The organism is Anaerobacillus sp. 1_MG-2023, from assembly GCF_030547345.1.
GTDB classification, from domain to species: Bacteria; Bacillota; Bacilli; order Bacillales; family Guptibacillaceae; genus Guptibacillus; species Guptibacillus hwajinpoensis_B.
In genome coordinates this window covers 1-52,790 of sequence record NZ_JAUORD010000021.1, presented here as the reverse complement: position 1 = coordinate 52,790, position 52,790 = coordinate 1, and the positions used below count along the sequence as shown (strand labels likewise).

General features: G+C 39.2%; 61 protein-coding genes. 18 read left to right on the top strand and 43 right to left on the bottom strand.

The genetic code is table 11. The annotated features are described in order from the left end of the window. The first annotated feature begins 92 nt into the window (after positions 1-92). Positions 93-851, top strand: coding sequence for a DUF3891 family protein (locus Q4550_RS22325; protein WP_303536199.1), 759 nt, complete (start codon positions 93-95; stop codon positions 849-851). 133 nt (positions 852-984) lie between these two features. On the opposite strand, the gene Q4550_RS22320 is transcribed toward Q4550_RS22325, so the two are convergent. The 18 genes from Q4550_RS22320 to Q4550_RS22235 form a co-directional block, all read right to left on the bottom strand. Beyond that, positions 985-1,125: a hypothetical protein gene (locus Q4550_RS22320; protein ID WP_194221120.1), complete on the bottom strand. Its 141-nt coding sequence runs from the start codon at positions 1,123-1,125 to the stop codon at positions 985-987. Positions 1,126-1,227: 102 nt separating this feature from the next. Beyond that, complete coding sequence (locus tag Q4550_RS22315) at positions 1,228-1,467, bottom strand: hypothetical protein (protein WP_194221119.1); 240 nt, start codon at positions 1,465-1,467, stop codon at positions 1,228-1,230. Between the two features lie 52 nt (positions 1,468-1,519). Continuing rightward, positions 1,520-1,675, bottom strand: coding sequence for an aspartyl-phosphate phosphatase Spo0E family protein (locus Q4550_RS22310; protein WP_194221118.1), 156 nt, complete (start codon positions 1,673-1,675; stop codon positions 1,520-1,522). Between the two features lie 250 nt (positions 1,676-1,925). Then, positions 1,926-2,384, bottom strand: a complete 459-nt coding sequence (locus Q4550_RS22305) for a GNAT family N-acetyltransferase (protein ID WP_303536196.1) — start codon at positions 2,382-2,384, stop codon at positions 1,926-1,928. A gap of 19 nt (positions 2,385-2,403) precedes the next feature. Then, complete coding sequence (locus tag Q4550_RS22300; RefSeq protein WP_303536195.1) at positions 2,404-3,039, bottom strand: HD domain-containing protein; 636 nt, start codon at positions 3,037-3,039, stop codon at positions 2,404-2,406. A 128-nt stretch (positions 3,040-3,167) separates the two neighbouring features. Beyond that, entirely contained in the window at positions 3,168-3,890 is a 723-nt protein-coding gene (locus tag Q4550_RS22295; protein WP_303536194.1) for a SurA N-terminal domain-containing protein, read from the bottom strand. 212 nt (positions 3,891-4,102) lie between these two features. Further along, positions 4,103-4,780: an amino acid ABC transporter permease gene (locus Q4550_RS22290; protein WP_303536193.1), complete on the bottom strand. Its 678-nt coding sequence runs from the start codon at positions 4,778-4,780 to the stop codon at positions 4,103-4,105. Positions 4,781-4,796: 16 nt separating this feature from the next. Beyond that, positions 4,797-5,657, bottom strand: coding sequence for a transporter substrate-binding domain-containing protein (locus Q4550_RS22285; RefSeq protein ID WP_303536190.1), 861 nt, complete (start codon positions 5,655-5,657; stop codon positions 4,797-4,799). 175 nt (positions 5,658-5,832) lie between these two features. After that, positions 5,833-6,087, bottom strand: a complete 255-nt coding sequence (locus Q4550_RS22280) for a hypothetical protein (RefSeq protein WP_303536187.1) — start codon at positions 6,085-6,087, stop codon at positions 5,833-5,835. 71 nt (positions 6,088-6,158) lie between these two features. Next, a complete protein-coding gene (locus Q4550_RS22275; protein WP_303536184.1) occupies positions 6,159-8,000 on the bottom strand; it encodes an LTA synthase family protein in 1,842 nt (613 codons plus the stop codon). Between the two features lie 134 nt (positions 8,001-8,134). After that, positions 8,135-8,407, bottom strand: coding sequence for a hypothetical protein (locus Q4550_RS22270; protein WP_226612478.1), 273 nt, complete (start codon positions 8,405-8,407; stop codon positions 8,135-8,137). A gap of 83 nt (positions 8,408-8,490) precedes the next feature. Next, positions 8,491-9,285, bottom strand: coding sequence for a formate dehydrogenase accessory sulfurtransferase FdhD (gene fdhD, locus Q4550_RS22265; RefSeq protein ID WP_303536181.1), 795 nt, complete (start codon positions 9,283-9,285; stop codon positions 8,491-8,493). Between the two features lie 2 nt (positions 9,286-9,287). Continuing rightward, a complete protein-coding gene (moaA, locus tag Q4550_RS22260; RefSeq protein WP_303536178.1) occupies positions 9,288-10,307 on the bottom strand; it encodes a GTP 3',8-cyclase MoaA in 1,020 nt (339 codons plus the stop codon). 154 nt (positions 10,308-10,461) lie between these two features. Beyond that, a complete protein-coding gene (locus Q4550_RS22255) occupies positions 10,462-11,283 on the bottom strand; it encodes a DUF6612 family protein (protein ID WP_303536175.1) in 822 nt (273 codons plus the stop codon). A 94-nt stretch (positions 11,284-11,377) separates the two neighbouring features. Continuing rightward, positions 11,378-11,860 (bottom strand): ribonuclease H-like YkuK family protein, encoded by a 483-nt coding sequence (locus Q4550_RS22250; protein ID WP_226612474.1) that lies wholly within the window; start codon positions 11,858-11,860, stop codon positions 11,378-11,380. 85 nt (positions 11,861-11,945) lie between these two features. Further along, positions 11,946-12,152, bottom strand: coding sequence for a DUF2188 domain-containing protein (locus Q4550_RS22245; protein WP_303536169.1), 207 nt, complete (start codon positions 12,150-12,152; stop codon positions 11,946-11,948). Between the two features lie 55 nt (positions 12,153-12,207). Beyond that, entirely contained in the window at positions 12,208-12,447 is a 240-nt protein-coding gene (locus Q4550_RS22240; RefSeq protein ID WP_303536166.1) for a hypothetical protein, read from the bottom strand. A 127-nt stretch (positions 12,448-12,574) separates the two neighbouring features. Continuing rightward, on the bottom strand, positions 12,575-13,240 hold the full coding sequence (locus tag Q4550_RS22235; RefSeq protein ID WP_303536164.1) for a DUF4397 domain-containing protein: 666 nt from the start codon (positions 13,238-13,240) through the stop codon (positions 12,575-12,577). 297 nt (positions 13,241-13,537) lie between these two features. Here Q4550_RS22235 and Q4550_RS22230 point away from each other — a divergent pair, with 297 nt between their 5' ends. The 6 genes from Q4550_RS22230 (at position 13,538) to Q4550_RS22205 (ending at position 15,612) form a co-directional block, all read left to right on the top strand. Next, positions 13,538-13,759 (top strand): spore germination protein, encoded by a 222-nt coding sequence (locus tag Q4550_RS22230; RefSeq protein ID WP_194221102.1) that lies wholly within the window; start codon positions 13,538-13,540, stop codon positions 13,757-13,759. A 161-nt stretch (positions 13,760-13,920) separates the two neighbouring features. Further along, positions 13,921-14,529: a spore germination protein GerPC gene (gene gerPC, locus Q4550_RS22225; RefSeq protein WP_303536159.1), complete on the top strand. Its 609-nt coding sequence runs from the start codon at positions 13,921-13,923 to the stop codon at positions 14,527-14,529. Continuing rightward, complete coding sequence (locus tag Q4550_RS22220; protein WP_194221100.1) at positions 14,526-14,705, top strand: spore gernimation protein GerPD; 180 nt, start codon at positions 14,526-14,528, stop codon at positions 14,703-14,705. Before gerPC ends, Q4550_RS22220 begins: the two co-directional genes overlap by 4 nt. 12 nt (positions 14,706-14,717) lie before the next feature. Next, positions 14,718-15,107 (top strand): spore germination protein GerPE, encoded by a 390-nt coding sequence (locus tag Q4550_RS22215; protein ID WP_303536157.1) that lies wholly within the window; start codon positions 14,718-14,720, stop codon positions 15,105-15,107. A gap of 62 nt (positions 15,108-15,169) precedes the next feature. Next, entirely contained in the window at positions 15,170-15,385 is a 216-nt protein-coding gene (locus tag Q4550_RS22210; protein ID WP_194221098.1) for a spore germination protein, read from the top strand. Positions 15,386-15,399: 14 nt separating this feature from the next. Continuing rightward, on the top strand, positions 15,400-15,612 hold the full coding sequence (locus Q4550_RS22205) for a spore germination protein GerPB (RefSeq protein WP_194221097.1): 213 nt from the start codon (positions 15,400-15,402) through the stop codon (positions 15,610-15,612). A 24-nt stretch (positions 15,613-15,636) separates the two neighbouring features. On the opposite strand, the gene adhP is transcribed toward Q4550_RS22205, so the two are convergent. Together adhP and Q4550_RS22195 are read right to left on the bottom strand one after the other, a co-directional pair. Then, on the bottom strand, positions 15,637-16,650 hold the full coding sequence (gene adhP, locus Q4550_RS22200; protein ID WP_303536154.1) for an alcohol dehydrogenase AdhP: 1,014 nt from the start codon (positions 16,648-16,650) through the stop codon (positions 15,637-15,639). Positions 16,651-16,757: 107 nt separating this feature from the next. Then, complete coding sequence (locus Q4550_RS22195) at positions 16,758-19,448, bottom strand: PBP1A family penicillin-binding protein (RefSeq protein ID WP_303536152.1); 2,691 nt, start codon at positions 19,446-19,448, stop codon at positions 16,758-16,760. A gap of 135 nt (positions 19,449-19,583) precedes the next feature. On the opposite strand from Q4550_RS22195, the gene Q4550_RS22190 reads away from it, so the two are divergent. After that, complete coding sequence (locus Q4550_RS22190) at positions 19,584-20,429, top strand: superoxide dismutase (RefSeq protein ID WP_303536149.1); 846 nt, start codon at positions 19,584-19,586, stop codon at positions 20,427-20,429. Between the two features lie 69 nt (positions 20,430-20,498). Here the strand turns inward: Q4550_RS22190 and Q4550_RS22185 are convergent, their stop codons facing one another. Then, positions 20,499-20,846, bottom strand: coding sequence for a hypothetical protein (locus Q4550_RS22185; RefSeq protein ID WP_303536147.1), 348 nt, complete (start codon positions 20,844-20,846; stop codon positions 20,499-20,501). Positions 20,847-20,956: 110 nt separating this feature from the next. Continuing rightward, positions 20,957-21,160 carry a YuzI family membrane protein gene (locus Q4550_RS22180; RefSeq protein ID WP_303536145.1) on the bottom strand — a complete coding sequence of 68 codons (204 nt, stop codon included), beginning with the start codon at positions 21,158-21,160 and terminating at the stop codon, positions 20,957-20,959. Between the two features lie 177 nt (positions 21,161-21,337). Between Q4550_RS22180 and Q4550_RS22175 the strand changes: the two genes are divergently transcribed. Continuing rightward, positions 21,338-21,811 carry a glycine/sarcosine/betaine reductase selenoprotein B family protein gene (locus Q4550_RS22175; RefSeq protein ID WP_303536144.1) on the top strand — a complete coding sequence of 158 codons (474 nt, stop codon included), beginning with the start codon at positions 21,338-21,340 and terminating at the stop codon, positions 21,809-21,811. 75 nt (positions 21,812-21,886) lie between these two features. Next, positions 21,887-22,075, top strand: a complete 189-nt coding sequence (locus tag Q4550_RS22170; protein WP_194221091.1) for a hypothetical protein — start codon at positions 21,887-21,889, stop codon at positions 22,073-22,075. A gap of 858 nt (positions 22,076-22,933) precedes the next feature. Here the strand turns inward: Q4550_RS22170 and aceA are convergent. The 11 genes from aceA to Q4550_RS22115 form a co-directional block, all read right to left on the bottom strand. Further along, a complete protein-coding gene (gene aceA, locus Q4550_RS22165) occupies positions 22,934-24,208 on the bottom strand; it encodes an isocitrate lyase (RefSeq protein WP_303536143.1) in 1,275 nt (424 codons plus the stop codon). Between the two features lie 45 nt (positions 24,209-24,253). Beyond that, on the bottom strand, positions 24,254-25,324 hold the full coding sequence (locus Q4550_RS22160) for an aldolase/citrate lyase/malate synthase family protein (RefSeq protein WP_303536142.1): 1,071 nt from the start codon (positions 25,322-25,324) through the stop codon (positions 24,254-24,256). Further along, positions 25,314-25,550: a hypothetical protein gene (locus Q4550_RS22155; RefSeq protein WP_303536141.1), complete on the bottom strand. Its 237-nt coding sequence runs from the start codon at positions 25,548-25,550 to the stop codon at positions 25,314-25,316. The genes Q4550_RS22160 and Q4550_RS22155 overlap by 11 nt, the downstream gene beginning before the upstream one ends. Positions 25,551-25,685: 135 nt before the next feature. Beyond that, a complete protein-coding gene (locus Q4550_RS22150) occupies positions 25,686-26,183 on the bottom strand; it encodes a DinB family protein (RefSeq protein ID WP_303536140.1) in 498 nt (165 codons plus the stop codon). Between the two features lie 67 nt (positions 26,184-26,250). Then, positions 26,251-27,639, bottom strand: coding sequence for a M48 family metallopeptidase (locus tag Q4550_RS22145; RefSeq protein ID WP_303536139.1), 1,389 nt, complete (start codon positions 27,637-27,639; stop codon positions 26,251-26,253). A gap of 129 nt (positions 27,640-27,768) precedes the next feature. Next, positions 27,769-28,098 carry a thioredoxin family protein gene (locus Q4550_RS22140; RefSeq protein ID WP_303536138.1) on the bottom strand — a complete coding sequence of 110 codons (330 nt, stop codon included), beginning with the start codon at positions 28,096-28,098 and terminating at the stop codon, positions 27,769-27,771. 20 nt (positions 28,099-28,118) lie between these two features. Then, positions 28,119-28,958: a DUF1206 domain-containing protein gene (locus tag Q4550_RS22135; RefSeq protein ID WP_303536137.1), complete on the bottom strand. Its 840-nt coding sequence runs from the start codon at positions 28,956-28,958 to the stop codon at positions 28,119-28,121. 375 nt (positions 28,959-29,333) lie between these two features. Further along, positions 29,334-30,218: a metal ABC transporter permease gene (locus Q4550_RS22130; RefSeq protein ID WP_303536136.1), complete on the bottom strand. Its 885-nt coding sequence runs from the start codon at positions 30,216-30,218 to the stop codon at positions 29,334-29,336. Then, a complete protein-coding gene (locus tag Q4550_RS22125; protein WP_303536134.1) occupies positions 30,215-31,582 on the bottom strand; it encodes a metal ABC transporter permease in 1,368 nt (455 codons plus the stop codon). The genes Q4550_RS22130 and Q4550_RS22125 overlap by 4 nt, the downstream gene beginning before the upstream one ends. A 12-nt stretch (positions 31,583-31,594) precedes the next feature. After that, positions 31,595-32,350, bottom strand: a complete 756-nt coding sequence (locus Q4550_RS22120; protein ID WP_303536132.1) for a metal ABC transporter ATP-binding protein — start codon at positions 32,348-32,350, stop codon at positions 31,595-31,597. Between the two features lie 20 nt (positions 32,351-32,370). Continuing rightward, positions 32,371-33,300 (bottom strand): metal ABC transporter solute-binding protein, Zn/Mn family, encoded by a 930-nt coding sequence (locus Q4550_RS22115; RefSeq protein ID WP_303536130.1) that lies wholly within the window; start codon positions 33,298-33,300, stop codon positions 32,371-32,373. 394 nt (positions 33,301-33,694) lie between these two features. On the opposite strand from Q4550_RS22115, the gene Q4550_RS22110 reads away from it, so the two are divergent. Both Q4550_RS22110 and Q4550_RS22105 read left to right on the top strand, forming a co-directional pair. Continuing rightward, a complete protein-coding gene (locus tag Q4550_RS22110) occupies positions 33,695-34,183 on the top strand; it encodes a universal stress protein (RefSeq protein ID WP_303536128.1) in 489 nt (162 codons plus the stop codon). Continuing rightward, positions 34,158-34,385, top strand: a complete 228-nt coding sequence (locus Q4550_RS22105) for a helix-turn-helix domain-containing protein (protein WP_194221080.1) — start codon at positions 34,158-34,160, stop codon at positions 34,383-34,385. Before Q4550_RS22110 ends, Q4550_RS22105 begins: the two co-directional genes overlap by 26 nt. Before the next feature lie 102 nt (positions 34,386-34,487). Here Q4550_RS22105 and Q4550_RS22100 read toward each other — a convergent pair whose 3' ends face one another. Then, positions 34,488-36,281 (bottom strand): ATP-binding protein, encoded by a 1,794-nt coding sequence (locus tag Q4550_RS22100; RefSeq protein WP_303536126.1) that lies wholly within the window; start codon positions 36,279-36,281, stop codon positions 34,488-34,490. A 269-nt stretch (positions 36,282-36,550) separates the two neighbouring features. Here Q4550_RS22100 and Q4550_RS22095 point away from each other — a divergent pair, with 269 nt between their 5' ends. Then, the gene (locus Q4550_RS22095) at positions 36,551-36,835 is read left to right on the top strand and encodes a hypothetical protein (protein WP_303536124.1); all 285 of its coding nucleotides are present in this window, start codon (positions 36,551-36,553) and stop codon (positions 36,833-36,835) included. On the opposite strand, the gene Q4550_RS22090 is transcribed toward Q4550_RS22095, so the two are convergent. Both Q4550_RS22090 and Q4550_RS22085 read right to left on the bottom strand, forming a co-directional pair. Further along, a complete protein-coding gene (locus tag Q4550_RS22090; RefSeq protein ID WP_303536122.1) occupies positions 36,836-38,683 on the bottom strand; it encodes a helix-turn-helix domain-containing protein in 1,848 nt (615 codons plus the stop codon). Between the two features lie 19 nt (positions 38,684-38,702). Continuing rightward, the gene (locus Q4550_RS22085; protein ID WP_303536120.1) at positions 38,703-39,908 is read right to left on the bottom strand and encodes a M20 family metallopeptidase; all 1,206 of its coding nucleotides are present in this window, start codon (positions 39,906-39,908) and stop codon (positions 38,703-38,705) included. Positions 39,909-40,170: 262 nt separating this feature from the next. On the opposite strand from Q4550_RS22085, the gene Q4550_RS22080 reads away from it, so the two are divergent. Next, positions 40,171-40,788, top strand: a complete 618-nt coding sequence (locus tag Q4550_RS22080) for an NAD(P)-dependent oxidoreductase (RefSeq protein WP_303536117.1) — start codon at positions 40,171-40,173, stop codon at positions 40,786-40,788. On the opposite strand, the gene Q4550_RS22075 is transcribed toward Q4550_RS22080, so the two are convergent. The 6 genes from Q4550_RS22075 to Q4550_RS22050 form a co-directional block, all read right to left on the bottom strand. Beyond that, the gene (locus tag Q4550_RS22075; RefSeq protein ID WP_303536113.1) at positions 40,789-41,889 is read right to left on the bottom strand and encodes a Ger(x)C family spore germination protein; all 1,101 of its coding nucleotides are present in this window, start codon (positions 41,887-41,889) and stop codon (positions 40,789-40,791) included. It abuts the gene before it with no gap. After that, positions 41,879-42,967, bottom strand: a complete 1,089-nt coding sequence (locus Q4550_RS22070; RefSeq protein WP_303536111.1) for a GerAB/ArcD/ProY family transporter — start codon at positions 42,965-42,967, stop codon at positions 41,879-41,881. The genes Q4550_RS22075 and Q4550_RS22070 overlap by 11 nt, the downstream gene beginning before the upstream one ends. 27 nt (positions 42,968-42,994) lie before the next feature. After that, the gene (locus Q4550_RS22065; protein WP_303536108.1) at positions 42,995-44,467 is read right to left on the bottom strand and encodes a spore germination protein; all 1,473 of its coding nucleotides are present in this window, start codon (positions 44,465-44,467) and stop codon (positions 42,995-42,997) included. A gap of 149 nt (positions 44,468-44,616) precedes the next feature. Continuing rightward, entirely contained in the window at positions 44,617-45,327 is a 711-nt protein-coding gene (gene deoD / locus Q4550_RS22060) for a purine-nucleoside phosphorylase (RefSeq protein WP_303536105.1), read from the bottom strand. Positions 45,328-45,602: 275 nt separating this feature from the next. Continuing rightward, positions 45,603-46,133 carry a DUF420 domain-containing protein gene (locus Q4550_RS22055; protein WP_303536102.1) on the bottom strand — a complete coding sequence of 177 codons (531 nt, stop codon included), beginning with the start codon at positions 46,131-46,133 and terminating at the stop codon, positions 45,603-45,605. Positions 46,134-46,254: 121 nt separating this feature from the next. Then, on the bottom strand, positions 46,255-46,869 hold the full coding sequence (locus Q4550_RS22050) for a hypothetical protein (RefSeq protein ID WP_303536099.1): 615 nt from the start codon (positions 46,867-46,869) through the stop codon (positions 46,255-46,257). A gap of 395 nt (positions 46,870-47,264) precedes the next feature. On the opposite strand from Q4550_RS22050, the gene zwf reads away from it, so the two are divergent. From zwf to Q4550_RS22035, 3 genes are all read left to right on the top strand, one after another. Next, positions 47,265-48,758, top strand: coding sequence for a glucose-6-phosphate dehydrogenase (zwf, locus tag Q4550_RS22045; RefSeq protein WP_303536097.1), 1,494 nt, complete (start codon positions 47,265-47,267; stop codon positions 48,756-48,758). 174 nt (positions 48,759-48,932) lie between these two features. After that, the gene (locus tag Q4550_RS22040) at positions 48,933-49,556 is read left to right on the top strand and encodes a cyclase family protein (protein WP_303536096.1); all 624 of its coding nucleotides are present in this window, start codon (positions 48,933-48,935) and stop codon (positions 49,554-49,556) included. Positions 49,557-49,640: 84 nt separating this feature from the next. Further along, positions 49,641-50,216, top strand: coding sequence for a hypothetical protein (locus Q4550_RS22035; protein WP_303536094.1), 576 nt, complete (start codon positions 49,641-49,643; stop codon positions 50,214-50,216). Between the two features lie 59 nt (positions 50,217-50,275). Here Q4550_RS22035 and gndA read toward each other — a convergent pair whose 3' ends face one another. Next, complete coding sequence (gndA, locus tag Q4550_RS22030; RefSeq protein ID WP_194221066.1) at positions 50,276-51,688, bottom strand: NADP-dependent phosphogluconate dehydrogenase; 1,413 nt, start codon at positions 51,686-51,688, stop codon at positions 50,276-50,278. A gap of 345 nt (positions 51,689-52,033) precedes the next feature. On the opposite strand from gndA, the gene rpiA reads away from it, so the two are divergent. Next, the gene (gene rpiA, locus Q4550_RS22025; protein WP_303536091.1) at positions 52,034-52,699 is read left to right on the top strand and encodes a ribose-5-phosphate isomerase RpiA; all 666 of its coding nucleotides are present in this window, start codon (positions 52,034-52,036) and stop codon (positions 52,697-52,699) included. Positions 52,700-52,790 lie beyond the last annotated feature (91 nt).

Below are 52,790 nucleotides of genomic sequence, written 5' to 3'. Positions count from 1 at the left end.
TGCTGAACACAAATAGCGTGTTCATTTGAGAGACTCCAGTGCTTGTCGGCCATTAACGGGGGAATTACGCTTTTATTGAAAGGACTGAGGATATGATTGTTTATGAGGATAATGATTGTTTTGTCATGATTACACAGCATGATCACGCCTTGCTTTCAGGGCAGTTTGCAGAAGCGTTGCGGAAATCTTTTTGGCCAGAGAACCTTTATCAGGAAGATGTTTTATACGCGATAAAACATCATGATCGTGGATGGATTCCACTTGATGAAGTTCCTTTTTGGAATGATCGCCGCGAAGCACCCTACTCCTTCTTAGACTTCCCTCTAGCTACTAAGCTACAATTCTATAAGAAAGGGATCGAGGAAGTGAGTGAAAAAACAACTTACGGAGCTTTTCTTTGTAGCAAACACTACCGCTCTTTCTTTAATGGTGCCGAGTCCGAGCATGCGATTCGTTTTTACGCAGAAGAAGAGAATAGACAAGATCAGCTCAAGGAATTAATTGATATTCCTGATGATCTTCTAACATTTCATTATCAACTTCTTCAATTTTGTGACGACCTCTCGCTCTATGCTTGTTTTCAAGAACCGGGTGTCCAAAAAGAGGAAGAGCTCTCCTGGTATCGGAATGGATTCCCTCAATCCTTTTATTTTCTGGAGGAACAGGATTTAATACGAACAAGTTGGAAATCTACTGATACGATACAAATATCTCATCCTCTATTTCATGAAGACAACGTCTTTCAGGTGCAGCTTAAGCGTGTTCCAAAAGAACTGATCGGGACTGAAGGAATTTCAAAAGCATATCAATCTACTCCAGTTGAATATCGTAGATTTCACTTTAGTAGCTAATGCTGACAATAGACAGTAAGATATTTGCGTATGAACGAAAGGCTGATTCATCACGTCAATTTAAATAGGAACTTCCCTATCATTTAGGAAGTTCCTGTGTGGGTATGCAAAGTCCTCTCTCTTAAAAAAGGCGTTAAAAAAATAACGTTACGAAATAGAAAATAGTTCCCAGACCGGCAATGGAATAATTAAAAAGGCGATTGTTTTCTGACCAATTCTTTTCAGCGTTGAATTTTTCAAAGGCAAGCATTCGATAACTCGTCTCGCTTCTCATTCTCAACACACCCTTATTCGATTATTCTAACTATTCTTTCTATTATTGTAAGCGCTTACTTATTTAAAGTAAAGGTTTAATCACAACAAAAAAGCCGTTTATTTAACGGCTTTCACACTGGTCAAGTGGGTCTACTTCGTTTCGCCACGTTTCTTCATTACGCAGTGCAAACAGTAGCCAATCTTCGTTCCCATTATAATTGGAGTCGTTCCATTCGCGGAAATGAACCACTGATTGAAAGATCTCTCCCTGAATTGATTCAATTAATTGGTTCCTCTTAGGATGATCTTCTATCCAATCAAACAACTCTTTTGTGAGAATTGATTTGAGATCGAACTTCATAAGGTTTCCTCCTTTACTTTACCACACAGGAAGAAAATATCAGATGTTAGTTTCACAAAACTTCCTCATTTTGATGGTTCATTTGCATTAGGGCATTTAATAATCGGTCAAGCTCCTGACTACAGCGAATGGTTCTCTCTGATGCAAATCCATATCGTCCCGCAACTTCAAACATTTCTTTGCGTTTTTTTTCAATTGCATCATACATGTCTCATTCCTCCTCATGCCAATACATTACCATTATGCCCATTTCTAGAAGGAATCAAAACGTATTCGACCAAACTTCCTATGCTATGTCAGAATTAGTAGGAATAAGACAAAATCTTTTGCTAAACTCGATTAATTGTGTAAAGAAATAGCTCTCTGTATGAAACTATCCTCCTGTAAAGATATTTATATAGTTCTCTTATTCCCCTTTTTCAGTTGTTTAATCCACAGTTTGTATTTATAGATGAGTGCTATTCCCATTTCTTTTTTATCATAATATTAAAATTCGTCGAGCCGTTCGAAAATGATTTTTCATAAGTGAATCCCGCTCTCTCATACACCTTGATCGCCCGCCTATTAAACGATGCTACGGTCAGTCTGACATTTGAGAACCCATAGATTTCAATTGCATAAGCAAGTCCTACCTTCAAAAATGCTAACCCCGTTCCTTTCCCCACCTTATTTGGATGTAGTCCCAAACCAAGATCGATAAAGTTCTCCTCGTAGGCGTCAACTTGGTGCCCAGCTGGTACCTGAGCCGATTCTCCATAGCAAAAGTAACCAATCAAATTTCTTTTGTCATCTATCACACAAAAATAGGCCCCATTCATAAACTCTAATAATTCTTCTTGATCCCCTGTAAAACTATACAAAGAATAAGGTTCGTCATATGTCCACGTTTGAATTTCGTGTGCCTTTTCTAAGGTCATAGGGTGAATTCTCATAGCTTTATCGATTCCCTTCCCACTCTCCATGAAACTGTGATAAAAATGATTGTATGAATTCATGCCGTTCTTCTGCAAGACTTTTTCCCGTCTCGGTATTCATAAGATCTTTTAATTTCAGAAGTTTTTCATAAAAATGATTAATAGCGGTAGACTGTTCATTTCGATAGGCATCCATTGTCATATTTGTTCTTGGTTCGATGGAGGAATCATAAATCAACTCTCCTTTTGAGCCGGCGTACACAAACGTTCGTGCGATGCCAATCGCCCCAATCGCATCTAACCTATCGGCATCTTGCACAACTTGTGCTTCGAGACTCTTGACTGGTGGGCGATTCCCTCCTTTATAAGAAATAGTCGTAATAATTTCCATGACGTGTTCTCGATCCGCAGCCTTTAATTGATATAGCAACGCTTCTACCTCTCTAATTCCCTCCTGTTCTGAGGAAGCTACTTTATCATCTGCTAAATCATGAACGAGTGCTGCTACTTCACAAATAAACGTGTCAGCCTTCTCTTCATCTGCTATTCTTTTTGCTTGTTTCACAACCCGATCAATATGATGCCAGTCGTGACCGCTACCTTCTCTTTCTAATTTTCGTCTAATGTACGTTCTAAGTTCACTCAAAATAGTATCCATGCTAATATGTCTCCTTATTTAATAATTGAATGATGCCTACTCGAAATTTCCTATCGCTTATAAATCGAGAAATATATAATAGTAGCCATAACTTAACCCTCACAAAAAAAGGCCAGCTATATGCTGACCTATAACTTCTCTTCGACTTCGGCTTTCTTTAGTAAATCTTCTTTCATTTGCTGAACCTTCTCTTGCGTTTTGGTTTCGACCAAATAGTCTTTTATACGATCTTTCATTTCTTCATAAGATGGTGGATTCTCAGCATCTTGTGAGAACTGATCATCATAAAATGATTTCATCTCTTCTTCGGTTACTTCGGGTGTTTCAATTTTCTCTTTAACGAACTTATCTACAACGACAATATCAGAATACTGACTTTCAAGCTGAGCAAGCGTCATGCCTTGACCTTCTAGCGATTTCTTCAGCTCATCTTCGCCATCAAATTGAGCTTTTATTTGCTCAAGTTCCGTTTCAACTTCTTTATCTGATGCAGAGAAACCTTCTTCCTTTGCTTTCTGGAGCAGAAGTTCCTGTCCGATTAAATTATCCATAACTTCTTCTTCAATTGACTTCGCCACTTCCGTATCCGATGGATCTTCACCGCTCATCGTATAGCGCAGCTGAGTTTGAACTAGCATCGAATTATAATCTTTTCCCTTAATGTCCTCTCCATTTACAGTAGCAACAACCTTATCTTCTTTCACCTTCATCGCTTCTAGTTCTTCCTGTGTTTGATCCATTGTTGCTGATTCTTCTGAAGGCTTTTCTTCTTTGTTCGCTTCACTATTATTGTTACAAGCAGCGAGCAAAAGAACTCCAATAAGCATTAATAAGCCAAGATATTTTTTCATGCAGTTGATGAACTCCCTTCAAATATGACGAAACGTCTATGTTGATTATAAAACTTATTATAACATTCTTGAAAATACTTCATAATAAATATGGGATATTTTTGTTTTTTCAAGACTGACTATAGTAAAGCCACAGTTCGAATAATCAACGATAACAGCTAAGATACCGTTTAGTAAAAAAAGACAAAAAAACCCTAGAAAATCATCTAGGGTTAGTGTAAATAATGATATCGTTTTTCTAATCGCTCTTGTATGAAAGACACACATACACAAACAGCCCAATAAATTAGCGCAACTAATATGTACATCGTCATAAAGTCGAACTCTCGGCCTCCAACTATTTTCGCATGATGGAGTAATTCTGGAACTGTAATGACCGCCGCTAAAGATGATGCCTTGATTAGATCAAGCATCACATTCGATAATGGCGGTATCGCTATTCGCGTTGCCTGCGGCAATACGACTTCCCTCATTGTTGTCCAATAAGGCATACCGAGTGCTGTCGAAGCCTCCCACTGCCCCTTTTCAACAGATGACAGCGCAGATCGCTGTATTTCAGCAATATATGCGGCGCTATTTAAGCTAAAACCAATCAATGCTGATGTTAAAGCTGAAAACTCGATGCCAACGACAGGTAACCCGAAATAAAGAATATAAAGAAAAACAAGGATCGGTGTACCCCTCATAAACGAAATATAAAGTCGAGCTGGCCACCTGAGGGCTTTCCATTGCGACATTCTTCCAAGAGCAAGAAATAAGCCCATCACCAGTCCGATAATCATTCCAACAAATGCGATCAATAACGTTAATCCAAGTCCTTGAATGACATAGGGAAATGACTTTAACGCTAGGCCTGCATCAAATAAATATTCCCAATGTATTTCCCCCACTTGTTACAACTCCCACTTATTCTTCAAAATCAATATCAGGTTTAACTGATACGTTAGCTCCATCAAAGAACTTCTCTGAAAGCTCTTTCAACGTGCCATCTTCTTTCATCTCTTTAATGGTTTCATTCACTTTTGTTTCCAGTTCTCCACTATCTTTTTTCATAACGATCGACTGGTCATTCGGGTAGTATTCGATGTCTGGATGGATTGTAATATTTAAATTCGGAAATGCAGCAAGAGCGAGCTTCTGTAAGTAATAATCATTCAGGATAATATCCGTTCTCCCTGTTGATACATCACGTAAATACTGTTCGTTTGTCGCATTATCGTAAGTTACTTCCTCAGCACCGTTCTCACGAGCTACCTTCATATAAACGGTTGTTGAAGCACCAGCGGCTTTCTTCCCTTCAAGATCATCTAGTGAATCAATTCCAGATAAATCATCTTTTCTTACGATCGCTGTTCCGTAAGAGTATTTAACTGGTTCAGAAAAAGCGAATTTTTCCTCTCGCTCTTCCGTTGATGTAATGTCGTTTGCAGCAAGATCTACTTTACCTGAATTGATACTTGTTAACATGCCATCAAAGCCCATTTCTTCAAATTCAACTTCAAGATCAAGGCGTTTTGCCATCTCTTTTACAACTTCAACTTCGTACCCCGTCACTTCATCAGAACCTTCTTCATAATAAGAAGTTGGATAGAGCGTCCCAGACGTAGCTACCGTAATCTTTCCTTCTTCTTGAATCTCTTCCCAGGCAGTTGGTTTATTTTCAGACGCTTCATTCGACTCATTTCCACCGTTCGAACAAGCACTTATAACAAAAACAACTAGCCCCATTAGAAATACAGGAGCCAGTCGCTTAACGAAATTAGTCATTCATTTCACTCTCCTTTAATCTATTAAACAGTAAAAACATATCACTATATGACAGTGTATTGCAACAATTACAACACATTCTTTTGTATACAAACTATTTCCATTTTTCAATCAATGTTTTGATCACTATGCTACGATAAAAACAATTTAAATCGTAAAGAAAACACCCTTAGGTTCAAGAGTGTTTCAACTGTTCATCTATTTTTTCATGAAGATATTTTGTAGCCTGATCGAGATGCTTCAATGCTTCACCAGGAAATTTGTCAACGTCTTTGGCTCGTTTTACATGTCCATATAAAACGAGATCCTGAGAATTCATCACAATATCGAGAACTTCTCTACCTACTTCATCTTTTTTTTGGTCCATGTGAATAGCTGTTTTGTACTCTCGCACCACTTCAGTTAGAATTTGTAACCTCTGCAAATCCATTTATACTCATCCCTTTACAATCATTAATCCTATTTAAGCGTACCATGAACGACTCAGAATGAACACCAAAGCTATTCAATGAAACGTAGTAAATCGCCATAGATCACTTGATCAGAATAATCTAATTCATCTTGAACCTGACCAAAATAGCGAGCACATTTGTTTCGATTGGTTTTTGAACTTGTTTCTTTGTTATAACACGTATTTTTAGTATAGATCAGATTCTCTGTCACAAAGCTTCCATCCCTGAAAATAACAAGATCTTCACGTATTTTCGAGAATAGACTTGTGCCAAAATTCAAACTTGTGCTTTCTTTTACGCCTAACATCTCTAAGATTGTCGGCTTTAAATCAACCTGTCCTCCAACTGTATCAATCACCTTACCTTCTTCACCTGGAACGTGAATGATGAGAGGCACTTTTTGTAGATCGACATGTTCTACAGGACCTATTTCTTCACCTAGATATTCGCCAAGAGCTTTATCATATGTTTCAGATAACCCATAATGATCACCATAAAGAACAAAAATGGAGTCTTCATATAAACCAGCAGCTTTCATTTCATCAAAGAAAGTCTTAATCGCTTCATCTTCATAGCGAACCGTTGCATAATATCGATTTACTACTTCTTCCGGAGTCTCCGGCAGTGAAATCATTGTGTCCTTTTCTTCTAATAAGTAAGGAAAATGATTTGTCAGTGTAAGAAATTTTGCCGAATATGGCTGATCCAGTTCTTTTAAGTAAGGAATCGATTGTTTGAAGAACGGGATATCCTTCAAACCGTAGTTGATGGAATTATCGTCACTCACTTCAAAATCTTTTTTTGAATAAAAACGATCGTAACCAAGCGTTTCATACATTTCTGACCTATTCCAAAATTCTCGATCATTTCCATGAAAAGAAGTTGTCGTATACCCCTCGTCATTTAATGCCTCAGGAAGTGAGAAAAACTCATTCTGTGGCTTTCTTACGAACACAGACCCTCCGGAAAGTGGATACAAACTGTTATCAATCATAAATTCAGCATCAGACGTTTTACCCTGTGCTGTCTGGTGATAGAAATTAGGAAAGAAAAAACTTTCTTCCTTCAACTTATTTAGATAAGGTGTTGCTTCTTCTCCATCGATACTTTCATCGAGCATAAATGCTTGCGTAGATTCTAAAGAAATAATGATCAGATTTTTCCCTTTCGCGATCCCTTCATAGGAGGAAGACTTCAATTCCTTTTTCTCTACATAACTTTCGATCTCTGATAGTTCCGTATCATCCGCAAACGCACTATTAATGGATGTAAACGAGTTATAGCCTATATCATAAATATGGTATGTATAGGCACCTAGTGACTTAACAAATAACTCTCGATCATATGATTTTTCAAATAGTAATGGATGCATAATTAACGCCAGTCCAGCTGTTCCTACTAATATGCCGACACCAGTAAACGCCGTTTTTTTTCGTAGTTTCTCTGATAACGAGGTCTTATGTAGATGATTTCGTTTTAGAATCCAAAATAAGATGATGGAGTCGAACACGATGAGCGGATCATATAAATTTAGCAGCTCAACTGTACTTTGACCTAAACCTCCGACATTACCGAATTGAAAAAGAACAGGAACGGTAACAAAATCTATGTAGAAACGATAATACAAAATATTACAATAAAGTAGAGCAGATAAAATAAAATAAACTGCTAGTATTAGGCCTGGTTTTGACTGCTTCCTGAAAAGACCTATACCTAGCAGTAATACGATTGACCCTATTGAATTAATGAAAAGAAACATTTCTTCGCCAATTCCGTTCAATGAAAACGAAAATTCAAATCGATAAACAAGATACGTTTTTAGAACAAGTAATCCCACTAATAATAAATAAAAATGCCACACTGACTTTTCATTTCTTCTCTCTGCTTCCATCTGTCACACACCCCTTATATCTCCCTAACATAAATGAACTCTTTCTTTCTTTATTTACCACCAAAGGGGGATAACCAAACTACCGGCAAATCCCTCCTCTCTAAAGACGAATGAATAATCAAGAAAGTTTCATTTTAATAGGAAAAAACAAGGGCGATTACTCCAAACGCAATAAGAAAAAGTCCAATTGTGACACAAGAAATCGTTACCACCCACCATGGTATTGAATCAAGAGCTTTCGTTTCAATGAAAAAGAAAATACTTTCTTCTTTATCTGTTGCTTCAGATGCCCTTGCATGACCCGCCGTATCCGATTTCATTGCCTCAAGACGATGAAACAAATACTTGGGGCTTCCCACCAATACTACACCAGCAATCCAGAATATCACAGCTATCGTCCAACCCATTTCAATCCGCCTTTCCAAAATGCTTATTTGTTCAGTAGTATGAACGACTTGATCAAAAAAAACACCTCTAATATAGAGGTGTTCTAAATCAGAATCCGTTCTGGTTTTGTATAAATATTGAAGCCTTCATGACGAATAAACCCTACTGTTGTAATGTTAAGATCATCCGCTAATTGAATGGCAAGCTCAGTGGGAGCCGATTTGGAGAGCAGTACACCAATCCCCATCTTGGATAGCTTAATAACAACCTCTGATGAAATTCTCCCACTAAACGCAACGCTAAGATCAGAAGGATGAAGATGATGACGGAGTGTGTAACCATATAGCTTATCAAGAGCATTATGTCTTCCAATGTCAGTACGGGAAGCCACCATTTCCCCGTTTTTGAAAATGGCCGCGTTATGAACACCACCAGTTGATTTAAACGTAGCTGACTGCTCTTGCAACGTTCTCATATTAGCAAGACAAACAGAGGCGGTTAATTCAGGTGCCTTCATAATCGTACGAGCCGTTTTCGAATCACTTTGCAAATAAAAATGTCTACTTTTTCCACAGCATGAGCTAATGACGCGCTTGGTATATGTCTCAGACGTTAATGAACCTTGAACAGCAGCTTTTACATTCACAATCCCTTGCCCATCATTAAAAAGCATTTCTTCAACATCGTGATAAGATCGAATCACCCCTTCTGAAGCGAGAAATCCAATGACCATATCTTCTAAATGATCAGGTGTACAAACAAGCGTTGCGAATTCAGAACGATTAATTCGAATCGTGATTGGTTTCTCAAGGGCAATCAAGTCTTCCTTCTCTTTAAATTCCCCATTTTCATACCGTGTGATTTTGCGTTCAGTCGTATGTTTGAGTTCTTTCTCCATGATTATCCACCTATAAATGACATTTCAATCTTGTCTCTATTTAAAACACTTTCCTCTGTTCGCTCATCTGAATAGCGGTCATGTCGACCGTTCCAGAGATTTGTTAGCATCGTCCGTAATTCTTCATCTGTCGCTCCATTACGAAGCGGATTTCGTAAGCTCGTTCCTTTCGAAGCAAATAAGCAAGTGTAAAGAGCTCCATCAGCTGAAAGGCGCGCTCTTGTACAGCTAGAACAAAATGAATCACTGACAGATGAAATAACACCAATTTCACCAGATCCATCTTCATATTGATAGCGGCTAGCCACTTCGCCAAAGTATGCAGCATCAACAGATTTAAGAGGAAAAGTCTCTGCTATTTGATCAATAATATCTTTCTTATTCATCACATGATCAAACTTCCAGCCATTTGAATTTCCTACATCCATATACTCAATAAAGCGAACGATGTGGCCACTATTTCTGAAATAATCTGCCATTGGAACGATTTCATGATCATTGATTCCCTTTTGAACGACCATATTAATTTTCACTTGAAGACCTGCATCAGCAGCAGCCTGAATGCCTTCGAGAACAGGTTTTATCTTTGTCCCTCTCCCATTCATTTTGCCAAACGTCTCATCATGAATGGCATCGAGACTAACATTCACTCTAGTGAGACCTGCCTGTTTTAATTTTAATGCGCTCTTTTTTAATAAAGAAGCATTCGTTGTTAAAGCTATATCATCAAGACCTTTAATTTGTGATAGCATACCAATAAGAACATCGAGATCCCTTCTAAGTAGCGGTTCTCCGCCAGTCAGACGAATCTTCTCAACCCCCATCTCAACAAATAACCGAGCGAGACGTGTGATCTCCTCAAATTGGAGAAGGCTCATTTTAGGAAGAAATTCATAATCAGGACCGAACGTTTCTTCAGGCATACAGTAACGACAGCGGAAGTTACAACGGTCGGTTACAGATATACGAAGATCTCTTAAAGGACGTTTCAGTTGATCGTATAGTAGTGTTTCAGTTGACATGAACCTCGCTCCTTTCAAACAGTTGTCATGTGCTAATCGTAACGCTTCAGGGTACTTTTTTCCAGTTATAACTTATCTGATTCTTAAATAAGCTTTAAAATGCTCTCCCTTCACAATAAAAGAGCGCCGCTTGTTTTAGCAGCACTCCCTGTTATTATTGTTCCATACCTGGCATTTCTTTTGCTTGTGAAATAACTTCCTCAGGAACCTTCACTTCTTCAATTTCATTGTACTGGTCATAAGTGGAGTTCATCTCCATAATCGTGGAAATTGTTTCACCTTCCATGCTCATTTCACTGTCCATCTTCATGTCCATTTGTACAGGAAGATAGCTTTCCTTATCAATCGCGTAGGTGTATTCCACGTTGTTCACTTTCATTTGATCCATGGCATCTTCCATCATTTGATTTTGTGATCCCATTTCTTCAGCTGTTTTCTCCATTAACCCTTGGAATTTCTCACCAGAAGCTTTCAATGTCATCACATAAGTATCTTCTTTTTCTGATAAAGTAAATTCATCGACATACTCTTTGAGCATTTCCATTTGTTCAGCTGGATCAGCTTGATTTTCCTGAAGAGAAAGTAGTGTATCCGTCATTTCATCAGGGAACTTCATCCATTCCTCACCCTGCTTCATAAAGAAACCTTCTTCAGTAAAGTATGATTCCATTTGCATCGTTTCACCATTTGCTGTCATATCAATCATTTGATGAAAAGCAATAGGATCCATCATCATATCAGCGTCAATCACACTTTTAATCTCCATCTCTTCTTCACCTGAACCAATATTTTGTGTCATATCCGCTTTCATATGGAAATTCTCTATCTCTTCTTGAGCCGTAATTGATTTCTCGAATACTTCCTGAGCATCAATTCCCTTATCAACGCTTACTTCGCCTCCTGATTCTGTTGTCCCACTACATGCTGCAAGAATAAGCATCAGTGCACTAAGAATCGTGATCATTCGTAACTTCATCTCACCACTCCTCCATAATATTCATTCTACTAATAATACGATTGAGCGAGAGAGAGGTTTCATTAAAAAAATAAAACTGGCACATTTCGCCAGTTTAACTAATCGATTTCGTATAGCGATCTGCCACGCTACTTGCCCCATATGAGTCAGGCTTGATTCTAGCAATATACCCAACAGAAGTTACCCATCCTACAACTTCCTGTATGACTTTACGGGTTTCTCCTTGCTTTCCAACATCGAGATGAATCTCAATCGGCCAGGTTTCTAATAGTGCTGAAAATCCTTCATCCTTTAACGATTCCATGAGCTCAAGACTCATTTGAGTTTCTTTATAAATGCGATGCCTGAGCTCATGAATCGGCTTATGTTTTACTTTCCGATAGAAAATGCGTGCTCCTTTGCCAACCCGATGGATAATGAGGGCTGTCACAAATTGTGTCGCTTTCCGGCTTGTCTGCGAATCTGTTCCAATCACAATCCGATATGTTCCTTTAGGATCTTCTTTCGTATAGCTTTCAATGAGTTGTGTAAGCTGTTCAACCGATACTTTTCCAGCTGTTGGACTAATAAAATCCATGAAGGTTCCCTTCTTTCATTAGGATAGTAGTTAGTACTATGTTTATTCATAAGCTGAAAAATATGTACGTAGAGAACAGAAATCACTAACTATTGTATAGGCTATGGTCTTCGATTTGACCGTTCTCCTGATGAATAATTAATTCAGATGGACGATTCTCATCGCATAATGACCTTCCATACTGATACGCTTCTTCTTTTGTTTCGAAAGTTTTGGTTGCTTGTTCTGCTCCCTCTTTCTTGATCTCCCATGAACCGGTTTTTCCGCTCTGTACATGATAAATGGTTTTCATCCTTTATTCCTCCTTGTTATCTCTCATTCCTCCCTATGATGCAGGATAAACCTTCCTATGATCTAGAAAACTGAAGAACCTTCGCTGGTTTTTTGTCATGTAGCTTAGTAATTGTTTTATAACCTTCTTTTTCTTTCTGATAAAATGTCTTACTTGAAATCGGTCTTTTAGTAGACCATTGAATTGAAGCAGGATTTTGCCACGTATCATGCGTAATTAATTCCTGTTTATAATAGTAACTATTCCCACTTATATAACGCTCGCAAATGTAGCGCACTGTATGTTTAGAATGCATTTGATCACATTTCCTTTCTTTTCAGTATAGTTGAACTTGTTGGACTCCATTGAATTAGAAAATAATGCGCTAACCGAACAGAACCTCTCTAGACAAAAACAACCGCAGCTAAGCTGCGGTCTTTTTATTATTTCCCATCTTTTAGAAGTATAACATTCAGTGGAGGATCTCCATCCAATAAACCAATAGCAATAGCTGTGTAGTTTACACCTGCTTCAACAGGTAGATTAGGAAGATCAAGAACAGCCTTATCAGATCCTGCAGCACGAACTTCTAAGTTATATGTTCCCGGGTCAACCATTTGATAATCAGAGTTTTGGGTAAAAGCGAGATTCTTAATAAGAGTATCTCCACCCTTCACGCCAATATCAACAGCAGGAGCATTCGGTGAAGCATGTACAGCTCTCAATCCGGATTTTTCTCCTGAACCTTTTTGATCTTCTAATACTTTAAGAGCAAGGTTCTCAAGCTTACCGATCGCAAGAATGGAATAGTTTTTTCCTGATTCCACAGTTAATTTTTGTTCAAGGGCCGGTTTACCTTCCCCGTTAGCAGAAGAGGCAAAAATTTGAATCGTCTTCTCACCAGGTGCTAAAGCAGCATAATCTGTCACATCTTTAAACGAAACCTTTTCAAATGCAGGTTGACCATCTACATAAATATCGACAGACGGTGCATCTGGTGAAGCATGAATAACACGCACATTGGCATCACTTTTCTCAGCTGCAAAACCCTCAGGAGAAAGCACGAGAAAAAGCGCTAGCATGAATAGTAAATTCAACATCCATTTCATTATAAAAACTCCTTTCTATTCATTTGTTAACCTGCCTATTTTTTACTGAAAGATATAAATTATTCATTTGCTGATCTCATGTCATTTGACTTATTAAAAATGCTTATAGGTGTTTTTTGTTACTGAATCATAGTATAGAAAAGAAGTGTTTTTTAGAAATTAGAGCTTTAATGGTAGCTATTCACACGACGCAAGGGGAGTAGTATGCGGTAAACAGACTATAGCTAGAAGCTTTGAACATACGCTATTGTTCCGCATACAGTAATAAGTGAAATCCATTAATAAGGATGTGAAAAAATGCCGGCAATCGTTGGAGCTATTAAAGTCAATTCCATTGGAAGCAGCGGTGTTTTCCACGTCGGCGATGTATTTATTGTGTCTCCAACAAGTGCAATACGCACCTTTGCGGGCGGCGGTTCGTTTAATACAGGCGATGGCTTAAACGTCAATAGTAATTACAGCGTCACTACCGTTAACGATAGTGATATTGCTGACCAAAATGTAGTTGCGAATATTTAGCAGGGCATTCACCTAATTTTGCTATCGAACATACGATAGTGTAAAGTCTTCTATCCATCGGACTATAAAGACATTGAATGAGACCCGATTGGATTACCTAAGATTTAGGGAGTGACCATTTATTGGTGGAATAAACATTTTGATACGGGAGTTGATTGTCAATGTATCCAACCGATAATTTCTATGCGATCTTGCAACGGATGCAACAAAACATTGAACAACAAAACAATCGAATCAAAATGCTTGAAGATATGGTGGATGATTTAAGAAATAGCTGCCATGAGTTGTCGAAAGCTCCTAAAACCAACATTGAGAAAATCGAATATAAATTTGATCAATTAAAAATTGAAAGGCTTGATGGAACGTTAAATATTGGCTTAACTCCAAATGGAGGAGCTGATGTTCTGGATGACTTTACAGTAAACGGGGGAAATGGAATGAATCCGAGTAACATACCTCCGGAAGCCATACAATCCATTCAGCAAAACATTCATTCCTATATGAAAAATGGGGCCATTCAACATCTAGGGGAGTTAGAGAAAAAATATCAGTATCCTCTTGATGATCCTTACCGTCACTTCATCTTAAATGATATTCAAAAGCAGCTAGATCAGCGTATCAACTATTATGTTAATCAACAATCCAATCGATCGCCTGAGTCAAGCACAGAGCAACTAGTCGAAGAAGTAACAAACAAATTAAAGCGAGACATTACTAATGGCATGGAGGCTTTTCTAAAAAATTTACCTGGAAGGACTGATTCCAAATGAAGTATACCGTCATAAACCGAGGACTTTCAGTAGGGCATATTAATATTACAGCTGTAGCAAGCTCTTCTGTATTTCTTGTGGGCGACACAGAATCAATCGTCTGCTCATCTATTTTCGACACACCACCGGAATCGTTAATTATCTCAGCTCCATTTGTTCCATTAGCGTCATCATAAGGGGAATTTCCTATGAATAGTCGATCCTCCCTCGTCAATTGGATCCTTGTTTCATCAGTCGATAGTTCCGCAGTTGTGCAAATTGGTGACAGCAATCAAGTGACTCCCGAGACAAAAATTTATGCTTTACAGCGTGAACTTCCGATTTTTAATGGGAATGAAGTAGAAGATTTAACAGAATATCCGATGTTTTCCCAACCACTACCTCTCCCGCTTCTAACTGAGAACATCGAGCAATGCACGATTCACGAAAACCCCATTATTAAAGTTGGGAGCATTCGCGTCATCGGGATTGCTGCTTCCTCCGTTTTACAAGTTGGATCTACGAGACAGATTAAGACGGAGGCAAGGGTAAAACACAATCGCGAATATTTGTCTAATCCTTACGATGATGAAGAATAAATTGAACGGATCCTTTATTGATCACATACTATACTTTATAACAACTCAAAGGGTGTTCAATAATGCCTTCAATCGTAGGACCAGTTAAGATAAATAGCGCGGGTGGAGTAGTGAACTTCGGGGATAGTTTTAACACAACACCAAAATCAACTTCCAAAACATACGCTGGTTCAGGTGCATTTAATACAGGCGATTTTCATGTCGTAAACAACGGATTTAGTTTAACGAATTCACTAGACCCGGATGTTGCGGATGAAAACATTACCGCAAACAATTAGGGAGCTGAAGATTCGTGAATTTCTTTGTGAACCAAAACATCGTTATTCATCAGCTTAGAGTCGAAGGAATTTCGAATTCCTCAGTCCTTCAAATTGGGAGCGCTGGTATTATTAAGCCACTTTCAAATCTTTATAATACGGGTGGATACACCGAACCTGCTCCTGAACTTTCTACAGCACAAACTTCTGAATTAACACCATTTGTCCCGCTTGCTCCTCCAACATAAAAAAACCGCCGACGGCGGTTTTTTTCAGTCGAACGAGATAACAACTCTTCCATTAATATCGCCATTTTCTAGACTTTCAAAAACTTCGTTAATCTCTTCTAATGGTCGAGTCTCAATAATTGTTTTCACTTTACCTTCAGCTGCAAATTGCAAAGCTTCCATTAAATCTTTACGTGTGCCCACGATGGATCCAATGACCTTAATGCCATTTAAGACAGTATCGAAAATCGGTATCGGCATTTCTTCAGGTGGCAATCCTACAGCTACTACAGAGCCTCCTCGTCTAACGGCTGCAAAAGCTTCACTAAAAGCAGGCTTTGAAACAGCTGTACAAACAGAAGCGTGCGCTCCACCAACCTCTCTTTGGATAAATTCAGAAGAATTCTCTTCAACTGGATTAACAGTAAGATCTGCACCAAGTTCTTTTGCAAGTGTTAATTTTTCACTGTGCGTATCAACTGCTATAACGTGAAGCCCCATTGCTTTCGCATATTGAACGGCGACATGCCCTAATCCTCCGATTCCATAAATGGCCACCCACTCACCAGGCTTAGCCTCAGTTACTTTTAGAGCTTTGTAAGTGGTGACGCCTGCACAGAAAATAGGAGCTACTTCTTCAAAACTAAGGCGATCTGGAATTTCCACAGCATAATCTGCATCGGCTTTACAATATTGAGCATATCCACCATCAACAGAATAGCCCGCATTCTGCTGTTCCTTACAAAGTGTTTCACGTCCCGTTAGGCAGTATTCACAGTGACCACACGCGGAATAGAGCCATGGGACACCCACTCGATCTCCTATCTTCAAGTGTGTAACCCCTTCTCCTACTTCCTCAATAATTCCAGCTCCTTCGTGACCTGGTATTAGCGGAAGTTTTGGTTTAACTGGCCAATCACCATGGGCAGCATGTAAATCGGTATGACATACACCACATGCTTTGATGCGTACTAATATTTCTCCATGTCCAATAACAGGCTTATCTACTTCCTTTACTGAAAGTGGCTCTTTAAAGGCATGTACAATTGCTGCTTTCATAATGAAAACCTCCATTTGATGAATTTTCATTTCCTTCTTCATCATAATGGAGGTTCATTCTATAAACTGTTAAATTGGTCACAGTTTCAGAATATTCGCGGTATTTTCTACTTTTTTGTTGTTTCTTTTTCCTTGGATTGATTGGCATCAGCGGATGAAGTTTCTTCCTCTTCAGAAGTTTGACTTCCACCTTGATCAGAAGAGTCCGATGAGTCACCAGTGTTTTCTTCCGAATCACTTACCTCGCTATTTTCACTATCATTTGCAGAGTTTTCATTTGTTTCTTCACTCGTGCCCTCATCATTTCCATCAGCGGGAGGGTCATTATTTGAACCCTCTTGATTACCCCGCTCTTCTACGTCACCCGTATTATTTGGGTTTCCTTCATTACTGCCATCATTATTGGTATTCTCTTCATTACCAGAGTTAGCATTAGCATCATCTTCGCCGTCTTCTGAACTGTCACCTCCAGCATTAGAAGAGTCGTCTGTCACAGGCTCTTCCTTCTCTTCAGACTGATCAGAAGATTCTTCTTGTGCTTCTGAATTTTCCGGTTCTTGAGGCTCTTTTGGCTCTTTTGGCTCTTTCTTTTCTTCCGGCTTAGCCTTTGGTTCCTCTTTTATGGACTCATTCTTCTGCTGTTTCTCTACTTTATCCTCTGACTTCTTTTTATCATTAGGTTTATTGGAATCCTTCTTTGTAGCTTCTGTAGTTGTATCGTTTTTCTCAGCTTGTTCATTTGATGAAGTTTTCTTTTTCGGTTTTGGAAGTGGTGCTATTTTCGGCTCTTCTCCTTTAAAATAAAGTTCTTTTATTATATCAGACGAAGGTGTTGCCTTATTTGCACGTAATCCTGTTGTCTTATCAATTTCAATCTCTTCAACTGAATCCGGCTTTTTAAACGAGTCTGTTTCTTTATCCTTCGATACTTCACTCATGATGTGACGGAAAAGCAATTTCGCAATATCATCGTCTTCTTTATGAATGAAGGAATCCTGAGTCGTTTTATCATATCCAGTCCAAATGGAAGCAGTATAGTTCGTCGTATATCCAGAAAACCAGGCGTCTGATACACCATCACCGTTAATACCATCATCAAGACTTGTCGTGCCTGTCTTACCAGCTACGTCCAACCCTTTAACCTTCGCCTGCATGCCAGTTCCTTCTTCAACGACTGTTCGGAGCATGTCTGTAATCATGTAGGCAGTTCCTTCGCTCATCGCTTTTTCAGATTTAGAGGATAGCTGTTGCTCCTTACCATTAGGGTAAACTACTTTTTCAACACTATAAGGCTCATGGAAAGTACCGCCTGAACCAAATGCAGCATATGCTCCTGATAGTTGTAGAGGAGAAATTCCTCCAGCAAAACCACCGATAGCGTAGGCAGGATACGTTTCATCAATTGAAATGCCTAGCTTCTTAGCAAATGCCTGAGCTTCTTCTCCCCCTACTTCCATAAATGCTTTAATAGCAGGAATATTATAAGACCACTGAAGTGCTTCTCGTATCGAAACACTGCCCTGAAACTCGTCGTTCCAGTTACTAAATTCTTTCCCGTTTAACTCAAGTTCTTCATCAATAAACTGTTGATTGGTTGACCATTTCAGCTTTTCAATTCCAGGAGCGTAATCAAGAATTGGTTTGATCGTTGAGCCTGGTGAACGTTCTAATTGAGTAGCGTAATTAAAGCCTTTTTGAACATCATTTTCGCCCGTTTGACGATTTCCGCCAATAGCCTTAATTGCACCGGACTGAGTGTCAATGAGGGAAACCCCTGTTCTAAACTGCTCATCAGGGTATTCAACAACTTTATTTGTAGTGAGTGCTTCATCTACAATCTGCTGCGCATTCTGATCGAGCGTCGTATAAATTTCTAATCCTCCTGAATAAAGTGCGTTTTCAGGAATGCCGGCTTTCTCAAGATCATCAATAACCTGATCTATAAATGCATCGTTCGTTGTAGACTGACTTTGCTGGTCCACAATTGAATCTTGCACAGGAACAGATGCTGCTTCTTTCCGTTCTTTTTCAGAAATAAATCCATGCTGCTCCATTAAACTTAGAACAGTAGCTCTTCTATCGCTTGCAATGTCTGGATTTTTGTATGGATCGTATCCTGATGGACGCTGAGGCAAACCTGCTAATAATGCTGCTTCCTCTGTTGATAACTCTTCTAGTGATTTATCGAAGTAAGTGTTAGCAGCTGTTGCGATTCCATACGCCCCTTGTCCAAAATAGATTTTATTTAAATACATCTCAAGAATCTCTTCTTTGGAATACTCTTTTTCTAATTCCATCGCCAGGTACGCTTCCTGAACTTTGCGTTTCACTGTCTTATCAGGCTCTAGAAGCATGTTCTTAACAACTTGTTGCGTAATCGTGCTTGCACCTTCTGCTCCAAACCCATCTTGAATATTGGCCACGACAGCTCCGCCGATTCTTTTTAAATCCACCCCATTATGTTCCCAGTATCTTACATCTTCAACTGCAATGAAGGCATTTACAACATGTTCAGGGATTTCATCAAATGAAACGATATTTCGATGCTCTTCTCCTACAATGTCTGTAATTTTATTTCCTTCTGCATCATATAACGTAGATGATTGCGGTAAACTTAGTTTATTTTCTTCAAGCTTTGGCGCTTCATTAATATAAGCGTAAGTTTGATAACCCCCGAACGTTAATACAAAAACCATCATGAAAGCACCTATTAAAAGGACATTCCTAGCAAAACGTTTCCCTTTTTTTCGACCTACTTGCTTACCTGTATGTTGTTCTTCATTGATATTTTTCCCCATTATGATCCCCCTTAGCGTCAAACTCCATAGAGAGGTGTTACCCAAATGTTTCATATTAAAAACATTTATTAAGAGATTGAAACAATTTGATAACGCGATTCATATAGTAATAAAGTCTAGATAGGAGAGAAAGGAGTGAGTAGATTGTCAGTAAAGCTGCTTGAATGGGGCTATCAATTCCGAAATCACGTCTTAGCAGATAACCCTCACGAACGAGTAAACTCTTCCCTACTTATTCAAACTGAAGAATGGTTAGCAGCAGTTCAGGAAAATGTCGATGAGAATGGCTCAAATGAAAAAGCCCTATATGAGATAGCCAACTCCTTATACAAACAGTGGCGTAACTTGCAAGATTCATCTGTTCCTATAGGAGGACATACCTTACCATCTCTGCCATACAAATACAATGCACTCGAACCTTACATTAGTGAAAGAATCATGAGACTCCATCATGATATTCACCACCAAAGCTATGTAGATGGGTTAAACAAAGCTGAACTTGAATTACAAAAGGCAAGAAAACAGGATAACTATGCTCTCATTAAACATTGGGAACGCGAATTATCATTCAATGGTGCGGGGCATTATCTCCATACTTTGTTTTGGAAAATCATGAGTCCAAACGGCGGGAAGCCAGAGGGAGAAATTTTATATGAGATTCAAAAAAGCTTTGGATCATACAATCAATTCAAGCAACAATTCACTAATGCAGCAGCCAAAGTAGAAGGATCAGGTTGGGCCATTCTTGTTTGGTCACCTGTATCAAGAAGACTTGAAATTCTTCAAGCTGAAAAACACCAAAACTTAAGCCAGTGGGATGTCATACCTCTTCTAGCTCTTGATGTTTGGGAACACGCTTATTATTTACAATATGAAAACAACCGAAAGAACTACATCAAAAACTGGTGGAACGTAGTTAATTGGAATGAAGTTAACAAACGATTTCGTAAAGCTCAAAATGTAAAGTGGAAACCTTTCTAAAAAAGAAAAAACAACACTATAAGCTAAAATAAAGAAAAAAAGCAAAGGGGGTCCCCTTTGCTTTTAAACCTATTCTCTGTATGGTCCATATGGCGGTCGTCCCCCAGGATAACCCGGTGGGCCATATCCTGGGGGGCCATACCCTGGAGCACCGTATCCTGGCGATCCATAACCTGGAGGACAATACCCAGGGCCAGGACAGGGATATCCTGGTCGTGGACGAGGATATCCACCATATATCCCTGGTATTAATAATACTCCTAATAATCCTCCTGCAAGACCTCCCGCAAGCCCACCTGCAAAACCCCCAATAAATGGATACGGACGCTGGTAGTCATACTGTCTCATTCCATAATAATTTCTTGTGTCAGGATAAGCACTATAAAAATCCCCCTGAATGGGGAGATAATGGTTCATGTGTCTCCTCCCTTTCCTGTTGGCCATCATGATAGTTGCCTACATTATAAGGTATGAGGAGTTTCTCAATCGGGAAGGGACATTAGCGGAGAAATGATAATTCTTACTACCTATGCTCTCGGCCAGTATACGCTTACCCATACAACAAAAACGCCAGAAGCAAATAAATAAAGCTCTGGAGTCTGCGATATATAAACAAAATAATCAAGAAGACTATGACCAATAATAATCAGATTGAGCTCCAGAATTAACGTAACACCACCTGCAACCGACAGACCAAACCCGATTAGAAAAATGAAGAATCGAATAATCATTGTCTATAGGCATTTCTTCTCAGATTCATATTGGCCTGTCCCTCCTCCTTCATTTACTAACCATCGTATTTCATACTGAAGGAAATTATGCTGTCCAAGACGTTTTACTTTTGTTTTTTTTGTATACATGCTAAAACAAAAAGGCAACATAATTTTTAATGAGAAGGAGGAGTTAGCATGATTGAAAAGGTCGAACAGGCCGTGCAACAAAATTGGGTCCCTTCTTTTAAGTTTGAAAAGAACGAGTCGACCCCATTCACACCATTCACTAAAGACCTTAGCAAAGCAAAGGGCGCCATTATTGCTACTGGTGGTGTATATGTAAAAGGACAACTACCATTTAATGACAACTTTGGATTGGGTGATCCTTCTTACAGAGAAATTCCCGTAAATACAGATCTCAATAATGTATCATTTGCTCACGAGCACTATGACCACTCAAAAGTGATACAGGATGCCAACATCCAATTCCCTCTTGATACAATGAAAGAACTTCAAGAAGAAGGAAGAATTGGAGAACTCGCTGAAAATCACTATGGCTTTATGGGATATATCCCTACACCTCACCCACTCAAAACAGTTACAGCACAAGAGGTAGCTAAGAAGTTATTGAAGGAAAACGTAGACTTCGCTTTGTTGGTGCCTTCCTGACCAGTCTGCCAACAGTCGGTCGGTCTGATCGCACGCATATTAGAAGAACACGGAATCCCAACAGTTTCCTTGACAATGTCTAAAGAAATAAGCGAATACGTTAACATTCCACGCTCCCTCTACAACCGTTTTCCAATGGGCAGCGCACTAGGACAACCAAACAACAGAGAACAGCACAAACAAGTTCTCAACAAAGCCCTCGACCTCCTAGTCGAAGCCAAAGAAGGCGGAATAGTAGAAGAATCAGGAATTAAGTATAAATAACGAAAAGCGGAAGCGCCCGTTTAGCCTCGACAAGCGCTGGAGCCCTCTAAAAAGAACACGCTCTTTGTGTTCATTTTAGAGGGTGAAGCGATCGAGAGGCTGGGCGCTGCAGCTAGACACGAAAAGCGGAGAGGAGCGGTTAGAAACGAAGATATTGGAGCGCTTGAACTAGAACACGCCCTTTGTGTTCTGGTGAAAGAGCGAAATATCGCAGTTTCTGCGAGTCGCAGCTAGACATGAAAAGCGGAGCGGGCCCGCCTAAATCCGCAGGATGTTGGAGCCCTTTCGAATGAGACGCTTTTTGTCTCAATCGAAAGGGCGAAACAGCCGGAGGATTTGGCCCGCGCAGCTAGACACGAAAAGCGGAAGCGCCCGTTTAGCCTCGACAAGCGCTGGAGCCCTCTAAAAAGAACACGCTCTTTGTGTTCATTTTAGAGGGTGAAGCGGTCGAGAGGCTGGGCGCTGCAGCTAGACTCGAAAAGCGGAAGTGGGCGGTTAGACACGTCAGGCACTGGAGCTCTCCAAATTGAACACGCTCTTTGTGTTCGAGTTGGAGAGTGAAGTGACCGAGTGTCTGCCCACTGCAGCTGGACATCGAAAAGCGGAAGCGCCCGATTAGACCCGGCAGGCACTGGAACCTGATCTAAAAAACCGATTTCGCGGAATTAATCCTATTTCCGCGGATATATTTGGATTATCGCGGAATTGTAATCACTTTTCGCGGAATTCAATAAATTTTCGCGGAAATAAGTGCCTTTCACTCTCATACTCCCAATGTCTAGCACCTTTTCTCATCCACTTCCACTATTTAAACGAATTCCACACAAAAACCGGCTGAAATTCAGCCGGTTTTTTCTCTTATTTCGTTGAAGTAAACTGCTCTTCCTCTGTGGAACCTTTTAAAGCAGTCGTAGAAGAAGTCCCACCTGTAATAACCTGAGACACAGCATCAAAGTAACCCGTTCCAACTTCACGCTGGTGTCTTGTTGCAGAGTAACCATCTGCCTCACTAGCAAATTCAGCTTGCTGAAGTCTTGAGTAGGCAGCCATTCCGTTATCTTTGTAGTCTCTTGCAAGTTCAAACATACTGTGGTTAAGAGCATGGAAACCAGCAAGCGTAACAAATTGGAACTTATAGCCCATCTTACCTAATTCACGCTGGAATTTAGCGATCGTTTCATCATCGAGTTTCTTTTTCCAATTAAATGAAGGCGAACAGTTGTAAGCTAGTAATTTTCCAGGAAAACGTTCATGAATAGCATTTGCGAATTTCTGAGCTTCCTCTAAATTTGGTTCAGACGTTTCGCACCAGATAAGGTCAGCGTATGGTGCATAAGCAAGGCCTCTTGCAATCGCCTGATCAAGACCAGGTTTCGTATAGAAAAACCCTTCAGGAGTACGTTCCCCTGTTAAAAACTCACCATCGTATTTATCAACATCACTCGTAATTAAATTTGCAGCGTTAGCGTCTGTTCGTGCAATAATTAACGTTGGCACACCCATAACGTCTGCTGCGAGGCGTGCTGAAATTAAATTTTTAACAGCTTGCTGTGTTGGCAGAAGAACTTTACCTCCAAGGTGCCCGCACTTTTTCTCTGATGAGAGTTGATCTTCAAAATGTACTGCTGCTGCACCAGATTCAATCATTGATTTCATAAGTTCGAACACATTGAGCGCTCCACCAAAACCTGCTTCTGCATCAGCAACAATTGGAACGAACCAATCACGTTCATGAATTCCTTCCGAATGTTCAATTTGATCCGCCCTTTGAAGAGCTTGATTAATTCGCTTTACGACTTGTGGAACACTATTTACAGGGTATAAGCTTTGGTCTGGATACATCTGCCCCGACATATTTGCATCTGCGGCTACTTGCCATCCGCTTAAGTAAATGGCTTTTAAGCCAGCTTTCACCTGTTGAACAGCCTGGTTACCAGTAAGGGCACCTAGCGCATTGACGAAGTTCTCTTCATTCACAAGTTTCCAGAGTCGTTCAGCACCTCTTTTCGCAAGAGTATACTCGATTTGAACGGATCCTTGTAATTTCAAGACTTCTTCAGGTGAATATGGGCGTTCAATTCCTTTAAAACGGTCCTGGTTCCAAATTTCTTGAAGTGCTGTTTGCTTTGTCATCATTATTTCCCCCTGGATATGTTGGTATTTGGTCATGCTTCTTTCTTAGATCACTTTCGAATGATTCAAGCTATCAAATGCCGAGTACTCATGCCTCATTTTCCAAATCTGATTCGGTTCAGGCATATAGTGATTCCAAATCGCCTTCATCATTGGAATCAGATTAGTATCTGTGATGCACTTTCCATCAAACCCTTCAATTACTTCCCGTGTCCCCCGTTCAAACATTTCCCCATTCACATTTCTCTCATCATCGCGATCATTATTTTTCATAATCTTATCTTCCACAATGACATGTGTCTTTCGCTTATGTCCTACGCTAATCACGAACCGCGTTAAATCGTTTATACTTTCAACACCTTCAGATTCAAAATGAAGACCCGCGCAATGATCACGTAATTCATAAAGTATTTCCTCACTCTGATTCATATTGTTTTGATCAATTGTGACAGCGGCCTTGATCGTTCCTTGAAAAAGATTCATTTTCTTTTCTGTAAAAGAAAAAATGTTATTCCAGTAGCTAGCTTCTCGATAAGAAGAAACGCCTTTCAAACAGACATATGGAGCAGAACCAAGCTTCAATAATTCAGTCGTATTATGGAAAACATAAAGTCCAAAATCAATAAGGTTATCTGGGATTTCTTTACCACTATAGTTATCTTCATTCTTTCTATTGTTTACTGCGATCATGAAGGCTGTAGGATATACATTCTCTTTAACTCGTTCTTGCTGAATAAGTTCTTTTAGATTTTGTGCTGCTCGCATACGCTGATCAAAAGACATTGCTTCATCCGAAAAGTCTGCAATAAGTAAATTTGCCCCTGCATTAATTGTTGAAGAACCATTTTCAATGTCGATAACAGATTGTTTCACGATGACTCTTCGATCTTGTAGATCTTTCCGAACTGGTTTAACTTCCCAATTCGCTTCACGGATTAATTTCGTTTCGGGTAAGAGAATTTTATGTTCAAAGAAGTTTTCTCTGTTTACTTCTTCTTGTATCAGCTGCTGTATTGACTGTGAATGACGTTGAAGATTTTCTAGAAACACCATCGCTTCAAGAGTTAGTAAATGGCATTTTTGATCGTAAGCGCTTTCTAAATTTTCATCCAGCACAACATCCCCTCCTATTCAAGTCTGCCGCTACTGTTGCAGCGATGACATCCAACACATCCTTCACCTTCACAGTGGTGACACCCTTCATTTTTCCTTTCTTTTCCATGACAATGCGGACATTCCAATTCACCATTTCCATAGCACGTATAACAATCCATTTTTGCTTCCCTCCATCTGTTATAATACAATTTGTTTTATTTGTTAGTATTATATAACAACTTTTCAAAAAGGTTCAACCTTTTTTTAGAAAATTAAAATAACCTGTGAATTGCACAAATCACAGGTTATTTACTCTATATTTTTTGTAGTAAATTATAAAAACAAAAAAACACGTGCTTTTTGCACGTGTTTTAAGCTGTACTCATACAGTTTGTTTTTTCCACAGTTCTTTCATACCCTGAGCACGTTTAATCCCACTAATTGTTCCTAAATGAAGATTTTCATGATTCATTAAAAACAGAATAAGTTCTCCTACTGTTTCAAGAGTAAGGTAGGAACCTATAGAAAAATCACTTTGAAGGGATTTGCTCAGTTTTCCTTCTAACTCACTTATTCTTTTATTCTGCTCGATTAAGTAATGCTTTATCTCAGTAAGTGATGGCGGCTCTTCGGTCCAATCACCCGGTCGTGTACCAGCTTTAAATAATGCGGAATAGTTTAGTGGAAGGCTATCCTCCATCTCTGTAAAACGATTTAGAACAAACTCTGCCGTGACCAGTATATGGCCTAAATTCCATCGCACTGTGTTCGTAAAACCCTCAGGAAGAACATCTGCTTGCTCCTCTGTAACAGCATCAAGCGCCTGGAGTGTTCGATATCGCCAAAAAGTAAATTGTTTTAGTAATTGAGCATCTTTCATTCAAACTCCTCCTTTCATTATTAATAATCATTCGTGCCAGAAAACTAAATTCCCTATGAATCTATCATTATTGAGACAAAATTTTTACATCTTCTTCATTTCCCACATCTCGTGCATAGTCAATTGCAGTATACCCCTCTTGGTCTTGCAAAGCGGGGTTTGCCCCAGCTTCAAGGAGCAGATTATACATTTCATTCCGGTGATTAGGTTCCATATAAGCAGCATAAATAAGAGGCGTCCAGCCATCAATATCCGCCATGTTTGGATCAGCACCTGCCTTTAATAGACGATTCACTTTAGAAACATAACCATTTCGAACCGAAATCATTAAGGCACTTGTCCCATATAAATCAACAGCATTTGGATTCATTTCGCGATCAAGGAGCGCTTGAAACATCTTATCATTTTCTGAATGCTCAGCTGCATAATGTAAAGCATTCCAACCATCTGAGTCAGTCGCTTCAAGATCAGTCTTATCTATAAGAGACTGAAAAGCGAGATCATCTTCATTAATTATGGCTTCCATAAGTGGTGTCACGCCAGTAGCTTCGTCAAATAAAGCAAGCTCATCTTCGAATGCTGATGAGATTGAAGGAATAACAACTTCTGCTGCTATAACGGCTGTTCCTATTCCACCGATAAAGAACATAAGCGTAATTAGTGAAAGAATCACTAATTTCTTACGAGGAGCAGGAAACGGAGTCTTTTCCCTCAGTTCCATAAACGATTCTACAGCAGCAATTCTTTTCGGTAAAGCGGGATGAGTTGAAAACCATTCGCTTAACCAGACAAAAAAACTCTTCTCAGATTGAAGTTGTGTTATATAAGCGTCTTTGTTCACGCTCTGGTATAGTCGTTTTCCAACGGCAAGAATAATCAAACCGTTTGCTGCCTTCTCGCCACTATTTATGTAGTAAGCTCCCATTCGGTCACACGTATATTCACACGCTCTAGAATAAGCAGACCCCAGAAACGGAATCACATTTCCAGGTAGAAGCAGAAGTTGTTTTAGAATGTGATTTTGTTTAATATGAGCGAGCTCATGAGCAATAATAAACGTAACCTCTTCTTCAGCATTTTCTTCAATCAGCTCAAAAATATCGGAATAAAGAATGACCATGTTCCTACCTAGTAACCTTGTTGCAAATGCATTCAGCATGCCTGCCGACTCAATGACATAGACGTCTGGAACGTTTTCGATCTCCATTCGTTTACATAAATCACGTACTCTCTGATCGATATGTGAATACTGATATCCCGTTATTTTAACGCCATTACTACGAATATTTCCTATAAATAAACCGTGGCTAAAAAAAGATATAAACCATAAAACTCCAATAATCGCCATTCCAATTACTGAGAAAAACAGAACTACATAAGTAAGTATGCTAAAGACAAGGAGAACAATAAATAGAGATGTTTCTGAATTGGTTGTTAACTGCTTCGATTTATTCATTCGTACTTCACATATTTCCTTTCACATTGGATTATGTTCAGTATACTGAATTTTCCATTCTCCTGTATATGATTTTTCAACTCATCATTAATATAAAACAAAAAAACACTCATATTGAGTGTTTTTCAGCTAATCTAACATCGTAACAATTCGATTGACCGATGAACGAAGGGAGTCGATATTAACGAATCGCGCTTCTCTAATGCTTTCTTTCCCTTCCACATATAACAAAAGGACGGGAATGGTGAAAACAGAAAAGGCGCCTGCTGCTTCTGGAATTTCATGAACGTTTAACTTCTCTCGTATGATTTGTGGAAAATCCTCTAATACTTCCTCAACTTGAGGCAAAAGAGCATGGCAGACAGAGCAATTTGTTCCATACAAATACAAAAAGTACAAGCGATTCTGTTCAATTCCATTTCTTGCTTCTTCAAGTGTCGTCTGATTCAGTTGATTCACCTTCTTTAATACTTCATAAATTAAGAAATTTGCATTCTTCTATTCTTCCCTTTTACAAACATAAAAATGCCATATGCAATAAATCCAATGGCAACTAATCCAAGCAAGATAGCACCATATGGCTGTTTAGCTAATTCCGAAAGCGCTCCATCGAGCCCTTTTGTTTTATCAGGGTTAGCCGTGATCGCTGTCTGAATAAAGAATACACCCATCATCGTGAAGACAACACCTCGTGCTGCAAGTCCGATTTGTCCAGCACGTTTGCCCCACCATTCTTCTTGATCGTGCATTTCATACTGTTTAAGCTGTTTCATAAAGGATTTCTTGTAACCACGAATAACTTGATAAATACCAAAACCGATTAAACATAATCCAATAAATCCAATGATCCATTGACCAAATGGTTGTCCTAATAGTTTAGCAGACATTGATTGCTTACTGCCAGAAGATGAACTTCCCGCTCTTGTAATAATAGATACAGCATTATAGGCAAGAAATAAATGAATAATACCCGCACCAACAAATCCAATACGAATTAAAATACCTTTCGTATCATTACCAAAATGATCTGGATCCTTTATCCCCTGGATACCTTTCCATACGGAATATCCGATTAACCCAACTATAAGAATCCATAGAAGTGCTTCGCCAAATGGCTTTCCTGCAATAGTAGCAAAAGCACCTTTTGAGTCAGTCGTTTTACCACCTGGGCCAAATGCTGCCTGTAGAGCTAAAATCCCGATGATTAAGTAAACAACTCCTTTAGCTGCATACCCCACTCTTGCTAATCCTCTTATCCATGGTTTAACATCATTTGATGCTTGTTTTGCTTTGTGTTTCGCCGCAGTACCAGTGTCCATTGTCAATCTCCTTCCATTCTTTCATATCATTTATCCATTCTTTCTATTCCCAGTAATGCTTACTTTCAATCTAAAAGATTATGATTCTGCTTATCCATTTATAGGAAAGTTCAATTTCGGACTCTTTTAGTCCTTACTTTACGTTTGAGGAAACACTCCTCGAATGTATCATTATTCTAGAAATCAAGAGAATGACAGAATGTAATTACTCAATGAAAAAAGCCCTGTAAGCGAATCCAGCATTCGCTTACAGGGCTACTAATTGAGGAGATAGTCTTGTGGACACAAGCTATCGCATTTCTTTACTATACTACAGATCACATAATTTTCATATAGTTTTGAATCATTTCTTTTGCGATTCATCGCGTTAAATGATTAAGACTGATCTGCGATTATTCCTCTCCTTGCTATTACTTTTGATAATAAACCGTGTCTCGGTGAAAGGATAAATGTGATCGTAAACATCACTCCAGCAATCGATGCCATAGAACCTGAGATCGAAATATTCCAAGCGAGCGCAGCATAATAACCACCGATCGCCGCCACTACGCCAACACCTGCACTGATGATTAACATCACAAGTAATTTATCTGTCAATAAATAGGCTGTAGCTCCCGGTACAATAAGCATGGCTACGACTAGAATAGCCCCTACACTATCAAAAGAAGCAACCGTCGTGATTGAAACCATTGACATGAGTAGGTAATGGATGAACATAACTGGAATACCAATAGCCGAAGCCATCGCAGGATCAAACGAACTTATCTTAATCTCTTTATAAAAAGTGAAAATCAAAATAAGATTAATCACCAGCACACTTCCAAGCATCCAGACCGCGGATGGTCCAAGGTCCATTCCACCTATTGTTAACGTGTTCCACGGAATAAAGGTGATTTCTCCCATAAGGGCGTGGTTAACATCAAGGTGTACTTTACTAGCAAAAGCTGACAGAAGAATAACTCCGAATGCGAATAGGGAAGTAAACACTACACCGATAGCGGCATCAGATTGCACACCGCTTGAATGAAGAACCTGCACTAAAAAGGCGGTCAATAGACCTATAATCCCTGCACCAACAAGCATATAGATCCCTTCTAGTGAATGACTTACAAGGTATGCTAATACAATCCCTAGCAAAACGGTGTGACTGATCGCATCAGCAAGCATCGCCATTTTACGTAATATTAAAAAACACCCGATGATCCCACACGATACTCCCACTAAAGAACCTGTAAGCATAATCCATGCTCCATAACTCATGAAGAATTCACCTCCTTCTTACGCTTTTTCGTGCTTTGAGAAGGTGCTTTGACATGATACTTTTCTCCTCTAGCAAAATGAACTGGATTTAACTTAAGCGCCCGTTCATGAACTTCCATTAAACGTGTAAGATCTTCTATGGCTTTTGCAGGAAGGTCTTTATAATGCCACTCATCGTTTGTCTTTGATTGAAGATGAGCAAATTTCATTTCATACATCGTGTAAATTTCGAATAGTCGATTGTTCATTGTAATTTCATGCGCCTTATAAGCACCTAACTCAGTGAGGCGCCACTTACCACTCACTTGCTGGAAGACGTATCCATCTGTTTGAAACTGATGTAGAATCGACTCTAGTTTGCGACGTGGCATTTTTCTTCTTTCTTCAAGCTGAGCTATACTGAACGCAAAATTCGTAGTAGATAAGCTGCCTTCTTCAGAAAGATCATACATCGTTTGAAAAACGGTTTCCTTAGCAACACTTTTTCGAACGCGATACAATCTTAAACCTTTCGATAAAAGCCCTCTGTTTGGAGCAAAAACGAGCGAAATTAAGAAAATAACCGTTGCTGCAATGACGATGACAGGTCCTGTCGGAAGTCGATTAGCCATAGAGCTTAATATAGTCCCAAGAATTCCGGATAAAGCACCAATTGTTCCAGCTACTATAACCATCCGATCAAGTCGATCAGTCCAATACCTTGCAGATATTGCAGGAGTAATGAGCATAGCGGCCATTAAAATAACTCCTACTGCTTGTAAACCAATCACCACTGCACTGACGACTAGTGTCATCAATAATGCATTAAGAAACCCTGTAGGTAATCCAATTCCTTTTGCGAATTGGCGGTCGAATGTAAATAGTTTCAATTCTTTAAAGAGTAGCCAGGTGATTACGAGGAGTACGATGGCAATCCCCGAAATAACTCGAACGTCATTTCCTACAAGCGATGCTGCCTGACCGAATATAAAGTCATCAAGACCACTCTGATTACCATTTTCAGATTGAGCGATTTTCGTTAATAAGACAATCCCAAATCCAAAAAATACTGAGAGTACCAATCCGATCGCCGTGTCTTCTTTAATACGGGAATGGTTAATAATAGCTTGAATAAAGTAGGTTGCAAGTAAGCCAGATATCGCTGCACCTACTAAAAACCATCCAATCGATTTTGTTCCATACAGTAGAAAAGCAATGCAAATCCCAGGAAGTGCTGCATGTGCCATAGCATCACCAATTAAGCTTTGTTTCCTAAGAAGGGCAAAACTACCAAGAACACCACTTGCCACTCCGAGAAGAATTGTACCAAATAGCACCCACTGTGTATTTGCATCCTGTAGCGTTAGGAGGAGCTCATTTAACATTATTCTCCCTCCTTAAGGTTGAACTACAAATGGTGTGCTGACCTCAGAATCAAGAAATGATAGTCTTCCACCATATGTTTTTTGTAAGTTTTCAATCGTAAATACTTCATCTGTAGGACCGAGAGCAATTTTTCTTTTATTTAACAAAAGCGTCCAATCAAAATACTCCTTCACTGTCTGCAAATCATGGTGAACAACAAGGACGGTCTTTCCCTGTGCTTTCAGCTCATTTAAAAGGGAGATAATGGCTTTTTCAGTAGCTGCATCAACGCCAACAAATGGTTCATCCATGAAATAAACTGTCGCATCCTGGGCAAGGGCTCTTGCAAGAAACACTCTTTGTTGTTGGCCACCTGATAGCTGACTGATCTGCCGATTTGCATACTCTTTCATGCCCACTTTATCAAGCGCCTGCATAGCAATAGCAGTATCCTTCTTACCAGGCCGTTTAAACCAACCGATATGCCCGTATCTTCCCATCAATACGACATCAAGAGCATTCGTAGGGAAATCCCAATCCACTGACCCTCGCTGTGGTACATAGCCAACTAGTTTTCGCTGAGTACGATATGATTTTCCGTAAATTTCTACAGATCCCGAGGCTATTGGAATTAACCCTAAAATAGCTTTGATCAACGTTGATTTACCAGCACCATTTGGACCAACTACGCCTATTAGCTTTCCTTCTGGCATTTCAACCGTTACTTCCTGAAGTACAGGCTTACGGTCATAGGCAACCGTTAAATTTGATACATTAATTGGATTCATATCCCTACCTCCTTCTTATCCTATTTCAACGCTTCCACAATCGTTTCAATGTTATGTTGATACATGCCTTTATACGTCCCCTCAGGTGAACCCTTCTCACCCATCGCATCCGAGAACAACTCGCCACCTATTTCAACCTCATGACCTTTTTTTCTTGCTCCTTCAACGACTGCATTAATCGAACGTTCTGAGATACTGCTTTCAATAAAAACAGCTTTAATATTTTGGTCTGCTAATACATTCACAAGGTTTTGAACATCCCTAAGTCCATATTCTGAATCTGTACTTAATCCTTGCAGCCCCTTCACTTCCATACCATATGCCTGACCGAAGTATTGAAATGCATCGTGAGCTGTAACAAGAACACGACTCTCTTCTGGGATTTCATTCAATTTTGATTGTGCTTCTTCTTGTAGCTTAGATAGCTCTTCTAGATATTCTTCTGCATTCTTCTCGTAATCTTCTTTGTGATCGGGATCATATTCAATTAATCCATCGCGAACTTCTAGCACAGCATATTTCCATAAATCAATATCAAACCACACATGAGGATCAACGGCTTTTGAATTTCCCTGAGTAATTAATAGCTTCTCTTCAGGAATAGCTTCTGCAACAGGATAGGTTGGTTTTTCTCCCTTCATCTTCGCAAATATCTCACCCATTTTCCCTTCTAGATGAAGACCATTATAGAAAATGATATCTGCATTCGATAGCTTATTTATGTCTCCTTGAGAGGCTTTATATAAGTGAGGATCAATACCAGGACCCATTAAGGAATCGACTTGCACATGGTCCTTACCAATGTTTTCTGCAATGTCTCCAATTTGCCCGATGGTTGTCGTCACATTAATTTTTCCTTCACTATCTTTGTTTGTCTCAGTACTGCTACACCCCGACATCACGATCAAAAATAAACCTGCTCCGAAAACATATCCTAACCACTTTTTCACATTTACCAACCTCTCTTTTTCTATTTATACCGACACCATTTCCCTTTACCTAACGTATGGGCGTTGTTTCTGTAAGGTGCTTATCTATTTCAATTTAACGAAAAACATTTGCTTAACAGCTGTGTTTTTTACCAACTAAATGATTCTTTCCCTAAGGCAACTTTGAAGTAAAAAAATTTACATGTGTAATATTAATCAACTAACGTTCCCTTTGCCACAAATGTTTCCCTAGCACAAAACTATCGCATGAATGCAGTTTTGTCAACTTAAGTTTATGCCGTTTTTTATTGAAATAGAATATTTTCATCTTAATAGTGATATATCTCACAGTAATGATGAATGAGACGCTATACAATAAAGCTAAGAAATAAAGTTTCTATTGGGGGGTATTAGAATGAGCGGAAAACATTCAAACATACTTGTTGCTGTTGACGGTTCTGATTCTGCAGAGATTGCTTTTTCCAAAGCTGTAGAACTTTCGATTCAAGACGAGGCGACCCTACTGATTGCTCATGTCATTGACACGAGAAATTTCTCAACTTTTGAACTTTACGATATCGCAACGGAACGAGCAGAAGACTTTGGAAAGCGTCTATTAAAGGAATACGAAGAAAAAGCACGAATGGCAGGAATTTCGAATGTTGATACAGTTATTGAATACGGATCCCCAAAAGCAAAAATCGCAAGAAAAATCGCTCCACAAAATAAAATAGATTTAATTGTTTGCGGAGCAACAGGGATGAACCGCGTAGAAAGATTGCTGATGGGCAGCGTCTCTGAACATATCACTCGCCACGCAACTTGTGATGTACTCGTCGTAAGAGGAAGTAAAGTACCTGCTGAGGAGGCTGAGAAAGATGAACACAGCAGACAAAATACGTAAGCACCGTTTGGAAGCCAACTTAACCATTTCAGAATTAGCGGTGAAAGTGAGGATTGGAGCGGGACTTATGCAGAAAATAGAAGAAAACCGCTATCAGCCAGACGTTCAAACACTTTTAAAAATATCAACAGCTTTAGATATTCCAGCCTCGGAATTTCTTGAAAAGGAAACAATTGAGCAGTTAGAAAAAGCGGATACATGAAATGATAGTATTTAAAAACGATATGAAGAAAACGAGAAAAACGCGCTAGCAACTTGCTAGCGCGTTTTTCTCGTTTTCTTCATTTGTAATAACTCCATTTCTTCAAACGTTCACCAGTTTATTCTCATAAACAGGCAGGATCACTTCGACGGTAGTTCCTTCTCCTTCAACACTTGTTAAACGCATTCTCCCGTTATGGTTATCAATAATGCTAAAACTAACCATTAGTCCCAGTCCAGTCCCATTCTCTTTCAACGTATAAAATGGTTCTCCGATCCTTGGTAATTGGTGATCTGGAATACCTACACCCTGATCTACAATCGTGATAACCGCTTCTTTTTTCTCGTTTTCTTGTAGCTTTACAAAGATATTCCCGCCATTAGGCATAGCTTCAATAGCGTTTTTAACGACATTGACAAACACTTGCTTTAGCTGATTTTCTTCTCCTAAGATAGGAAAGTGATCACACTCATACTGTGTTCGAATAACGATATTTTTCAGGATCGCCTGTGATTTAAGAAGGGCGACGACGTGCTGAAGCAATGAAATAAGATCACTTTCTCCAAACTCTTTCTCTTGAGGTTTGGCAAGGAGCATAAATTCACTCACGATGAAATTAATACGATCAATTTCCGATAACATGATTTGAAGAAACTCTTTTGATTTATCGTCTTCAGAAGAGCTATAAACTAATGTAGCAAATCCTTTTAAAGAAGTAAGAGGATTTCTTATTTCATGTGCAACTCCTGCTGCAAGCTCTCCTACCGCAGTTAATTTCTCTGAGCGTCTTAGCAGTGCTTCTGTTTCTTTAAATTCTGTAATATCTTCCACTATGACAATAACACCCTGCACTTTTCCATGAACTATATGTGGAATTGAAATCAACTTCACATGAACCGAGTGACCTTCTCGGTGAACAATGGCAGATTCACACTTTTGCGGAATCCCTTCTTTCGTTCTTTCAAAACAATTCAACGTCTGCTTTAAATAACGCTGATCCACGAATTGAAAACTCGTTTTATTACTTGTGCTATTCGATGAGTAGCCACTCATTTTTTCTAAAGCGGGGTTCATATTAAGTATTTGACCGCTAATATCTAATACCATGATACCATCGGGACTATTTTCGACGAGTGAGTGGTATTTCCGCTCACTCTCCTGAAGTTGTGTGGCCTGTTCTTCTAACTTTTGACCTCGAATCACACTAATTAAGATTAAAACAGAAATAATGAATATGCCAATCAATACAAGATACTGTAACACCGTATTTCCACTGTAGCTTTCTACTTTAAAATTTGAATTTGAAGCCGAAGAAACCATCGTAAAATAATGAAGGGCGAGAGTACCTAGGCCAAACACAATTGCCCCTGATAATTTCCCCCAGGAGTTCTGTTTTTCATTTGATACACCATAAACTAACCAAAAACTGCAAACTGTCGAAATAAAGGCGATCAAACCTGGAATGACAATTTTCCACCAATCTGTCAATCGATAAATCTCTCCTAATAAATAGACAGATGTTAGCAATTGTAAAAAGACCAAAACTATGGTGAGAGAGAAACTTGCCACAACCAACTGTTTCAATTGTCTTTTTGATGAAATGATGTTGAATGACAGGAGTGATCCAACAATAGGAATAACTAATGTAATGATAACAAACCATGGATTGTAAAAGGTTGAGTCAGCTGTTGAGATCCCTAACAGTACAAGATACTGTAGAATCCAAATCCCTGCCCCCATTGCTAATGCACTGCCGAATATCCATAGCTGTCGATATGAATGCGCCAAATTGTAAGCCTTCTCATGAAAATCAAAAGCTGTATAAGTATAGCTAACTACCATTAAGATCGAAATCAAAATAAGAAAAAAATGAAATTCATAGATGAGGTCTTCCATGATACGCTCCACTCCGTTTTCCATAACAAAATCAGTTCAAGTGCAAGTAATTCCTTTCACTATATAGTAGTCATTAGACATTCATCTTCAAATTCCTTCCACATTTTCTTAGATGATACAATTTTCCCATCTCATTTCCCAATCATTTAACCAGTTCAAGAAAGCTCCTAAATAAAAACAGCCTGCATGAAAGGGCAGGCTGTTACAAACATATCTTATGGCTAATTTATTTCAAAAAAGGGTATGGGGAAAAGGAAGGAGGATCTTATATGCCGCAAATATTATTTAAAGTACAGGAAGTTAAGCGACTACAAGACCATCATATACCTAACACGCTTGAAGCGAACGTAGAAGTGGAGTTTATCAATCGAGAAAATGGTGAACTGCTAAAAACAGGACTAATTCCCGTTCGTTTCAATGAACACGGATCTTTCCCATCCATCTCTCATATCCAAAATTTCGAAGAAGAAAAAAAATTACAAACTAAACTCTTATTCGACATTCGACGATACGTAAGAAAACTTCGCCCCTATCTTCAGCCAGACGATGAATAACTAGGCTTCAAATAAATAACGATAAATATTACAGGCCACTTGGATATTCATAAGATCAGAAGGATCATTAAAATTAATCGTTAGTATTTCTTGTATGCGTTGAATTCGATAATTCATCGTATTAACATGAACATGGAGCTGTTCAGAAGCGTTTTTTAAATCTTGTCCGGTCGATAAGTAAACAAATAAAGTTTGAAAGAGCTCTCCTTTGCGACGTTTTTCATAAGCTAGCAACGGAGAGAGATACTCAAGCGCATAGCTTGCTAGATCTTCTTCTTTATTGTTTAACAGGAGTCGAAGCGCCCCGATTTCTCCATACCAAGATGAATAACCCGCGAATGTAAATCGCTTTAGAAATTTAATCGTCTTCTTCGCTTCTTGAAAAGATTGATCAATGGCACGGATTCCTCTAACTGGTTTTCCAATTCCGATTCTACAAATTTTTTCAGTTGTGACAGAAGCGATTAACTCATTAAAGTCTTGGATGAACTGATTAACAGTGAGAATTGATGATTCGATGCCTTTCTCATCATCTTGATGGAACAGCAAGACAATTTGACGGCCCCACTCTGTAACACGCACAGTTTTTTGATGATTTTTCTCTAGTAAATGTTTAATAGATGCATGAATACATCTTCTAAGCCATTCCTCACGTCCTTGTTCAAACTCCTGAGGTACATCGATTAAAGCGATTGTGAAATAACCATTTAATCCTGTCTTCAAACGTCCTGCAAGGTAACTTAAATCCGCTTCATCCTCTTGTGGCGATAGAAGATGGATGAGTAATTCTCCAGTTAAACGCTGTTGTTCTTTATGCTCCGATTCCTTTTTCATTAGCTGAAGACCCGCAACTGTACAGGCATGAAAAACGGCTGACTGCTCAAATCTTGTAAGTGGGAGCTTTTCAGAAAGAATAGCGAGATAACCGAGTGGAAATGACAATCGGCCAAGAGGAAAAAGTAAAGAATCTTCGTCAGTTTGCACAACTTCTAACTCATTTGTCTCATTTTGAATGGTACTCAAATGATTAAGAATAATGCTTTGTAAATTTTTTTCTGCATTCCATTCAATCTGACTGGAAGCCTTCACCTCTCCAAATGGATCATAGATGGCTACGCTCTTTCCAATAGACTTTGTGAGATACGTGCAAATTTCTTTAAACGAGTCTTCATTCATCCCTATGTCCGACAGGGCCTGGTGTGTATCTACTGAGATCGATAGACTTTCGTTTTGGTGAATCACTGTTTGATTAAATTGCTTTAACTTCTGTAAAGAAGCTTCTTTGTTTTGATACAAATTCGCGTTCATTAGTGCAATGGCCGCCTGTGAAGAAATAGCTTCCACAAGTCGGATATCATCTTCTGTAAATCCTTTTCCCCCATTAAACTGGTCGAGCACTATGACCCCTGTACAAGTACCTTCTTTTTTAATCGGGATACAAATCGTACTCAACGGTAGCTCATGTGCAGATTGGTAATATAAGCTAGCATTTTGATGAGACATCGTCCCCATAGCTTTTTCAACTTCATCACTTGTTTTGAAGTGCAAAGTGGTTTCTTTCTCAAATGCAAGACCTGTCATCGACTCACCTGAACGGAGCATGACTTCATTGACCGTCTTCTTTCGAAACCCTGTCGACCCAGCCACTTTTAAACCTTTTTGTTCTTTATCATATAGAAAAAGCACACCACCATCAGCTGCATCAATGGCTGAGACGGCTTCTTCTATAACAGACTGAATGACGGAATAGAAATCTAGTGAAGAATTAAAAATTGTTGAAACTTGCATAAGTAAATGCAACTGCCTTTTGCTAAGTTCTGCCTCATTCTCAAGTAAACCCCTCGCCATCCATTTCACTCCTTTTATTTTATGTGTTAACTTCTTCCGTCTCATAACGATGTTGTTCAAGATAAGCTAACGTTGCTTCTCCAAGCGTTTTGGCAGCAATCAACATAGCGTTCTCATCAATATCGAACATTGGATGATGATGAGGATACGTCGATTTATTCTCAGCATTACCTGCCCCGGTTAAGAAGAACGTTCCTGGAACCTCTTCTAGATAATAAGCGACATCTTCTCCTACCATTAAGGCTTCCGTTTCTATAACATTTTTCACATCAGCTACTCTTTCTGCAGCTTCCTTCAACATCACCGTTTCTTTTTCATGATTAACTACAGGAGGGTATCCTCTATCATAACTAAATGTATAGTCTGCCCCGCTACTCTCACAAGTGCCTTTAATCATTTGTTCCATATATCCAATGATCTTCTCGCGAACGTCTCGATCAAAGGTTCTAACCGTCCCTTTTAATGTTGCCGTCTCTGAAATGACATTGAAAGCTGAACCTGCGTGAAATGAACCGATAGAGATGACTGCTGTACTGGAAGGGTTGATAAACCGGCTGACAATTTGTTGAAGATTACCAACCAACTGACTGGCGATCACAATTGAATCAAGCGCTTCATGGGGAATACCGCCATGGCCACCTCTCCCTTTGATCACAATTTCAAAAGAGTCGGCAGCAGCCATAATGCGTCCTGGTTTATACGCAATTGTTCCTGTTGGGAATCCAGACCAAAGGTGTGTTCCAAAAAGAACATCCACTCCCTCTAGGCACCCGTCTTCAATCATTGGCTTTGCTCCACCAGGTGTAATCTCTTCAGCGAATTGATGAATAAAGACGACGCGACCTGCTAATTGATCTTTTTGCTCATGTAGTGCTTTTGCTAAGTGGAGAAGAGTTGATGTATGACCATCATGACCGCACGCATGCATCACACCTGGGACAGTGGATTTGTAGGGTACTTCTTTTTCATCATTGATTGGAAGGGCATCAAAATCAGCACGTAACCCAACTGTCTTTCCTGGCATTGCTCCTTCTAAAGAAGCCACCACTCCTCTGCCACCGACATTTATTTTAACGTCCATACCAAGTTCCTCGTAGAAATCTGCAATTAGTTTAGGTGTTCGTACTTCATGGAATGACAATTCAGGATGCTGATGAAGATCTCTTCTTAGGTCAATCATTTGTGGTACTAAATCTTCTAATCTCTCAAAAAGCGCTTTTCTCATGTTTCATTCCCCTCTCCTCTATCTAAAACAAAATAAACTTCACTCTCTTATTACGTTACGAGTATTTTAACAAAAATTCTGAACTTTATAAGTAGAAATAAGAAATCTATTGTGAAATATAAAGGATTCTTCTATGTAAGCGCTGTATTTTCATTGAATCACCAAAATGACTAGTGCCGAGTATTGTCATTCCATGAATATCGTTAGTTGCAATAGAGGTATTCCTTTTTTAAAATGAATAGTATTAGAAGGGAGAGTCAAGATGAATATATTGATTTTAGGAGCAACAGGACGAGTCGGAAGCAACATTCTTACATTAGCTCTCTCCGATCGGCATCAGGTGACTGTTTTAGCACGATCACCTGAGAAGCTCCCTACAAATAGTAACCTTACGATTGTCGAAGGGGATGTTCTCAATGAAGACGTCGTTGAAAAAGCCGCCAAGGACGTTGATGTGATCGTTAGTGCACTTGGTACTGATAAAACAACAACGTTATCAGAAAGCACCCCGATCTTAATACGGGTGATGAAAAAGCAACAGATTAACCGGATTATCACCGTAGGAACTGCTGGCATACTTAATAGCCGAGTCGAACCAACTGTCTATCGTTTTGAATCCTCTGAATCTAAACGAAAGACAACGCGAGCAGCAAAGGAACATCTTGCTGTTTATGAAATGCTCTCTGCTAGCGATCTGGACTGGTCAATCATCTGTCCTACTTATTTACCAGATGGCCCCGCAATAGGAGAATATCGCGTGGAAGAAGAATATCTTCCTAATGGTGGTCGTGAAATATCAACCGGAGACACGGCTGCATTTGTATACAAGGAACTATTCGATCGCAATCACTCCTGTAAACGTGTGGGGATTGCTTACTAACTACTGTGACATGCCTGTATCTTTTATCGTCACATCGACGCTTACTGATACAGGTATTGTTTCAAGGTAGTCATATTTATCTAATTTCTTCCATTCTTCATAAGATAGTGAATGCCTAATATACCGCCCTAGTCCAAGACTATCCGTGTGATTTTCTTTTAACACTTTAAGAATCCCCTCGCCGTCATCTTCAATATGTTTTGCAATCACCTTTTCAATTTTCTTAGTTTCGATAGTACTTGATATATCTTTTGCTCCAGTATCCTCAATGACTGAGCCACGCATCTTCACTTTTATTTGAATGTGATCCACCTTACCATTACTTTTAACAACCTTAATTTTCCTATTACTCTTAATATAATCAAAATGGAGATTGCGGATATTATCACCATCCGGAATTTTAATCGTTAATTCCCCCTTTTTTACTTTCCCAAGAAGAAACAAGAATACTTTTGATTGAAATAAATCCAAATGAGCCACGTACTGATCTTCTCGAAAAAGAGCAGTTCCCTTTAACACTAAATCATCATCTTCTTTAGTAAAAAGAGGCGCAACGGGATCTATGCCATCATCAAAGTAATCTCTTGAAAAATGAAAAATGTCCATCTCTGGAATCGTAAATTTATCCGTTTCTGTTTTTAACATTTTATCAACATAGCTACCTACATCTGGTTCAACATCTGTCTTAATAATCTCCTCCCCTTCTCCAAACGCCATCACCAGCTTCACTTGTGAACCAATTTCCTGATCTCTTTCCATTGATGTAATGACACGACTAACTCCCTCCTCAGCTAGCGTTCTTCCTATTATGATCGAATGGATTTGTCCATTGACAACCTGTTGCCTCGTTTTGGATGATAGAAGATCTTCAGCTTCTTTTTTTGAATTGGCTACCGTTTCAATGATTTCGTCCTTCTGGGATGTCTCACTTGATAAATCGGGAAATGAAGCCGTTACTTTTAACTTTCCTTCCTCCCCTTCTATCCGGTCAAAACTAATCATACTAATAATCGCCAGGTCTTCAATTACTTTCTTATCATTACAGCTTGTCAGAACGATCATGGCTAAGATAACAAAACATAGCTTTCTGTTATTCCGCATGTCGTTTCCTCCTTATACTTCTGATCCAAAGCGTTACGAGCAATAGTATAGGAAGCCCAAACGCAATCCCTGCAGCTGCTAATCCAAAAATCAACAGCCAGGGCGCTAGCTCATATGCTACATCTACCTTTAACGTGATCAAATAGGCCACAAAGATGAGTATGAATACACACCACTTTTCATTAATAGCAGGTATTGCTCTATGAAGAAGAAGTTTCGCCGCCCATAAATACATAACGACGGTTATAAGAATTTTCATCAAGAACAAATTGAAAACAAGACTTTCAATCCGCTCAATAAGCTCAATTTCAATATAGGCAATCAAATTCAGCACTGGAAAACTAGTTAATTTAAGCTGATCAAATGAAAAATACATAAATGAAACGAAACATGTAAGCCCATATACAACTGTTGTAATGACATGCCCAACATAAACGCTACGAAACCATTTAGGTTTTGTTTGATCAATATAAGGAAAGAGAAAGAGCACAATTTCAAAACCAAGGAATGCAGTATAAACCTCGATCATTCCTTGGATGGGATTATTGCCACCTTTAAATATAAATGGGGTTAAACGCATAAATGAAGAATAAGGAATATGATAAATGAGCATAAATGTCATCCAAATCGTAAAAAAAAAGAAAACGGTTGTTGTTTTCGTAATCGTATAGATGTCTTTAAGGACAAGATATAGGGCGAGGAGCAAGATGATACTGTATAGCAACAGCAAACTGGTATTTTGAAAAGCAAGGACTTGCGTGATGAGCATATAATCTTTACCTACTAGAAGGGGCAGAATCGACCATATAATCGCTAATATGACATAAAAAGGGGCAAGAACCTTTTGCGGAACAAGCCCTTCCATAATTTCAAATACATCTTCTCCCCTCCTAAAACGATTCACAAGAGAAACGAGAAAGATGTTAAAGCCAGCAATGAGGGAAATAATAAGAATCATAACCCAGCCATTTGTTCCGAAATTCACCGCCAGCATTCGAGGCAATTTATATAGCGTTACACCTGATTGAATCATGTAAATCAGGATGGCGAGGTGGAATGGCGCGATTTTTTCCGACATAAATATCCCTCAATTTCTATCAGCTACTTATTTCATTCTTTTTTTATTTGAACTTCTCGGTATAGCTGGTCTCGTTTTCATTAATGAGTATGGAGCCCTTAATAAGAAGTCACCCCAGTCTTTTTTCAAAAACGGAGATAATGGCGCTAAATATGGCGCGCCAACGCTCGTTAAACTGCTTAAATGAATCACAAGGATCGTCAAACCGATTACGATTCCGAGGTTGCCAAGTATTCCTGCGAGTAGAATTAAACCAAATCGCGTCAGTCGGATACTTGCACTCATCACATAACTTGGAACTACAAAAGAAGCAATGGCTGAGCTTGCCACAACAATAATGAGTACGTTGCTTGTAATCCCCGCTTGAACTGCCGCTTGTCCAATGACAATACCGCCTACAATACCAATCGTTTGGCCAACTTTTGTAGGCAAGCGTGCCCCGGCTTCTCGTAAGAATTCAAGCGTGACTTCCATTATTAACGCTTCATATAAAGGATCAAATGGTACTTTGCTTCTCGAACCGGCAAGAGTTGTTAGAAGTGACTGGGGAATCATTTCATAATGAAAGGATGTGACGGCAACGTAAAGGGCCGTAAACCCAATCGTAATAATGAATGCACCAAAGCGCAGTAGTCTTGTTGCCGTTCCCGTAATCCACCTTTGGTAATAGTCATCACCCGTTTGAAAGAAATCAAAGAAGCTGGAAGGGGTAATAATCACTGCAGGACTACCGTCCATCACAATGACAACTTTTCCTTCTACAAGTGCTGCTGCAATCGCATCTGGCCTTTCTCTTAACATAAATTGTGGAAAAAGCGCATTAGGTTGATCTTCAATTAATTGAGTGAGTATATGTGAATCATAAACGGCATCAATTTCAATTTTTTCAATCCGATTAATCAAATCTTGAACGATTTCATCATTTGCAATTCCTTTAATATGAAGAACATAGACGCTTCCGTTTGCCACTTCTCCTACTGGAATTTCATTGATTTTCAAATGTGAACTTCTCACACGCCTTCGGATCATCGAAAGATTGATTTCACTGCTCTCGACAAATCCCTCATGTGGTCCCGTAATCGTTGTTTCCGTTTCGGAAGGCTGAATTTCACGCTGCTTTGGTCCGGAGATATTGATCAAATAAGCAGTCTCTTTATGAAAAACAACCGCCTCTCCCTTTAAAATGCCATCAATTAGCTTCTTCTCATCATCTAATTTGTGAAAATTCGATCTTCTAAGGAAAGGAAGGGAAGCTTCTTCAGAAGCATTGTAAAATGGTTCAAGCAACTCCATTTTCAGCAGTTGATCGTTTACTAAATGTAGGAAATAAATTATTGAAATGCCTAGCTCTGGGAACGTTCGATGAACGAGGTCATCACAACCGCTGAAGTTATCTAAAACAAGCTCCTGAAGGTTGGTTTCGTTGTCTTTTTGGTTATCCGATTGCTGACCCATTTCTTTTAATTTATGAAGTCGTTTGATTGTTCTTCTTTTACCCACTGTAAATCCTCCCTCTTACATTAGTTCTAGCTTTTGGAGATAACGTGTGAAATATGCATTTCTTGGGATAAAGAAGTCACAAATACAATTGATGCTAAATGAAAACAAAAAAAGAAGACGAGCTTTTTATTAGCCGTCTTCTTCTCGTTTTATTTTTGTTTTAGTGCCGCTTCAAGTGCAATAATCATCATCTCTTTAAAGGTTGTTTGACGTTCCTCAGAAGTCGTTTCTTCCCCCGTTACGATATGATCGCTAACGGTTAACACGGTTAAAGCATTCACACCGAATTTAGCAGCAATTGTATATAAAGCAGAAGTTTCCATCTCTACACCAAGAACCTGATAGTCAGCAAGCTGCTGGAAAATTTCCGGATTGTCACGATAGAAGGAATCACTTGTAAACACATTCCCTACATGAACGTTCATTTCCTTTTCAGCTGCAGCGTCGTATGCGTTTTTCAATAGGTTAAAATCAGCTGTAGGAGCAAAGTCCATGCCATTAAACTGAAGGCGATTCACACCTGAGTCCGATGTTGCGCTCATCGCAAGAATAACATCTCTTACTTTTACTTCCTTCTTTAAAGCTCCACATGTTCCAACGCGAATAAGATTCTTAACGCCATAGCTCTGAATCAATTCGTTCACATAAATCGAAATAGAAGGAACACCCATTCCAGTTCCTTGAACAGAAATTCGTTCGCCTTTGTATGTACCCGTATATCCAAGCATACCTCTTACTTCGTTGTAGCAAACGACATCTTCTAGAAATGTCTCTGCGATATACTTAGCACGAAGCGGATCACCTGGTAATAGTATTGTTTCCGCAATATCCCCTTGTTTTGCACCAATATGAACACTCATAATCGTACCTCCTTGAATTAATACGTACACTAACAAAAGTAGCATAAGATCCGCCCATATGCCACACGCAATCATATAAATGTAGCCTGTCCTTCCTTAAAACACACTATACAAGAGGCTATCCAGCTTACTAAATGCTAAGTATACTGTTGTTGATCTTTGGCTTATTCGGTTGGTCATCACAGAGCGTAAATGAACCAAAGATCAACATCATTCATTAACTTAACCATAAAAAAAGCCCGAAGCAAATGCTTCAGACTTTCTTATCCAAGGTCTTAATAATATGGTGAGATCATCAAGTAAACGACAACACCTGTCATACTAACGTAAAGCCAGATCGGCATCGTCCACCTAGCGATTTTACGGTGTTTATCCACTTGCATGTTTAATCCTCTCGTAACCGTAATTAAAGCCAGAGGAACTATAGCGGCAGCTAAAATAATGTGCGTAATTAAAATAAAGAAGTAAATGGGAACGATGATGCCTTCTCCTCCAAACGAAGTGGATTCAGAAAGCCCATGATACGTCACATATGAAACGAGAAAGAGTGCCGTTGTTGTAAAAGCAGCAAAAATAAACCGCTTATGCATTTTAATATTTTTTTGCATTATAAAAATGAGCGCTGCTACTAAGAAAACAAATGTAAAGCTATTAAAAACAGCATTTAGCAAAGGAAGCAGCGTAATATCAAATCCTACGTCACCACTATACTCAGGTAGGAAAAAAAGAACAACAACGAGCACATTCACTGCAATTGATAGCCCGACAATCCATGGTGTATAATTCCGTTGTTTAACATCATTCATTAGATTTCTTCTCCTTATCACAATAATCTACCTTTTAAGGATAAGAAAGTTTCTCGGATTGAGCAACCAATGAGATTCATCTCACACGTAAAGTTCAAATTTGTGACACGAATTGTTCACATTAAGGTGTCCATTGATCATGAATAATCCCAATTAAATAGAATTGTCCGTTATATTCAGAGAATACCAATTTAAGACTTTTCCAATCCATTCCTTCGAATTCTTCCGACCCAGGCACAAAAAATTCGACATAGTGACTTTCCGGAAACACATCCTTAATATTCTGTATGCTATTTGTTTCCTGATGAATGCCATCAAATGTTACGATTTCAGTCTCGCTAAATTCTTCATCGTATACATATGCATTAAAATATTCCTCAGGCGATAAACGAATAGGATCCCCTCTTCCTGCTTCTGTTCCCCATTCAAGCTGCTTAGAGTTTTTAAAGAACTCTTTTAGTTGAGCTGGCATAAACACTTGAGCTCGTTTTACTTCTATCGTTCCATAGGGAGAAAATAGCACACCTTTTTTTGGATGAACAAATTTAGAAAGCGTTTTGGCATCTTTCGATTTAATCGCATTTAACACGTTATACCCTTGCTTCATTACAATACTTTGTACAGATTCTGTACGCTCTGCTTCCACTTCTCCAGAATCTTGAGGCTTTTCCTCAACAGTTGAGCATGAAATACTGAAAGCAAGAAGCAGGAAGAAGATGACCAGTTTTTTTAACATTGTACTCATCCTCCCTTTTCTTCTCAATCACTTACCTACTATATTCGCCGTAATTGAATCTATTCATTCTATTCCAAAAAAATTTACGAATCTTCCCTTCGTAATCCTTGTACATACCTTTCCGCAAATGAATCAGCTTGGTATCGCTTTCAGCCATGTACCATTATATTTATTTTTCAAAATCCTACCGTAACTTCAATCACACAATTTGATTTTAACGCGAAAAAGCTATAAAATTTTTACTTGGGAACCCGGTAATATCTTCTATTACGGGATCGATAGAATTTCAGCAGACGTTTTATCACTAACAGTCTTTACTGATGAATTAAGGAATTCACTGTTCCTTCCATAAGTTCCCTCTGGAACAGCAATAATCAAAAAGTGAGGTCACAAAGATGAATCAACCATCAAAACAGGCTTCTGTTATCGTGATTTTCGGTGCAACAGGAGATCTTGCCAAACGCAAGCTATTTCCATCACTCTATAATCTCTATTGCAAGGGAGTACTTGCAGAGGATTTCGCTGTTGTTGGAGTAGCAAGAAGACAACTTACTAATGAAGAATTCCGTTCAAATGTTCATGACTCTGTTATACATACAGCATGCATGGATAAAGATGACAAGCATGAAGAATTTAGCAGTCACTTCTTCTACCAACCATTTGATGTTACAAAGAAAGAATCTTACCAGGAGTTAAATGAATTAACCCAATCGCTTGATGAGAAATTTAACATTCCTGGAAATCGCATTTTTTATATGGCGATGGCTCCAGAATTCTTTGGAACAATTGCATTAAATCTAGACTCTGAAGGTTTAACAGATGGTGATGGCTTTAATCGCCTCGTTATCGAAAAACCTTTTGGCCACAATTTCCCATCAGCTCAAAAGCTGAATGATGAAATTCGTCAAGTTTTCTCTGAAGATGAAGTTTATCGCATCGATCACTACCTTGGAAAAGAAATGGTGCAGAATATCGAAGCGATTCGCTTCGCCAATTCGATGTTTGAACCACTTTGGAACAGTCGCCACATTTCAAATATCCAGATTACATCTAGTGAAACGGTTGGTGTCGAAACACGTGGCGGATACTATGAAAAGTCTGGTGCCCTACGTGATATGGTCCAAAACCATGTGCTACAGATGGTTTCACTTCTAGCAATGGAACCGCCTGTTAGCCTCTCAACAGAAGAGATTCGTGGTGAGAAGGTTAAAGTACTTCGCGCGCTTCGTGCTGTTAAACCGGAAGAAGTAAATGATTACTTCGTTCGCGGTCAATACAAGCAAGGCGAAGTAAATGGAGAAACATTACCAGGCTACCGTGAAGAAGATAATGTGGATGAAGAATCAAATACAGAAACATTCGTTGCAGCGAAGCTAATGATTGATAATTTCCGCTGGGCGGGTGTTCCATTCTATATTCGCACTGGTAAACGAATGACAAATAAATCTACTAAAATTCTGATTGAGTTCAAAGACTTGCCAATGAACCTCTATAAGAATGAAAGTGGCAAGCTTGGACCGAATATTCTTGTTATTCACATTCAACCTGAAGAAGGCATTACGCTTCACTTGAATGCAAAAGATACAGGCGATATGCGTAAAACAACACCGATCCAGTTGAATTTCAATAACGATCAGGAAAACAACATGAACTCCCCAGAAGCATATGAACGCTTGCTTCATGATGTGATGCGCGGAGATGCAACAAACTTTGCTCGCTGGGATGAAGTAGCTCTCTCATGGCAGTTCATTGACCCTATTTCGGTTACATGGGCAAACGAGAAAGAACAGGACTTCCCGAACTACCCAGCAGGTTCGATGGGACCAAAAGCGGCAGATAAGCTTCTTGAAAATGACAACTTACACTGGTGGCCCCTACCGAAAGAGTAAAGTGATTGAGACGCTGGAACTCTATAAATTGAACACGCTCTTTGTGTTCCTATTCAACAAACATCGTAGTTTCTGCGATTCATCGCAATTAATTCAAAATGACAAAAGAAAGATACGTGCTTCACGTATCTTTCTTTATCATATACACTACTATTTGAAAGGAAGTGTTTCTTAATGAAAATGTATGATGTAAGTGCACCTATCTTTAATGGAATGGCCGTTTATAAGAACAAGGAAGAAAAACAGCCTGAAATCAACACGAAGACGAATGGACATGTAACAGAGTCTCGTCTATCACTTGATGTACATACGGGAACTCACGTAGATGCTCCGCTTCATATGGTGAATGATGGAGCAACGATTGAATCGATTAATCAAGAAGATCTTGTTGGTAAAGCCAAAGTAATCGACGTCACCAATGTAAAAGGTGCGATATCTGATAAAGATATTGAAGCAGAAGACATCCAAGAAGGAGACTTTATCCTTTTCAAATCACAAAACTCTTTCGAAGAGGAATTTAACTTTGACTTTGTTTTCGTTGGTGAAGACGCTGCACGCTACCTTGCAGAGCGAAACATTCGCGGAGTTGGCGTAGATGGTCTTGGTATTGAACGTAGCCAGCCTGAGCACCCTACACACCGCTCTTTATTCGAAAAGGATGTTATCATCATGGAAGGCTTACGCCTAAAAGACGTGGCCGCTGGAGAATACTTCATGGTTGCTGCACCTTTAAAACTTCAAGGAACAGATGCATCACCTGCTCGCGTTTTATTGTTTGAAGGATTAAAAGAAGCATAGTACAAAGAAAGCCAGGGAGAATCCCTGGCTTTCTTACTATCTTCTGTGATTGATTTACCCATACTGATAATATGGAGGGTTTTCATGAAGTCCCTACTTTATCTTTCTAGTAAGTTAAATTCTCGATTGACTCCATGTATATGGTTCTTCTCTGTGGTCATTTTCGCCTTATTTCTCGCATTTATTCTTCCTGAAGTATCGGAAAGATCTCATGAAGTCACTGGAACAAGTGATTCTCCTGATGGCTCTTTCTTTTATACTCCCGAAAAGCTATATAGCGTTGCAGAGCAATATGGAGAAAGCGGGAGAAGCTATTATATTAAAGAGCGTTTCAGCTTTGATATTATTTGGCCGCTCGTTTACTGGTTCTTTTTAACCACATCGATTACTGTTCTCTTCCGATCTATTTCCAACGAAAAATGGCTTCTTCTTAACTTACTCCCCGCTTTCGGTGTTCTATTTGATTACTTAGAAAACATTTCAACATCTGCTGTCATGTATTTTTATCCAACTACGTTCTCATTCATTTCATGGAGTGCACCATTCTTCACCTCAATCAAATGGTCATGCATTTATGCTAGTTTTTTACTCATACTCATTGGCGTTCTTTTGCAATTCATTCAAGTTGGCATAAAGATGGTGTATAAATTAAAAAACTGAAAGTAAAAAAACCGCTAACCCTCCCTTAAGGAAGTGATTAGCGGTTGTTTGTTTAACTTTTAGTCTTCAAGCCATTCTGTGTGGAACACACCTTCGCGATCAATACGCTGATACGTATGAGCGCCGAAATAGTCTCGCTGCGCCTGTAGAAGGTTTGCTGGAAGAGTTTCGCTACGATAGCTGTCATAGTAAGCAATCGCGCTTGCAAGCCCAGGAACAGGAATTCCACGCTGTACAGCAAGTGAAACGATATCACGAGCAGCACCCTGATAAGATTCAACGATTTCCTTGAAGTATGGATCAAGAAGAAGGTTCGTTAAGCTTGGCTCACGGTCATAAGCTTCTTTAATGTTTTGAAGGAAACCAGCACGGATAATGCAACCACCGCGGAAGATCATAGCGATTGAACCGTAATCTAGGTTCCAATCATACTCATCTGAAGCAGAACGCATTTGTGCGAAGCCTTGTGCGTAAGAACAAATCTTACTCAAGTAGAGAGCTTTACGAATCTTCTCAATTAGTTCTTCTTTATTACCATCAAACGCTGGGACATTAGGTCCAGCAAGAAGTTTGCTTGCTTTCACGCGCTCTTCTTTCATTGCAGAAATGAAGCGGGAGAAAACAGATTCCGTAATGATTGAAAGTGGTACACCAAGATCAAGAGCACTTTGACTTGTCCATTTACCTGTACCTTTTTGTCCAGCTGTATCGAGAATGACGTCTACAAGCGCTTTGCCTGTTTCAGGGTCTTTCTTCGTAAAGATATCAGCTGTAATTTCGATAAGGTAGCTATCAAGCTCACCTTTATTCCATTCTTTAAATACTTCGTGAAGCTCATCAGTCGAAAGACCAAGCACGTTCTTCATCATGTAATAAGCTTCGCCGATTAACTGCATGTCACCATACTCGATGCCGTTATGCACCATTTTCACATAGTGACCCGCTCCATCTGGACCGATATATGTTGTACAAGGATCGCCATCTACGTTTGCAGCGATCGCCTTAAAGATATCTTCAACTTCACTAAACGCATCCGGTTGTCCACCAGGCATAATAGAAGGACCATTAAGTGCGCCTTCTTCTCCACCAGAAACACCAGTACCAATAAAGCGAATACCTTTTTCTTTCAAATCTTCGCTACGCTTTTGCGTGTCTTTAAAGAACGCATTCCCGCCATCAATGATGATATCATCTTTATCAAGATGTGGAAGCAACTGGTCAATCGTCGCATCCGTCGGCATGCCGGCTTTAACCATTAGCAAAATTTTTCTAGGTGTTTCTAGAGATTGAACGAACTCTTCAATGCTGTATGTATCCTGAAAATTTCGTCCTTCAACTTCTGACATCATTTCTTTTGTTTTTTCTTCAGATCGGTTATACACAGAAACAGAATAGCCGCGACTTTCGATGTTCATCGCAAGGTTCTTCCCCATAACCGCCAATCCAATAACACCAATTTGTTGTTTTGACATCTTATTCCCTCCAGCTCATTTCCTATTTTTCGTTAACTCACCAATCGCAAACCGTTTTGTTACAAGTGAACATACTATTTAAATAGTATGTTCACCTGCTATCAACCTAGTCACGCGAACAGTCTGACAGTATGCATTATACGTCTTTCCTGCTAACCGTGCAAAGATTAGTAACTAAATAACAGGGTATAAATAACCTATAAATATCATGATTTAAAATGACCTATTCACTAGATCCTTATCACGCCAACGAAGTATGCGCTTACAAAATTCATCATTGGGAAACAGGGGAAATAACGATTATACTTAATGAGTTAACATAGATAGAAAAGGAGTGATTGAATTTTGAACGAAAAACAACGCGCAGGCGAAGAAGCCGCTAACTATGTTCAGAATGGAATGGTTGTTGGGCTCGGTACTGGCAGTACTGTCTATTGGACAATCCTCAAAATCGCCCGCATGGTTAAAGAGGGATTGGATATTAAGGGAGTAGCCACATCGACCAATACTGAAATACTCGCTCGCGATAACGGTATTCCCCTTCTATCCCTTGAAGAAGTGTCATCCATTGACTTAACAATTGATGGGGCAGATGAACTTACAGAAGATTTAACCCTTATAAAAGGAGGTGGCGGTGCCTTACTTCGCGAAAAAATTATCGCTTATCACTCGACACATATGATCGTTGTTGCTGACTCTAATAAATTTGTGAAAAAGCTTGGGTCCTTTCCTCTTCCAGTAGAAATCGTTCCTTTTGGATATTTAAAAACCATTAACGCTTTAAAGAAATTTGGATGTCAAACGGCCATACGAAAAAATGAAGGTTCATTTTACGTCACGGATAATGGAAACTACATCGTCGATTGTCAGTTCGGAGAAATTGATTACCCTTCTACTTTGCACGACAATCTTAATCAGATTCCAGGTGTTGTAGACAACGGGCTTTTTATTGGCTATGCAGCTAAAGCCATTATTGGTCAGGAAAACACAATTACATATGTGGAGAAATAATAAAACCCGGCAGATTGATATTATCCCCTTTAAGTAGACATTCAAAAAAACCTCCATGATATGGTGGAGGAAAGAATGATGCTTGGAGGGG

Bases quoted from the DNA above. Each gene is read 5' to 3' on its own strand.
- Q4550_RS22325 (WP_303536199.1), top strand. From the start codon at position 93: ATGATTGTTTATGAGGATAATGATTGTTTTGTCATGATTACACAGCAT.
- Q4550_RS22320 (WP_194221120.1), bottom strand. From the start codon at position 1,125: ATGAGAAGCGAGACGAGTTATCGAATGCTTGCCTTTGAAAAATTCAAC.
- Q4550_RS22315 (WP_194221119.1), bottom strand. From the start codon at position 1,467: ATGAAGTTCGATCTCAAATCAATTCTCACAAAAGAGTTGTTTGATTGG.
- Q4550_RS22310 (WP_194221118.1), bottom strand. From the start codon at position 1,675: ATGTATGATGCAATTGAAAAAAAACGCAAAGAAATGTTTGAAGTTGCG.
- Q4550_RS22305 (WP_303536196.1), bottom strand. From the start codon at position 2,384: ATGACCTTAGAAAAGGCACACGAAATTCAAACGTGGACATATGACGAA.
- Q4550_RS22300 (WP_303536195.1), bottom strand. From the start codon at position 3,039: ATGGATACTATTTTGAGTGAACTTAGAACGTACATTAGACGAAAATTA.
- Q4550_RS22295 (WP_303536194.1), bottom strand. From the start codon at position 3,890: ATGAAAAAATATCTTGGCTTATTAATGCTTATTGGAGTTCTTTTGCTC.
- Q4550_RS22285 (WP_303536190.1), bottom strand. From the start codon at position 5,657: ATGACTAATTTCGTTAAGCGACTGGCTCCTGTATTTCTAATGGGGCTA.
- Q4550_RS22280 (WP_303536187.1), bottom strand. From the start codon at position 6,087: ATGGATTTGCAGAGGTTACAAATTCTAACTGAAGTGGTGCGAGAGTAC.
- Q4550_RS22275 (WP_303536184.1), bottom strand. From the start codon at position 8,000: ATGGAAGCAGAGAGAAGAAATGAAAAGTCAGTGTGGCATTTTTATTTA.
- Q4550_RS22270 (WP_226612478.1), bottom strand. From the start codon at position 8,407: ATGGGTTGGACGATAGCTGTGATATTCTGGATTGCTGGTGTAGTATTG.
- fdhD (WP_303536181.1), bottom strand. From the start codon at position 9,285: ATGGAGAAAGAACTCAAACATACGACTGAACGCAAAATCACACGGTAT.
- moaA (WP_303536178.1), bottom strand. From the start codon at position 10,307: ATGTCAACTGAAACACTACTATACGATCAACTGAAACGTCCTTTAAGA.
- Q4550_RS22255 (WP_303536175.1), bottom strand. From the start codon at position 11,283: ATGAAGTTACGAATGATCACGATTCTTAGTGCACTGATGCTTATTCTT.
- Q4550_RS22250 (WP_226612474.1), bottom strand. From the start codon at position 11,860: ATGGATTTTATTAGTCCAACAGCTGGAAAAGTATCGGTTGAACAGCTT.
- Q4550_RS22245 (WP_303536169.1), bottom strand. From the start codon at position 12,152: ATGAAAACCATTTATCATGTACAGAGCGGAAAAACCGGTTCATGGGAG.
- Q4550_RS22240 (WP_303536166.1), bottom strand. From the start codon at position 12,447: ATGCATTCTAAACATACAGTGCGCTACATTTGCGAGCGTTATATAAGT.
- Q4550_RS22235 (WP_303536164.1), bottom strand. From the start codon at position 13,240: ATGAAATGGATGTTGAATTTACTATTCATGCTAGCGCTTTTTCTCGTG.
- Q4550_RS22230 (WP_194221102.1), top strand. From the start codon at position 13,538: ATGCCGGCAATCGTTGGAGCTATTAAAGTCAATTCCATTGGAAGCAGC.
- gerPC (WP_303536159.1), top strand. From the start codon at position 13,921: ATGTATCCAACCGATAATTTCTATGCGATCTTGCAACGGATGCAACAA.
- Q4550_RS22220 (WP_194221100.1), top strand. From the start codon at position 14,526: ATGAAGTATACCGTCATAAACCGAGGACTTTCAGTAGGGCATATTAAT.
- Q4550_RS22215 (WP_303536157.1), top strand. From the start codon at position 14,718: ATGAATAGTCGATCCTCCCTCGTCAATTGGATCCTTGTTTCATCAGTC.
- Q4550_RS22210 (WP_194221098.1), top strand. From the start codon at position 15,170: ATGCCTTCAATCGTAGGACCAGTTAAGATAAATAGCGCGGGTGGAGTA.
- adhP (WP_303536154.1), bottom strand. From the start codon at position 16,650: ATGAAAGCAGCAATTGTACATGCCTTTAAAGAGCCACTTTCAGTAAAG.
- Q4550_RS22195 (WP_303536152.1), bottom strand. From the start codon at position 19,448: ATGGGGAAAAATATCAATGAAGAACAACATACAGGTAAGCAAGTAGGT.
- Q4550_RS22185 (WP_303536147.1), bottom strand. From the start codon at position 20,846: ATGAACCATTATCTCCCCATTCAGGGGGATTTTTATAGTGCTTATCCT.
- Q4550_RS22180 (WP_303536145.1), bottom strand. From the start codon at position 21,160: ATGATTATTCGATTCTTCATTTTTCTAATCGGGTTTGGTCTGTCGGTT.
- Q4550_RS22175 (WP_303536144.1), top strand. From the start codon at position 21,338: ATGATTGAAAAGGTCGAACAGGCCGTGCAACAAAATTGGGTCCCTTCT.
- Q4550_RS22170 (WP_194221091.1), top strand. From the start codon at position 21,887: ATGTCTAAAGAAATAAGCGAATACGTTAACATTCCACGCTCCCTCTAC.
- aceA (WP_303536143.1), bottom strand. From the start codon at position 24,208: ATGACAAAGCAAACAGCACTTCAAGAAATTTGGAACCAGGACCGTTTT.
- Q4550_RS22150 (WP_303536140.1), bottom strand. From the start codon at position 26,183: ATGAAAGATGCTCAATTACTAAAACAATTTACTTTTTGGCGATATCGA.
- Q4550_RS22145 (WP_303536139.1), bottom strand. From the start codon at position 27,639: ATGAATAAATCGAAGCAGTTAACAACCAATTCAGAAACATCTCTATTT.
- Q4550_RS22135 (WP_303536137.1), bottom strand. From the start codon at position 28,958: ATGGACACTGGTACTGCGGCGAAACACAAAGCAAAACAAGCATCAAAT.
- Q4550_RS22130 (WP_303536136.1), bottom strand. From the start codon at position 30,218: ATGAGTTATGGAGCATGGATTATGCTTACAGGTTCTTTAGTGGGAGTA.
- Q4550_RS22125 (WP_303536134.1), bottom strand. From the start codon at position 31,582: ATGTTAAATGAGCTCCTCCTAACGCTACAGGATGCAAATACACAGTGG.
- Q4550_RS22120 (WP_303536132.1), bottom strand. From the start codon at position 32,350: ATGAATCCAATTAATGTATCAAATTTAACGGTTGCCTATGACCGTAAG.
- Q4550_RS22110 (WP_303536128.1), top strand. From the start codon at position 33,695: ATGAGCGGAAAACATTCAAACATACTTGTTGCTGTTGACGGTTCTGAT.
- Q4550_RS22105 (WP_194221080.1), top strand. From the start codon at position 34,158: ATGAACACAGCAGACAAAATACGTAAGCACCGTTTGGAAGCCAACTTA.
- Q4550_RS22100 (WP_303536126.1), bottom strand. From the start codon at position 36,281: ATGGAAGACCTCATCTATGAATTTCATTTTTTTCTTATTTTGATTTCG.
- Q4550_RS22095 (WP_303536124.1), top strand. From the start codon at position 36,551: ATGCCGCAAATATTATTTAAAGTACAGGAAGTTAAGCGACTACAAGAC.
- Q4550_RS22090 (WP_303536122.1), bottom strand. From the start codon at position 38,683: ATGGCGAGGGGTTTACTTGAGAATGAGGCAGAACTTAGCAAAAGGCAG.
- Q4550_RS22085 (WP_303536120.1), bottom strand. From the start codon at position 39,908: ATGAGAAAAGCGCTTTTTGAGAGATTAGAAGATTTAGTACCACAAATG.
- Q4550_RS22080 (WP_303536117.1), top strand. From the start codon at position 40,171: ATGAATATATTGATTTTAGGAGCAACAGGACGAGTCGGAAGCAACATT.
- Q4550_RS22075 (WP_303536113.1), bottom strand. From the start codon at position 41,889: ATGCGGAATAACAGAAAGCTATGTTTTGTTATCTTAGCCATGATCGTT.
- Q4550_RS22070 (WP_303536111.1), bottom strand. From the start codon at position 42,967: ATGTCGGAAAAAATCGCGCCATTCCACCTCGCCATCCTGATTTACATG.
- deoD (WP_303536105.1), bottom strand. From the start codon at position 45,327: ATGAGTGTTCATATTGGTGCAAAACAAGGGGATATTGCGGAAACAATA.
- Q4550_RS22055 (WP_303536102.1), bottom strand. From the start codon at position 46,133: ATGAATGATGTTAAACAACGGAATTATACACCATGGATTGTCGGGCTA.
- Q4550_RS22050 (WP_303536099.1), bottom strand. From the start codon at position 46,869: ATGTTAAAAAAACTGGTCATCTTCTTCCTGCTTCTTGCTTTCAGTATT.
- zwf (WP_303536097.1), top strand. From the start codon at position 47,265: ATGAATCAACCATCAAAACAGGCTTCTGTTATCGTGATTTTCGGTGCA.
- Q4550_RS22040 (WP_303536096.1), top strand. From the start codon at position 48,933: ATGAAAATGTATGATGTAAGTGCACCTATCTTTAATGGAATGGCCGTT.
- Q4550_RS22035 (WP_303536094.1), top strand. From the start codon at position 49,641: ATGAAGTCCCTACTTTATCTTTCTAGTAAGTTAAATTCTCGATTGACT.
- gndA (WP_194221066.1), bottom strand. From the start codon at position 51,688: ATGTCAAAACAACAAATTGGTGTTATTGGATTGGCGGTTATGGGGAAG.